Source organism: Vibrio sp. KUL70 (genome assembly GCF_059725515.1).
In genome coordinates this window covers 230,686-288,356 of sequence record NZ_AP045835.1, presented here as the reverse complement: position 1 = coordinate 288,356, position 57,671 = coordinate 230,686, and the positions used below count along the sequence as shown (strand labels likewise).

At 44.2% G+C, this 57,671-nt stretch carries 46 protein-coding genes and 3 pseudogenes (1 of these 49 running past the window's edge); 19 read left to right on the top strand and 30 right to left on the bottom strand.

Translation table 11 applies throughout. From position 1 onward, the window contains the following. The 5 genes from AC6I7V_RS15340 to yccS form a co-directional block, all read right to left on the bottom strand. Positions 1–11, bottom strand: partial view of a LysR family transcriptional regulator gene (locus tag AC6I7V_RS15340; protein WP_498012176.1) — the start only. It extends 913 nt beyond the left edge of the window; the window shows 11 of its 924 coding nt (coding positions 1–11); the start codon lies at positions 9–11; its stop codon lies beyond the left edge, outside the window. A gap of 33 nt (positions 12–44) precedes the next feature. Continuing rightward, positions 45–1,304 carry a hydroxymethylglutaryl-CoA reductase gene (locus AC6I7V_RS15335; RefSeq protein WP_255232584.1) on the bottom strand — a complete coding sequence of 420 codons (1,260 nt, stop codon included), beginning with the start codon at positions 1,302–1,304 and terminating at the stop codon, positions 45–47. 166 nt (positions 1,305–1,470) lie between these two features. After that, a complete protein-coding gene (locus tag AC6I7V_RS15330) occupies positions 1,471–1,791 on the bottom strand; it encodes a hypothetical protein (RefSeq protein ID WP_255232585.1) in 321 nt (106 codons plus the stop codon). Positions 1,792–2,111: 320 nt separating this feature from the next. Beyond that, a complete protein-coding gene (locus tag AC6I7V_RS15325) occupies positions 2,112–2,285 on the bottom strand; it encodes a hypothetical protein (RefSeq protein ID WP_255232586.1) in 174 nt (57 codons plus the stop codon). Positions 2,286–2,661: 376 nt separating this feature from the next. Continuing rightward, positions 2,662–4,824 carry a YccS family putative transporter gene (gene yccS / locus AC6I7V_RS15320; RefSeq protein ID WP_498012175.1) on the bottom strand — a complete coding sequence of 721 codons (2,163 nt, stop codon included), beginning with the start codon at positions 4,822–4,824 and terminating at the stop codon, positions 2,662–2,664. A 176-nt stretch (positions 4,825–5,000) separates the two neighbouring features. Between yccS and helD the strand changes: the two genes are divergently transcribed. Together helD and AC6I7V_RS15310 are read left to right on the top strand one after the other, a co-directional pair. Then, positions 5,001–7,076: a DNA helicase IV gene (gene helD, locus AC6I7V_RS15315; RefSeq protein ID WP_498012174.1), complete on the top strand. Its 2,076-nt coding sequence runs from the start codon at positions 5,001–5,003 to the stop codon at positions 7,074–7,076. A gap of 38 nt (positions 7,077–7,114) precedes the next feature. Further along, the gene (locus AC6I7V_RS15310) at positions 7,115–7,465 is read left to right on the top strand and encodes a VOC family protein (protein WP_255232589.1); all 351 of its coding nucleotides are present in this window, start codon (positions 7,115–7,117) and stop codon (positions 7,463–7,465) included. A 93-nt stretch (positions 7,466–7,558) separates the two neighbouring features. Here AC6I7V_RS15310 and AC6I7V_RS15305 read toward each other — a convergent pair whose 3' ends face one another. Then, positions 7,559–8,014, bottom strand: coding sequence for a methylglyoxal synthase (locus tag AC6I7V_RS15305; protein ID WP_255232590.1), 456 nt, complete (start codon positions 8,012–8,014; stop codon positions 7,559–7,561). 66 nt (positions 8,015–8,080) lie between these two features. Then, positions 8,081–9,130 (bottom strand): TMAO reductase system periplasmic protein TorT, encoded by a 1,050-nt coding sequence (torT, locus tag AC6I7V_RS15300; protein ID WP_498012173.1) that lies wholly within the window; start codon positions 9,128–9,130, stop codon positions 8,081–8,083. Between the two features lie 92 nt (positions 9,131–9,222). Here torT and torS point away from each other — a divergent pair, with 92 nt between their 5' ends. Then, positions 9,223–12,204: a TMAO reductase system sensor histidine kinase/response regulator TorS gene (torS, locus tag AC6I7V_RS15295; RefSeq protein WP_498012172.1), complete on the top strand. Its 2,982-nt coding sequence runs from the start codon at positions 9,223–9,225 to the stop codon at positions 12,202–12,204. A gap of 105 nt (positions 12,205–12,309) precedes the next feature. On the opposite strand, the gene AC6I7V_RS15290 is transcribed toward torS, so the two are convergent. From AC6I7V_RS15290 to AC6I7V_RS15265, 6 genes are all read right to left on the bottom strand, one after another. Next, entirely contained in the window at positions 12,310–14,664 is a 2,355-nt protein-coding gene (locus AC6I7V_RS15290; protein ID WP_255232593.1) for a fatty acid cis/trans isomerase, read from the bottom strand. 221 nt (positions 14,665–14,885) lie between these two features. After that, positions 14,886–16,805, bottom strand: a complete 1,920-nt coding sequence (locus AC6I7V_RS15285; protein ID WP_498012171.1) for a TonB-dependent receptor domain-containing protein — start codon at positions 16,803–16,805, stop codon at positions 14,886–14,888. Between the two features lie 151 nt (positions 16,806–16,956). Next, on the bottom strand, positions 16,957–18,291 hold the full coding sequence (locus AC6I7V_RS15280; RefSeq protein WP_498012170.1) for a histidine kinase sensor domain-containing protein: 1,335 nt from the start codon (positions 18,289–18,291) through the stop codon (positions 16,957–16,959). Next, complete coding sequence (locus AC6I7V_RS15275; protein WP_261883849.1) at positions 18,288–19,034, bottom strand: response regulator transcription factor; 747 nt, start codon at positions 19,032–19,034, stop codon at positions 18,288–18,290. The genes AC6I7V_RS15280 and AC6I7V_RS15275 overlap by 4 nt, the downstream gene beginning before the upstream one ends. A 168-nt stretch (positions 19,035–19,202) precedes the next feature. Further along, positions 19,203–20,843, bottom strand: coding sequence for a VRR-NUC domain-containing protein (locus AC6I7V_RS15270; protein WP_498012169.1), 1,641 nt, complete (start codon positions 20,841–20,843; stop codon positions 19,203–19,205). A gap of 129 nt (positions 20,844–20,972) precedes the next feature. Further along, entirely contained in the window at positions 20,973–22,208 is a 1,236-nt protein-coding gene (locus AC6I7V_RS15265; RefSeq protein WP_255232598.1) for an L-lactate MFS transporter, read from the bottom strand. 593 nt (positions 22,209–22,801) lie between these two features. Between AC6I7V_RS15265 and AC6I7V_RS15260 the strand changes: the two genes are divergently transcribed. Continuing rightward, positions 22,802–23,179, top strand: a complete 378-nt coding sequence (locus AC6I7V_RS15260) for an NADH:ubiquinone oxidoreductase (protein WP_150897323.1) — start codon at positions 22,802–22,804, stop codon at positions 23,177–23,179. A 289-nt stretch (positions 23,180–23,468) separates the two neighbouring features. On the opposite strand, the gene AC6I7V_RS15255 is transcribed toward AC6I7V_RS15260, so the two are convergent. Then, entirely contained in the window at positions 23,469–23,813 is a 345-nt protein-coding gene (locus tag AC6I7V_RS15255; protein ID WP_032552302.1) for a YajD family HNH nuclease, read from the bottom strand. Positions 23,814–24,084: 271 nt separating this feature from the next. On the opposite strand from AC6I7V_RS15255, the gene yghU reads away from it, so the two are divergent. Together yghU and AC6I7V_RS15245 are read left to right on the top strand one after the other, a co-directional pair. Then, entirely contained in the window at positions 24,085–24,945 is an 861-nt protein-coding gene (gene yghU, locus AC6I7V_RS15250) for a glutathione-dependent disulfide-bond oxidoreductase (RefSeq protein ID WP_498012168.1), read from the top strand. A gap of 149 nt (positions 24,946–25,094) precedes the next feature. Continuing rightward, a complete protein-coding gene (locus AC6I7V_RS15245) occupies positions 25,095–25,418 on the top strand; it encodes a DOPA 4,5-dioxygenase family protein (protein WP_255232600.1) in 324 nt (107 codons plus the stop codon). A gap of 174 nt (positions 25,419–25,592) precedes the next feature. On the opposite strand, the gene AC6I7V_RS15240 is transcribed toward AC6I7V_RS15245, so the two are convergent. The 4 genes from AC6I7V_RS15240 to fruB form a co-directional block, all read right to left on the bottom strand. Further along, positions 25,593–27,028 (bottom strand): IS1182 family transposase gene (locus tag AC6I7V_RS15240; protein WP_498010782.1). Its coding sequence is split into 2 segments (ribosomal slippage): positions 25,593–25,855 and positions 25,855–27,028, totalling 1,437 coding nucleotides; the frame shifts between segments, so codons are not numbered across the junction. A gap of 145 nt (positions 27,029–27,173) precedes the next feature. Next, positions 27,174–28,910: a PTS fructose transporter subunit IIBC gene (gene fruA, locus AC6I7V_RS15235; RefSeq protein ID WP_498012167.1), complete on the bottom strand. Its 1,737-nt coding sequence runs from the start codon at positions 28,908–28,910 to the stop codon at positions 27,174–27,176. Between the two features lie 15 nt (positions 28,911–28,925). Then, positions 28,926–29,906: a 1-phosphofructokinase gene (pfkB, locus tag AC6I7V_RS15230; RefSeq protein ID WP_498012166.1), complete on the bottom strand. Its 981-nt coding sequence runs from the start codon at positions 29,904–29,906 to the stop codon at positions 28,926–28,928. Positions 29,907–29,915: 9 nt separating this feature from the next. Beyond that, positions 29,916–31,049, bottom strand: coding sequence for a fused PTS fructose transporter subunit IIA/HPr protein (gene fruB / locus AC6I7V_RS15225; protein ID WP_498012165.1), 1,134 nt, complete (start codon positions 31,047–31,049; stop codon positions 29,916–29,918). Between the two features lie 386 nt (positions 31,050–31,435). Between fruB and cra the strand changes: the two genes are divergently transcribed. Then, positions 31,436–32,440: a catabolite repressor/activator gene (cra, locus tag AC6I7V_RS15220; RefSeq protein WP_498012164.1), complete on the top strand. Its 1,005-nt coding sequence runs from the start codon at positions 31,436–31,438 to the stop codon at positions 32,438–32,440. A gap of 64 nt (positions 32,441–32,504) precedes the next feature. Here cra and AC6I7V_RS15215 read toward each other — a convergent pair whose 3' ends face one another. From AC6I7V_RS15215 to nirB, 4 genes are all read right to left on the bottom strand, one after another. Beyond that, on the bottom strand, positions 32,505–34,325 hold the full coding sequence (locus AC6I7V_RS15215) for a bifunctional protein-serine/threonine kinase/phosphatase (RefSeq protein WP_498012163.1): 1,821 nt from the start codon (positions 34,323–34,325) through the stop codon (positions 32,505–32,507). Positions 34,326–34,463: 138 nt separating this feature from the next. Next, positions 34,464–35,933, bottom strand: coding sequence for a NarK family nitrate/nitrite MFS transporter (locus tag AC6I7V_RS15210; protein ID WP_498012162.1), 1,470 nt, complete (start codon positions 35,931–35,933; stop codon positions 34,464–34,466). Between the two features lie 141 nt (positions 35,934–36,074). Further along, complete coding sequence (gene nirD / locus AC6I7V_RS15205; RefSeq protein ID WP_032552319.1) at positions 36,075–36,419, bottom strand: nitrite reductase small subunit NirD; 345 nt, start codon at positions 36,417–36,419, stop codon at positions 36,075–36,077. Between the two features lie 126 nt (positions 36,420–36,545). Next, entirely contained in the window at positions 36,546–39,128 is a 2,583-nt protein-coding gene (gene nirB / locus AC6I7V_RS15200) for a nitrite reductase large subunit NirB (RefSeq protein WP_498012161.1), read from the bottom strand. Between the two features lie 529 nt (positions 39,129–39,657). On the opposite strand from nirB, the gene AC6I7V_RS15195 reads away from it, so the two are divergent. The 3 genes from AC6I7V_RS15195 (at position 39,658) to AC6I7V_RS15185 (ending at position 44,912) form a co-directional block, all read left to right on the top strand. Then, a complete protein-coding gene (locus AC6I7V_RS15195; protein WP_498012160.1) occupies positions 39,658–42,222 on the top strand; it encodes a molybdopterin oxidoreductase family protein in 2,565 nt (854 codons plus the stop codon). A gap of 349 nt (positions 42,223–42,571) precedes the next feature. Next, positions 42,572–43,531, top strand: coding sequence for an EamA family transporter RarD (gene rarD / locus AC6I7V_RS15190; protein WP_498012159.1), 960 nt, complete (start codon positions 42,572–42,574; stop codon positions 43,529–43,531). Positions 43,532–44,252: 721 nt separating this feature from the next. Continuing rightward, complete coding sequence (locus tag AC6I7V_RS15185; RefSeq protein ID WP_017633721.1) at positions 44,253–44,912, top strand: lecithin retinol acyltransferase family protein; 660 nt, start codon at positions 44,253–44,255, stop codon at positions 44,910–44,912. Positions 44,913–45,224: 312 nt separating this feature from the next. Here the strand turns inward: AC6I7V_RS15185 and AC6I7V_RS15180 are convergent. From AC6I7V_RS15180 to AC6I7V_RS15155, 6 genes and pseudogenes are all read right to left on the bottom strand, one after another. Next, positions 45,225–46,573 (bottom strand): annotated as a pseudogene (locus AC6I7V_RS15180) (transposase). Positions 46,574–46,720: 147 nt separating this feature from the next. Further along, the gene (locus AC6I7V_RS15175) at positions 46,721–46,999 is read right to left on the bottom strand and encodes a type II toxin-antitoxin system RelE/ParE family toxin (protein WP_498012158.1); all 279 of its coding nucleotides are present in this window, start codon (positions 46,997–46,999) and stop codon (positions 46,721–46,723) included. Continuing rightward, complete coding sequence (locus AC6I7V_RS15170; RefSeq protein WP_005398409.1) at positions 46,996–47,280, bottom strand: type II toxin-antitoxin system TacA family antitoxin; 285 nt, start codon at positions 47,278–47,280, stop codon at positions 46,996–46,998. Before AC6I7V_RS15170 ends, AC6I7V_RS15175 begins: the two co-directional genes overlap by 4 nt. 136 nt (positions 47,281–47,416) lie before the next feature. Next, positions 47,417–47,610: pseudogene (locus AC6I7V_RS15165) on the bottom strand (transposase); the annotation flags it as partial. Positions 47,611–47,699: 89 nt separating this feature from the next. Beyond that, positions 47,700–47,994, bottom strand: a pseudogene (locus tag AC6I7V_RS15160) (type II toxin-antitoxin system RelE/ParE family toxin). A 6-nt stretch (positions 47,995–48,000) separates the two neighbouring features. Then, positions 48,001–48,243, bottom strand: coding sequence for a type II toxin-antitoxin system Phd/YefM family antitoxin (locus tag AC6I7V_RS15155; protein WP_498012391.1), 243 nt, complete (start codon positions 48,241–48,243; stop codon positions 48,001–48,003). Between the two features lie 110 nt (positions 48,244–48,353). On the opposite strand from AC6I7V_RS15155, the gene AC6I7V_RS15150 reads away from it, so the two are divergent. The 9 genes from AC6I7V_RS15150 to AC6I7V_RS15110 all read left to right on the top strand — a co-directional run bounded on the left by AC6I7V_RS15150 (position 48,354) and on the right by AC6I7V_RS15110 (position 55,450). Next, positions 48,354–48,650 (top strand): antibiotic biosynthesis monooxygenase family protein, encoded by a 297-nt coding sequence (locus tag AC6I7V_RS15150; RefSeq protein ID WP_498012157.1) that lies wholly within the window; start codon positions 48,354–48,356, stop codon positions 48,648–48,650. A 51-nt stretch (positions 48,651–48,701) separates the two neighbouring features. Next, on the top strand, positions 48,702–49,316 hold the full coding sequence (locus AC6I7V_RS15145) for a LysE family translocator (protein WP_498012156.1): 615 nt from the start codon (positions 48,702–48,704) through the stop codon (positions 49,314–49,316). A gap of 28 nt (positions 49,317–49,344) precedes the next feature. After that, positions 49,345–49,527 carry a hypothetical protein gene (locus AC6I7V_RS15140; protein ID WP_255232618.1) on the top strand — a complete coding sequence of 61 codons (183 nt, stop codon included), beginning with the start codon at positions 49,345–49,347 and terminating at the stop codon, positions 49,525–49,527. Between the two features lie 241 nt (positions 49,528–49,768). Continuing rightward, complete coding sequence (locus AC6I7V_RS15135) at positions 49,769–50,467, top strand: hypothetical protein (protein WP_255232619.1); 699 nt, start codon at positions 49,769–49,771, stop codon at positions 50,465–50,467. Positions 50,468–51,198: 731 nt separating this feature from the next. Next, positions 51,199–51,615 carry a hypothetical protein gene (locus AC6I7V_RS15130; RefSeq protein ID WP_498012155.1) on the top strand — a complete coding sequence of 139 codons (417 nt, stop codon included), beginning with the start codon at positions 51,199–51,201 and terminating at the stop codon, positions 51,613–51,615. A gap of 113 nt (positions 51,616–51,728) precedes the next feature. Then, on the top strand, positions 51,729–51,974 hold the full coding sequence (locus AC6I7V_RS15125) for a hypothetical protein (RefSeq protein ID WP_498012154.1): 246 nt from the start codon (positions 51,729–51,731) through the stop codon (positions 51,972–51,974). 198 nt (positions 51,975–52,172) lie between these two features. Continuing rightward, complete coding sequence (locus tag AC6I7V_RS15120; protein ID WP_498012153.1) at positions 52,173–52,586, top strand: hypothetical protein; 414 nt, start codon at positions 52,173–52,175, stop codon at positions 52,584–52,586. Between the two features lie 1,014 nt (positions 52,587–53,600). Then, on the top strand, positions 53,601–54,278 hold the full coding sequence (locus tag AC6I7V_RS15115) for a hypothetical protein (RefSeq protein WP_498012152.1): 678 nt from the start codon (positions 53,601–53,603) through the stop codon (positions 54,276–54,278). Next, positions 54,278–55,450, top strand: a complete 1,173-nt coding sequence (locus AC6I7V_RS15110) for a trypsin-like serine peptidase (RefSeq protein ID WP_498012151.1) — start codon at positions 54,278–54,280, stop codon at positions 55,448–55,450. The genes AC6I7V_RS15115 and AC6I7V_RS15110 overlap by 1 nt, the downstream gene beginning before the upstream one ends. Before the next feature lie 379 nt (positions 55,451–55,829). On the opposite strand, the gene AC6I7V_RS15105 is transcribed toward AC6I7V_RS15110, so the two are convergent. Together AC6I7V_RS15105 and AC6I7V_RS15100 are read right to left on the bottom strand one after the other, a co-directional pair. Then, a complete protein-coding gene (locus AC6I7V_RS15105) occupies positions 55,830–56,111 on the bottom strand; it encodes a hypothetical protein (protein ID WP_255232624.1) in 282 nt (93 codons plus the stop codon). Then, the gene (locus AC6I7V_RS15100; RefSeq protein ID WP_498012150.1) at positions 56,111–57,442 is read right to left on the bottom strand and encodes a YadA C-terminal domain-containing protein; all 1,332 of its coding nucleotides are present in this window, start codon (positions 57,440–57,442) and stop codon (positions 56,111–56,113) included. Before AC6I7V_RS15100 ends, AC6I7V_RS15105 begins: the two co-directional genes overlap by 1 nt. Positions 57,443–57,671 lie beyond the last annotated feature (229 nt).

The window sequence follows — 57,671 nt, the reverse complement described above, 5'->3', positions numbered from 1 at the left end:
AGATAATCCATCTCTACTCCAGAATCAGAGAACGAGTCTGGATTCTAACGTGCTAGCTTGTGATGAGCACGCGAAAAGTGACCTGCACAGAAAGCACCGACAATAGAAAGTTCGCCCGCCAAACAGAGCGCGGCGCACACTTCTGCCAACGCTTGTGATTTACCGTTGCCATGAAGCCCTAACAAGTCCAAACACGCTTTCTGGCTTGGTAACCCCGTACCACCGCCCACAGTACCTAACATCAAGTTCGGAAGGGTGACGCTAGCGTACAATCCGCCTTCTTTGTTGAGTTCCATACGAGTCATACCAATAGCCGATTCAGCTACGCAAGCTGCATCTTGACCGCAAGCGATATAGAGCGCAGCCAGTGCATTCGCATAATGGGCATTGATACCAATGGTACCGCTTAGTGCGCCGCCAACAGTGGTCATTTGTCCAAACTGAACCATTTTCTCTGGCGTTGTATGGAGATACTTCTCGACCAACTCCGCAGGAATGTTCACTTCTGCGGTTACTTTTTTGCCGCGTACGCTGCGCAGTGTCTGTGTATTGGCTTTTTTGTCGCCGGATAGATTGCCGTCGAGAAACGCATGGTCAGGCTTTACAGGTGTATGCTCAATGATGTATTCGAACACGGCATTGGTCGCAATGGTCACCATGTTTTGCCCCGAGGCGTCGCCTGTCAAAAATTCAAACACAAGGTAAACGTGATTGCCTTCGATGTTGCAACTGATGTCGGTGAGTTTGCCGTGCGATGTCGTCGATTCTGCAAGCGCCTTAAAGTGATCGTATTGCGTCACTACCCATGCGACGAATTGACCAGCTTGCGCCAAGTTCTCGAAGGCAAAACCAGGAGTACGAGTCACCCCTTCATTGAGCAGCATTGCGCTTGCACCACCACAAGCCGAAATGAGCTTAGAGCCGCGATTATACGAAGCGACGAGAGCTGCTTCTGTGGTCGCCAATGGCACTAAATAATCCCCTTCGGCAAACAGACCGTTTACACGCAGTGGGCCCGAAATGCCGACTGGCACTTTAACGGTGCCAATAAAGTGTTCGATATTCTTTTCATAGGCAGAAAATTGCGAAAAGGTATGGGCGTCAAGCAGTTCAGCTTGGCTTTCTGCATTATCAAGTGCTGTCCAACGGCGGGTAAGATTTTTCTCAGTCAAGTAAGGGCTTGGAGTTAGCTTTTTACTGGGCTTGTCGAAATGGGGTTGAAGCTTTTGTTCTAATTCTTCTGCGGTGATATCGCCACCTAAGATTGAAACGTAGTCGCGACGGTGCAGGTTGAGTTTTGGCATAATTATTATTGGTACAGTTGGAACAGCAAGAGATATTTTGCGCTGATTCTACCGAGTAATGGGGGAGAAACAAGCGTCAGATATAATGAGTTACAGTTTGTGCAGCAATCGACAAAGAAACGCGAAGCTTTGTTCAGAGATTATGAGCACACTGTTAATCGCCATATTAGATGTGAATATCTAAAAGGCTTCCTATGGCTTCATTCTGGCGCTCGACGACAGAAGCACCCACGCGATTGTAGCTGGCGCTTTGTGTGAGTTTAACTAGCGCATCGCTGTGAGAAGGCATGGGTTCACTCACGGCTTCTTTTTGAAGAGGATCTGCGGTAGGGAGTTGATTAAAGCTGAGATCACTTATAGGTGCCATTTCTTGCTCTAACTGAGGTTCATTCTTAGCAAGCTGATTAATCTCCACAGCGGCTTCTTCCACCATGTTGGCAGACTGCTGCATGATTGCGTAACCAGAATGTAGACCTGAAATGGACATTCATCGACCTCTATTTATCCTTTACTTGAGTTTAGGTTGGCTAAATAATGAACGCAAGAGCAATGTGCGATCTACGAGCCGATACATTGTGACTAAGTCGTTGTCAGGGGGAGCAATATAGGAAATTCAGTGTACGTTGGAACGTCCGATGAAATTCATTCATCAAACGAGTGAATAAGAGAGCAACCAGCATGATTTGTGGCGGACTAGGTGTGAATTGCTATATTGATAACTTGATATATTGATAAGTTGCTAGGGGTGGTAAAGCGGCATTGTGTTAAAACTGCGGAGAAATGAGGAACTGCTTAGTAAAGTTGATATTAACTAAACAGTTCGCTCAGTGCTTTCATCTCTTCGTCCGTAAGCAAAGGTTGTTGCTTTTTGTCGGCTTTATTGTCGATGGTTTCACCAATTTCACCTTGAAGAGCGATAAGTTGTTGATTGCTCAATAGATGAATCTGTTGTTTTAAAGCTTCGAATTGTAGTGCGTTCATGATACAGCCTTATGTCGTCTGTTACGCTACTAAAATCATAGTGTCCCAGTAGCATAGATCCAGTAAAATTGTAGGAAAATCGCTAAATATTTCGCTATTCCAATTTATAAGACAACTATAGTTTCGTTTGAGCAGATTTTGTCCGAGAAATGTCAGGCAAAGTTAGTACTTGGTCAATCAAAATTAGAACATTCGAAGTGTGTAAATTTTGTAGATGTCAGCACTGGCGGGGGTTGGTGGGCTTTTTCTCGTAACTTGTTGATTTATATAGTATGCCGTGAAGAACAAAAGGATAGCTAAAGTCGAGTGTTTTTTTAAGCTATCCTTTTGTTTGTTATTGGTTTGATTTTGTATTACTTTTTCGGTATTTATCGAACTATTTGCCGAGCGTTACTTTCACCGCAAACTTAGTTGCCAAGGTATGCAATTCAGGCAGCATTCGATAGATAAGATGCAGTTGTTGTAGCACCATTCGGACAGAACTTTCGTCTTCTTCTCGCCATTCACTCAAACGGTTATCAAGCTCTGAGTCGTAACTATTTTTGATTTCACATTGCTCACTGTGGCTATGAAGTTGAGAGTACAAAGCATCTAGATGCTCGTGAATCACTCGGTACGCATCTAACACCAGCTTGTGAGTCGCCTCATCATCAATACGTGTTCTGTGCGCCCCTAGCGCTGAAATATAGCTAAGTAGAGCGTGATTAAGGGTCAAAAAACGGAAACTTTCATCGACTGAGGTTCGATATTTTCCGGGCTCAACCAGCATGCTACTGATCGCCACGGTTAAGTTGGCATCACTGTTGTGTGCACTGCGGCGGGCGATGCGATAACTGAGATTATCTTTTTTGCCTACCCGATATTGCCCAATGATCTGTGCCAGGTAGGACTTATTGGCGTCTAGCGCATCGGCCATTACTTTATGCAAACGCTTCGATTGCCAATCTGGGAATAGGTAAACCACCGCAAGTACAGCTAACGCACAGCCAATAAAGGTATCCGCAAGTCGAGGCAGAACCACGGCATAGCCTTCACCAAGTTGGTTGAAACAGAACAGGACCAGTAGAGTGATGAACCCAGTGGCAAATCCGTAGTTATTGATACGGAAGGCAAAGAACATCACACCGCTGATGACAATAAAAACCAATTGGCTCTCTTGGGAAGGGAAGAAAGTCAGCAGGGGAACGCCAATCAGCAGGCCTGCCACTGTACCAATGACACGCGCGGTGAGCTTTTGACGAGTCGCGCTGTAGTTTGGCTGACACACGAACAGCGTCGTGAGCAGGATCCAGTAGCCTCGTTCAATCTCTAAGCCTTGAATGATTCCATAGCCTAGCGTTAGGGTTACCGCCATGCGTATTGCATGACGAAATAGCATTGAATCTTGGTTAAGGTTGGCGCGTATTCTGTGCCACATAGCCTTTAAGGTATGAGGATTGGTGTCATCCAATACGTCTTCTTCAAGCTTTTCTGCATCTGGGTTATTGATGTTTGAGAGCTGTTTTTCCACCGTCGCTAAGTTTTTAAATAGAAATTCGAGCTGACTAAGTAGCGGTTTCCACTCCGGGCGGTTTTGTTGATGGAGGTGACTTAAAGAAGACATCAGCTCATCTAAAGCGAGTACCGACTTGTCACTGTGCTGATACTCCGCACCGACTTTTAAAGAACTCGCAATTTCACGGCAAGCTTTGGCTTGCGCCTCTAGGAGATATTTAAAGCGGAACAATACATCCGATCGTTCAAAATGTTTCGCCAATTCTTGATAGCGATAGTGAGTAGAGCTGACGCGCTCGTGAATATCTTGGGCGATGAAATAGGTATTTAGAAAGCGGTCGCTTGGCCCATCGATGTGTCCTCGCTTAGATCGACTCAGCAGCGTGGCTTTACACATATTGAGGGCATTAACTGTGCTTGCATTGAGTTTGGCTTCAATAATGCGGTGCGGTTGAGGGACGAGATCGGTCACGGGATAGAATAATTCTGCTTTGGACTCCATGTAGTTACCAATCTGGTCAAAAACGGTCGCAAGGTTCTGCTGTACAGGTTGCATTGGCCAAACAATCTGCCAAATCATCGACATAAAGTAGTACCAAGCCGCACCAGTTAACAGTAGCAGCGGTTGGAACCACAAATTGGTGCTCTCATGGGCGCCCAGCATGGTGTAGATAGCCACAAGAAGGGAGCCAAAAGCGATACTGGCGTATTTCGGGCCAATGGCACCTAGCATGATGAAAGTGAACGTCGAGATGAACAACCCAATGGCGAACAACCAAGGTGTATCAAAAAGTAGCTCAATAGAAAAAGCGGCAATAGCAAAACAGATAAAGGTTAATGTGAGTGCTTTAAGCCTTCCGGTAAAACTATCGTCACTTTCTGCCAGTGCAGCGGCAATAACGCCAAGAATGAGCGGGGTGATTAACGTATTTTGTTCGTAGTACCAAGCCGGCACCACAACACCCAAGAGGGTGATTAGAATGAGGACGCTGTAATTTATGGTTTTGTTCGCCCAGTAGAGGCGTAAATTTTCAGAGAAGTTCACAGTCGCTCGCTATTCAAGCTAAAAACATAATCCTAACAGAAATCAAGCACAAGAATTTGATACTAATTCATAATTAACTCTAGGTGGTCATGAAAACGGCGATAAGAGATGGGATATTATTATTTCTTATTGCAACATGATATAAATTCACAATCTCCCATTTAAGAGCAAGCCCAATGCAGCTAAGCGCAAATAAGACTGCACAGTTTTTTATCCAAAATGAATACCATCAAGTTGAGCTAGATGGCTCACGTTTACTCCTCTCGTCTGTCGGCAGTGAGGAGCGCATTCCGTTCACAATATGGAGTGGTAAAGTCGCGATAAAGCGCGGCTTGTTTTGGGGTTCATTGCAGTTCTTTGCCAACTCTGATGAGGGGAAACAACGCAGCTGGTTGGTGCAAGGTTTGCCGTGGAGCGAGTGCCGCCAATTTGCACGTCGTGCAGTGAATGCTTACCAACAGTGGCACGATACTCAATGTGAGCAGTTAGCGGAGCATGTCCCTGAATGGGAAACTGAGTTGACGCGACTTGAACAACTGCCAGCATTTTTACCGCACTCTCAAGTCGAGCAATGGGTCAATAAAGTTAATCAAGGCTTAGAGTCTATGGCAATGACTTTGGATGAAGCTGCTCAGCGCATGCCTAAGCGAATTGCGCGCCTCTCTTCTTGGTTGCTTGAGACCGAAGAGCAGCAAGCGGAGCGCAACCGACAATGGCTTGATCGGGAACGTCAAAACTGGGAAGTACTGTTTGCGCAATGCGAATCTTCGCCGCTGAATCTTTCTCAGCAATATGCGGTGTTGATGAACGACGATCACAACTTGATCTTGGCGGGTGCCGGTTCAGGAAAAACCAGTGTTCTTACCGCTCGTGTTGCCTATCTGTTACAGAGCCATCAGGCTCAGGCAGAAGAGATGTTATTGCTCGCGTTTGGACGCGAGGCTGCTGACGAAATGAAACAGCGCTTAGATAGCAAAATCGGTCTCTCAGCTGAAAAAGTGCAGGTGAATACTTTCCACCAGTTGGGGCTAAAAATTCTTAATCACGTTGAAAATGAACCCGTGACCATCTCTCCTTTGGCACTGGACAGTAATCAACGTCAAGCGTGGTGTATCGACTGGCTTAAAAAGCACTGGATGACCCCGACTAACTTTAAGCGTTGGCAAAAACACCTCGCTAAATGGCCTATTGCTTACCTGAAGGGCGATGAAGAGCTTGGCAGCCATGTCTCGAACCTTAAGCTAATCGGGTGGTTAGAGAAGCAGTTAGAGCAGTTAAATAGTTCAGGCTTAACCAAAAAAGAGGTGCAGCAACAACTTATCGATCACCCCGATTATACGCGCTTAAACAGTGAGTTAGCACTTTGCTGGCCATGTGTGACGGCTTGGCAGAAAAATCTGAAAGAGCAGAATCAAATCGATTTCTCGATGATGATCAGTCGTGCTACTCAATATGTCGAGAAAGGACGGTTTATTTCGCCTTGGAAGTTCATCATGATCGATGAGTACCAAGATATCTCTCCAGATCGCTTGGCGTTGGTTGAGGCACTTTGTAATCAAACCAAGGCGCAATATCAAGCCTCTATCTTTGCGGTGGGTGATGACTGGCAATCTATCTATCAGTTTGCTGGTGCGGATGTCGATCTAACCACGGGTTTCAAAGATCGATTCAAAAGTTCGACGATTCATCATTTAGACACAACTTATCGTTTTAATAACCAATTAGGCGCGGTGGCGAATCGATTTGTGCAAGAGAACCCGATTCAACTACCGAAAGAGCTCAATAGCTTTAAGCAGCAGAAGCAGAAGGCGGTGTATACAGCACCGAGTAAAGATGTTGAGAAGATCCTCGATCAGCTCAACCGCCAAGTAAAAGGAAATGCGACAAAGTCAGTGTTGCTGCTTGGGCGCAACCACTATCATAAACCGGAGCTTTTAGCGGATTGGCAGAAGATTTACACATCGTTAGACATGAGTTTTATGACCTGCCACGCAAGTAAGGGTAAAGAAGCGGACTTTGTGATCATTCTTTGTGTAGATGAGGGGCAATTCCCAGCGAAGAAGAAACAGCTTCATATTGATGGCGCGTTAACAGAGTCTTCAGATAAATTCCCTTATGCTGAAGAGAGAAGACTGTTCTACGTCGCTATGACACGAGCAAAAGAAAAAGTCTGGATTACGCACAGTGGTGATGGTTCTGGCTTTGTACAAGAGTTACATCAATCGGATTATCCGGTTGTTCGGAGAAAATAAACCGTAGTCTAGTCAACATTTTTGGTAAGGAGGCCGAAATGGAGCATGGTTCGATTAATTACATTGAGTTTGCAGCAAAAGATTTAGATAAGACCAAGGCGTTCTTTGAATCCGTATTCCAGTGGCAGTTTGAAGATTATGGACCAGAGTACACAGCTTTTACTGCCAAAGGTCTGATGGGTGGTTTTTATCAGTCTGAATTGGCTTGTGACGCGAGCACAGGTGGGGCTTTGATGGTGTTCTATAGCCAAGGGTTAGAGCAGACTGAGCAAGAGATTGTGCAAGCGGGTGGCATGATTAAGCGAGATATCTTTGCTTTTCCGGGCGGTCGACGTTTCCACTTCTGCGAGCCAAGTGGTAATGAAATGGCGGTTTGGAGCGATAAGTAATTGAGCACTCCGTCTCGTCGTTGCAAAATATTCGTCATTACCAAATAAAACAGCCTGCAAGTAAGCAGGCTGTGTTTGTATTGCGGCGCTTAGTTAAGTGCGGCTTGCTAAATAAGCTTCGTAATCTGGGATCTCAATCGACACTTCCTCGTCAAGCATTGAAGAGTTGAATAGGAAGTTTGCTGTCGCGCGGTTAGTTGCCACAGGGATGTTCCACACACTCGCGATGCGCAGCAGTGCTTTTACGTCTGGGTCGTGAGGCACAGCATTAAGAGGATCCCAGAAGAAGATCATCATGTCGATCTTACCTTCAGAAATCAATGCACCAAGTTGCTGGTCGCCACCCATAGGGCCACTGATCATGCTTTTAATCGCTAAGCCTGTTTCTTTGCTTAGTAGATGCCCTGTGGTGCCTGTCGCGTATAGAAAGTGCCCTTGCAGTTTTTCTTTGTGCTCTTTCACCCAACGCAGTAATTCTGGCTTGAAATTATCATGAGCCACCAAAGCGATGTTCTTATGAGCTGGCATCGTACGTGTTGTTTTTTGCATGAATGTTTCCTAAGTAATTGGCTTAAATTTTTTGATTTTGTTTAATTTCTAGTTAGCAATATATCACTAAGGTGAGACACTGAATACTGGACGAAACTCAGAAGGTGACAACGAATCGGCAATCACCTTTTTTTTGAGAGATGAAGGCGTTAGTGCTTCAATTTTAGGCTCTTGATGAAATTCATAAGGTTGCTTTCTTAAATAATGTGTCGCTTGCTTCACGGACAGGCGGCCTTGTTCAACCATCTTATCTGTGGGTGCAAACAGCACTTTGTCACGAAGTAATCCACGGTAGACACCGTGACTTAAGTAACTTGAAAGCAATCCGATCTCTTTCTCTTTATTCGCCGCTCTTACCTCACTGATTGCCGCTTCAATCGCGACTGCGCTGCCAACGATGTATTTTATATTCGGTAAATCAATCACCTGCTGAACGAGGTTTCTCTGTAGCTCTTTGTCATTATCTGCCCAGTAACTGACAGCAATATTAATATCGCTGGACTTAATCGCATCATAAAAGCCGATAGCGACAGGTTTGGTGCCACCGCTTGCTTGCGGGCCAAGTAGCAGCGCAATATCCGTTTTTCCTGATCCTTTCGGGTGCTTTGCTTTAAGAAACTTACCAACTTCATAACCCATCTGCCACCAATCTACCCCTACGGTACCTTTGAGCACTTGATCTTGCTGTGCTTGACTGAGGTTGAGTTCATTGACGGTGGCAAAAACAGGTGTCGAGTCGACCCATTTGGTTAGGTTGTCGTAAAAAGCACCGGGAGATACGGTGCCAAGGATAATCGCATCGGCACCCCATTGATTGCACAACTCAAGTTGCGAGGCCTGTTTACCGATGTTGGGATAACCGCCAGCTTCGAGCACTCGTAGTTCAATTTTTTGCTTTTTGGCTTCTGAAATCATGCCGTAATTGACTGACAACCAGTAAGAGTCTTTCAGGTGTGGGTAGATGGCGCACACCTTCTCTTTTTCTTGCGCGACAGAAGAAACCTGGTCTTTGGCTGCTGCTTTATTGTCCACTGCGAGGTCGTTGGCGACTGCCGAGTAACTGGCTGCAGCCAGTGAGCATGAAACTAGAGTTGAAACTAAAGGTTTAGATAGCATGAATTGTCAGTTTATTGGCTTTGGATAAGAAACACTGCAAAATATAGCGTATTCTGCATGGGTAAAGAAGAATGTTTTAAGGTTACGGGTTTATGTTGTTAGCCACGGCAAGTATAGGTAGAAAGCTGCTCGCCTCATTTTTAGTGATGGCCTTATTGGTTGTCTTATCAGCTCTGATTGGTGTGTCAGGTTTTAGCTTTGTGGCAAAAACAGAACGAAACGTCGTTGACTCCGCACTGCCAGCTATGATTGAGGCGCGTCAGGTCTCTGAACTAAGCAATCGTATTATTGCATCGGTACAAACTCTCAGTAATGCTCGCAATGAAGAGCAGCGCAAAGAAGCTGGTTCAGAACTGTTCGAACTGCTGGAATCTTTACTGCGTCATATCAAAGAACTTGGCTCAGATAGCTTTGATTCGGAATTGTTGAGTAACCTAGAAAACAACGTTCAGAATGTTATTAATACCTTAGCGGAACTTGGTGTATCAGTAGAGCGAAAATTATGGCTAAACAAAGAGCTTCACTCTCGCGTAGAGGAGATGCGCTTGTTGGCAGAAGAGCTCGAGCAACTCACCCGAACCCAAGTGTTGAATACAGCCACCATTGCCGTGGCTAATGTTACGCACATTTATGATTTACTCGAAAAGCAGCAGACCGATCGCGCATACAAGGCATTGGATGCTTTAGTCGAGGTCGATCTGGATCTTTCTGAACGTTTGCACGAACTGCATCTTTTAGCGTTTAAGATGCTCAATCAGATTGAAGAGACACCGACGGTTACTGATGTCGATCGTATTCACCAAATCCAGACTGAGTTTGAAGCTAACCTGAAAATTATGGCTCGTCGTGTAAAAGCGGTGGAAGACCCAACCCGTTCAGAGCAGATGTCGCAGCTTTTAGATGAGCTGCGTAGCCGACAGGTGGCTTTCGATATTGCGCTAGAGAAGGAAGAAAACGCAAAAAAATCAGAAGACTTAATGCAGAACACATTGGCGTTGTTTTCCCAGCTTAACAACACGGTCAACGTGCTGGTGGATGATTCGAACCGCAGTACCAAAGAGGCGGTTGACGAACTGACGACCACATTGAATTACGCTCAATGGACGTTATCGGTTATCTCAGTGATTGGTTTATTCATCGCTGCGTTTATTGTGTGGCGTGTGGTGTATGTGTCGGTAGTCAAAAGGCTTGCTGAGTACTCCGTTGCCTTGATGTCGATAGCTCAAGGGCGCTTAAATATCGATATATCGGTGAAAGGTAACGATGAATTAGCTCATATGGGGCAAGCGATCATCACAGCTAGAAATACTGCTCAAGCTCTGCAAGTGGTGGCGGTTGGTGAGGCAAAGGCTAAACGTGAGCTCGAGGAGCACAAAGAGCACCTTGAAGAGTTGATTACGGAACGAACTTATCAGCTGCAACAAACCAATGAAAAACTCAATATAGAAGTGTTAAACCACGCTAAAGCACGACGTGCAGCAGAGCAAGCCAGTCGCGCTAAATCGGCGTTTCTTGCCACGATGAGTCACGAGATTCGAACGCCAATGAATGGTGTTTTAGGAACAGCAAGGTTACTTAAAGATACAGGGCTAAATCCGTTGCAATCGGGCTATGCTGACATCATCAACCGCAGTGGTAAAAACTTACTTGCGATACTCAATGATGTTCTGGATTACTCAAAAATCGAAGCTGGTCATCTCGAGATTCGCGTTGCTTCTTTTAATCTTCACCAAATGGTTGAAGACACCTACCAACTCATGGAAGGAAGAGCATCCGAGAAGCAAATTGATTTCAGTTTCCAAATCGAAAGTGATGTGCAGACTTATTGGCGTGGGGATGTCACTCGTCTGAGTCAAATCTTGAACAATTTGGTGGGGAATGCGATTAAATTTACCGACACCGGCTCTGTTGATATCTACGTCAGTTTAGATGTCGAAGATCCCAACCGCGTGATGTTTGAAGTGGCGGACACCGGCGCAGGCATCAAAGCCGATGAGCAGCAATGTTTGTTTGATGCCTTTAGCCAAACAGAGAGTGGTCGCAACAAAAAAGGGGGCACTGGACTCGGCCTCGCCATCAGTAAGAGCATTTTAACCGCGATGGGTGGTGATATTGGCGTACACTCAGAAGAGGGCGAGGGGAGTCAGTTCTGGTTCTCTGTTCCGCTTGAGATTGGTGAAAAAGTAGAAGTGCAAGCTCAGGCGGTAGAAGCATGTGTCAAAGCTAAAGTACTCTTGATTGAGGACAATCCGGTTAACTGTATTGTTGCAGAGGGTTTCTTGAACAATCTTGGACATCAAGTCACCATCGCAACCACGGGTGCACAAGCTAGAGAGCTGTTTAAAGAGCAGGGCTTTGATATTGCCTTAGTGGATATTAATCTTCCAGACTGTGATGGTACGGAACTGATTCGAGACCTGAGAAATGACCTAAAGGTACTCAACAGCCATTCACAAGCGCAGAGAGCAGAGCCGCCAATGATTGCGGTTTCTGCCCATGTTTTCAATGAAGAAGTGGAAGAGTACTTAGCTTCTGGTTTCGATGACTTCTTACCAAAACCTTTAGAGAAAGAGGCGTTGGCAAGGCTGATTAGTACTCAGTTAACAGGGCGTCGATTGTTGCTGCCTCAGCCAGATTCATCGGATCGCATGTGCATTGCTCAAAAAGGCGAAAGTGGTGTGCCAAACAACATTGATGAGCCAAACAACATTGATGATATAGTCGAAAAGAAGCAGGAGGTGGATGCGTTGATCATTGACCCTAAGGTCATCGAGGGCGACTTGGCGATTCTAGGTAAAGAAAAAATGCTGTCGATTGTGGAGCTGTTTGAAGAGAGCTCTCAAGTTATTCTCGATGAGTTAAAGATGGCTAGCGAAGCGAAGAACTCACGAGAAGTGAAGTCTCTTGCGCATAAGTTAAAAGGCTCTGCAGGCAGTCTGGGTTTAGGCAAACTACATCAAGCCTGCTTAGCTATTGAAGCTGCCGCTGAACCTTTGGCTGAATATGGCAATACCGCAGAGGCGCTAATAGAGATAGTCTGCGCGTCGAATAAGGCGCTTAAATCTTATTTTTAGCCATGACATTTAAGCTTCCAATAACAAAAATCCTCTGCAGTTAAGGCAGAGGATTTTTCGTTTTAACTCAATCTAGTTTGAATGATGTAGGATGGGTTACAAGCTTTAGCGGTTTTCAAAGCGATTGTAGTCGAGCAGACCAAACTCTATAGGTTGATTTTGCTGATACCATTGGTGAACACGGTCGCTGAAAGGCCAAAAGTCACTTGAGCTTCTGCGCACCGCAAACTTATCCAGTAATGCCACATAATCCTCTTCAGTTTCAATGGCTTGTAGCATCGAGATAAGTTGAGGGATTTCCGTTTCATCTAGTTCTAGGAAAGCTGCAGGGTAGCTACCTACAACGCCTCTCACCAACGTAAGATCATCGTTCTCGTAGTCACGATTGCTCTCTTCATCAAACAAACTGGAGATGTTGGTATGAGAGTTGTTGTGAATCATTGTAAATAACTGCTCCTCACCGCTGTGAGCTTTGATCATCATCATCACGAGTTGAGGTACGTGTTGTAGACCTGCTCCCTTAATTGCATCGACTTGTTGTAGTAGAGCCTCGTGCTTCGGTTCAAATCCAGTATTCACGATTTCATAGCGATCATTGAGGATAGGTCTTAGCTTCTCTTTTAACATGTCGAACAACTCCGCCTTCGGATCGTCAGTTTTGTAAACAACGCTGGAAGGCTGATCGAATGGCGCGATATTGCGCTGCAAGAAATCGCTTAGCTGAGTGTCCTGGTCTTGATACCAGCTTGAGTGCTCTTTATGGCGTACATCTTTAGGTAGCAGGGTCAAGAAGTTACTCTCGCCTTCTAGACGCAGGAAATCCATAAACATGCGTGTCATCAACTGGTGGCCAAAGTTGCCGTACACATCAAAGCCCGCAACTAACAGGTAATGGATACGCTCAAGGAGCGCGTAATCAAGTACCCATGCTGTCTTTGGTTGTGTCCCCACCAAACCTTGCACCACAGAAGCACTGTCGAAGTGCCTAAACACGGTTAACGCTGCATTTGGGTTGGTACCGCCACCGTCCCAAATAACGTTCATGGTGAGGTTCTCACCGTTTTTGAACCATTTATTAGCGAACTCGGACTTACCGTCTAGGTAGCGAGCTTGTTGTTTTGAGTATTTTACCCAGTTAGTGACGGGTAGCGTGTTACTTTCAAGTTCCCCGGGCAGTTTTAGGTTGTCTTTTTGGCTAGCGTAGAAGTCATTGATCTCAGGAAGATCGGCTTTGTCCGGGTCGACAAACACCACCCAGAAACGGTCATTAATAACGTTCAATGCCAATTGTCCGCGACATACCGGGCCTTTGATATAGGCCATGATGGTATTTTGTGCGTTATCGAGCATGAATTTAAAGCGTGAGTTGACAGGCAATGCCTCAAACGCAGTCATTGGGTTGGCAGCGACATCGACATCATAACTTGGTAGCTCTCGCACTGTGTATGGTGTATTGACGAACCAAGTTGTCCAGTCTCGCAGGCGTTTCTCATTCAGAGCAAACGGCATATGGGTTTTATCGACAATGGTTCCCTGCTCGGGAATGATGCGGTAGTAAACGCGTGCCACCTCAGGATCGTCATATGGTCGACGTGTTGTAATGCGTTGCACTGGTTGACCTGGTGGCGTTGCAGAGCGAACCAAGGTGAAGAAGCGCGTTGGCCCCTCTAACTCTGAGAAGTAGAGGTGAGAAAGGAATAAGTGCTCGTAGATGTAACGAGCAGACAGCTGACTCTTACGCGCGCTTTTGTTTAAGAAGCTCTCATAAGTATCAACCAGTGCTTGCTCATCTTCAGTCAATGGGATGTGAGCGTTCATGATTGCGCCGTTCTCTAACCAGCTCATCAAAGTCGCATATTCACCTTTATTAAGATTTGGCATCCCGTAAGGCATTCCCCATGTTGGGTAATCTGTCTCGTATTGAGCATACTCTTCAATAGTCGGACACTGCTGATCGCGATCGACAGCAAAATCAAAGCCTTCTAACTGTTTTTGATCGGGAAGTGGGTGGTTCTCTTTTTGAATCAGCATACGAGCTATTAAACCGGCGTCTAAGTTTGCGGTCGAGTTTTGCATACGCTCGTTCAGCACAGGGTGGAAGTCTGCCTCGCGCCATTCTTGAGTCGTCTGCGCATCTTCAAACAGACGAGTAGGGGCCGATGCGGTTAAACGGGTGCCCTCATAAACCAACTCTTTGCTTGCACCGCGGTCTATTCCTTCTACTGAGGACATTTTTAGTTGGCACGGCGCATCGTAACAGGCGTGACACACCACACATCGGTTATCGATAATCGGTTTTACTTCATTAATGAAATGTTGTGCTTGTGCAGAAACCACAGGTGCTTGGCGGTCGCGAACTTCGGGTTCGCCAAACAGTTCGTCGAAGTTTAAGCCAGCGTACATTGCACAACCAGAGAAGAGGCTGACCAGTACGACAACCAAGATTCTTTTTAAATTCATAGAGACTTATAGTTTTATCATTTTTCTTAAGTATATCGAAAATGATTGAAAATGCTCATGTTCTAGTAATTTGTTGAATAGCCTTGGTGAGAAAAGCGAGCAGCGTAAAGGGAAAATTAACGCTACTCGCTAGGTTTGATTCGGTCTCGACAGTATGTCTGGAAGTACCTATTGAATAGACCCAGAAGCGCCTACCGATTAGAACCAGTAGTGTCTACCGATTAGAATGAGTAGCTCGCGTTGAAGCGGAAATCGCGGCCTGCACTTGCATAGCCTTGTGCGACAGGGCTACCAATGTATTCCATGTATGAGGCGTGATCGAAGTAGAACTTATCAAACACGTTCTTCACTGACAGAGTGAATGTCAGCTTGTCATTCGACATGGGAATCCACTGTGCGTAAAGGTCATGAACGCCGTAGCCAGGCTTTTCAGGGTGAGCACTTGGGTCTGCAACATCGGTTAAGCGTTCTACAAAACGAGCGTTCCAGCCAAGTTCTAAGCTTTCTGTTGCTGTGTAACCTAAATCGAGAACCCATGTATCACCAACTGATGTACCAATGTTCATACTGTCGTCTGATAGTGGCTCACCGTTCAGCTCTGGGCGTGACTGGCTGTAACTTAGGCGTGTGCGCAGTTGGTCAAATTGATAGCTGATGTACGCGTTAATGCCTTTGTTTTTCAGGTCACCGACATTGGTGATGATGCCGTTATCACCGACAACATCTTCGATTTCGCTATAGAAAAAGGTGGCTCCAATGGCGAGATCTTGTGCTTGATAAGCCATGCCGAACTCTGTGTTTTGCGCTTTTTCCGGTTTGCGATTCGGGTCGTTCTCTTTGTAATCGATGACGAACAGCTCTTTGATCTGTTGACCGCGAAACGCTTCAGCGTAGCTAGCAAATACATTGATAGAAGGCGTGATCTTGTAATCTAAACCAGCATTGGGGCTAAAGCCGCTAGAATCAAATTTCTGGTCTTTATTGTCTTCCAGTTTATACCAGTCGTAACGAGCTCCCGCAGTGAGTGTTAAGTCTTGGGTAATGCGCCAATCGTCTTGAACAAACAAACCGTAAACCTTGCCTTTCTCTTTACTGTTTTGAGCACCGGAACCCGTGTCAAAATCTGCAGTATCATTTTTGTAGTCGACACCGTAGATAGCCGTATTTGTTGTCCAGTTCGAGGTGTTACTGATTTTTGCACCATAGGTCTCAATTGAACCGTCACTGGTCCCCCATCTTGGGTGGTTTTTGTGCGCGATGCGATTGCTGGTGTTGTAGAGCGTACTCTCAACATTTAGCCTATCGCTGCCCGTGTATTTGTGAGACGCAGTAATTGTATGACGGTCGGCCTCTTGGTCTAATGGGTCGTTTTTGAAACTTGGCTGAAAGTGTGGTCGATTTAAGCGACGGCCATCGTCTTGGCGGAAGTCGTAACTCAAAGATAAGTACTGACTTTCAGTAACTTGACCTGAGAGTTTAAGGAGCGCCACAGTTTGCTCTAAAGCCGTATAAGGCTGGCTATCACCGTTTCCATCTTTGATATTCTGGCCATCAACGTAACCAAACGAGGCAAGTAACCCTAAGCCTTCGGTAACTTCACCGTAAAGACTCGTAGAGACTTTGTAACCATCGTTGTTGGTGTAATAACCACCTTTGACCTGTGCGCCAAAGCTATCGTTTGGATGGAGCAGATCATGAGCGTCTTTGGTCTTAAATTGGATGGCACCACCTAGTGCTCCCGGACCATTTGTCGCACGGCCTGCACCCGCACTGACATCGACTTGTTTGAGCAGTTCTGGCTCAATCGAGAGTCGACCTTGGTGATGGAATAGGCTGCCCGACTGCTCAGCACCATCAACAGAAATATTCAGCATGGTGTCTTCAAGGCCACGTACATAGATCTTTTGAGATATGCCTGAAGAGCCACCCACGCTTACTTCAGCATCACCACGAAAAATGTCGTTGAGATCTTGGGCTTGACGCTTGTCCAAGTCATCTGCAGTGATGGTCAGGTCTTCAGTATGAACTTGGTGACCGGTCACTTCGATGACCTCAGTATCGTCCGCAGAAAAAGCACTGTTAGAAATGAGAAGCAGAGATAAAGCAATAGGGCTTAATTTAAAAGTGGCTGGTAAATTCACCGAAACCTCCGATGTTAATGAGAATTATTATCGAACTGGATTTTGGTGTAATTTGGGTATTGAGTAAATCAATTTTACAAATGTTACATATCAGAAATTGCCATATAGAACAGCTACTTCACAACGATAGCGTGAATTGGAATGTGCTCGACTAAATCGGCAGCTCGATACTTACGCAAAGCCCTTTGTCTGGTGCGTTGCGAGCGCTAACCGAGCCCCTAACGGCTTCTATGTGACGTTTGGCGAGTGCTAGCCCAACCCCAAACCCTTTGCGAGTGCCAACTTGGTTATGTGCTTTAAAGAACGGGGTAAACATCTTGCTATAAAGTTGCGGATCAATACCCGGTCCACTGTCCGTGAGAGTGAGCTTCACTGTCGACTTTTCACTTACAATATTGATTGAAAGTTGTTCACCTTCAGGTGTGTAACGAAGACCATTACGCAAGATATTCTCTATTGCATGTGCTAAAGCTCTCTGGTTGGAGTTGCGAAGCATCATTGTATCTGAAGAGTTAAGCAGGATCTGTTTGTTAGAAAATTCAAATCGAGCATCCTCGACGATCGCTTCAACCAACTCAATCAGATCGAAACACTCTTGTCGAAGGTCGGGATTTTCGTTCTCTAACCAAGCCAAAGTTAAGGTATCTTCAGCCAACTCACGCATGTTTCTGGTTTCGCTTTTGATTCGCTTCATCATGGCGTCGGCCTTGATGTTTTGCTCGATACAATCAATCGCAGTTTCAACACGAGCAATCGGTGTTCTGATTTCATGGGACATGTCGGAGATTAGGTTTCGATTGTGGGTGATGACATCCGAAGTTTTTTCAGCCATCGCGTTGAATGTGCATGCAATCTGGCTAAATTCATCGTTGCCTCGCGTGAGTTGTGTTGGAATGCGCGCTGAGTAATTGCCTTTGCTGAACTCTTGCGTTGCACAATGAAACTGGTGTAGTGGACGCATCACGTAACGATACAAATAGACAGTCAGTGCGAGAAGCGTAGAAAACGGGATGATAAAGCGAAATAGCCAGAATGCATGAGATATGTAGGTTCCGGGACGCATTCTATCAGGAAGTATAACCAGGAAATGATAGTTAGAAGGACTGAGTGCGACCTCCATGATTGGATTGTCAGGAAAGTCTAAGTGTATTTTCCACTCAACATTGCGGCCAATTCCGTAACCCTCCCAGAAGCGCTGATTGAGTTCATTACCTGCGACGACATCAATGCTAGACTGAACCACTGTTACCCAAGTATTTTCGGCTTCAGCGAGATCATCAAGCCAAATATCAAGCTCTGAAAACTGCTGCTTGGCTAAGAAGTTTTGAGCAGTCTGACCCCAAGTGAGGATCTCTTGTTGATGATTCTTTTTTATGTAACTCATTTTCTCGTTTGAGAGTATTGCGGCACTGTGCAATAGAGAAAAAAAGATCACTACGCCACACGACAGTACGATAAATAAGCGCCAAAACAATAATCGACTCATTTTACGATGTATCCCTTACCATGCACGGTTTGAATACGGTCGTTAGGCATACCAAAGGAGAGTAGCTTTTTTCTGACTCTGGAGAGGTGCATATCTAAGCTGCGATCGTATTGACTAAACTCTCGTTCGAGTACCGCTTGATATAAAAATGGCTTGTTTTGAACCGAACCTGCATTTTGAACCAATACCCAGAGAAGCTTGAATTGAGTTGGAGTTAGTTCAGTCGTTTGCTGTTGATTATCGATAGTCACACTAACGTTGTGGGTGAGTCTGTCGAGGGTGAGCTCATGATGCTGAAGGCGGTGTGAGGGAGTTTGGTTAAGAGGTTCAGGCTTGCTGCGTCTAAGGACAGCTTCAACTCGCAAGCTGATTTCGGTGAAGCTGCATGGCTTAGAGATGTAGTCATCAGCACCCGATTTAAAACCTCGAATACGATGCTCTTCCGCACCATAAGCGGTTAGCATGATCACTGGAGTTTGTGAGCTCTCATGAACAAAATTAAGAATGCTGAAGCCATCAACCTTGGGTAAGTCGACATCCAGTAATATTAGGTCGAAGCTTTCTAGCCTAAGAAGCTCTAGCGCTTTTTCGCCACAAGTGGTACTTGACACTTGATAGCCACGATTACTTAACAAGTCACTAAGGTGTTCATTGAGGGTTATGTCGTCCTCGACAACAAGGAGCCGACCTGACGTAGGATCTTTTACTTTTGAGGGGGTAGGAGAGTAATCGAAAGACAACATAAGGCACACCAATTATTGATAATGAAAACTATTATCAATAATTGGTGTGGTGAATGCAACGAGCATAGCGATGCCTTTGTAACCAAATGCATCAAATTGGACGCGCCCCGAGTTTTCATTTGAGTATTACTTGTATTTCTATCGGTGGTTCTGTTAGCTCTCTGAATGTTACTGATTTATCCAGCAGACAGAAAAAGGTATGCCCAGTTTGTCGAACTCTTTAATCCAACGCCACTGATTGTCTTGGAGCTTATCCCCGGGTCCTTTCACTTCTACCCAACGAAAGCCGTACTCATTGAAAGCAATCAGATCAGGCATACCCGTTCGATACAGTTTGAGATCTTTGAGTAATACTCTAAACAGGTCACAAAGCACAGGTAGCGGAATATGTTCGATCGCTCGCTCTAAAAGATCTTTGGAGAAGTAGGCCCACTGCACAAAAGGGTTAGCGATACCTTGTTTGGCTTGAAATGTATCCAATAAGATTCGTGTGCCTTCATCATTGAGTGCACTAAAGGTTTGCTCTATCAACTCTTGTCTCTTGCTAACAAAGTCGTCGTGGTATAGGTCGAGAGGGCGATATTGATACTGGTTGATAAAGGCGCCATCCACTTCCGCAAATATCACGTCCCAAAATGCCAAGCCAAACAAACCGTTGAGAAAGGTATTCTCGCTGAAGTAACAATGCCAACCTTGTGTTTCCATATGTGCGCGCACGGCCTCCTCGACGCGTACCGTGCTGAGGTCCAATTTTAGATGTTCATTCTCACAGGTTGGCTTTTTGGTTCGTGGTACTTTGTGACCTTGAAGTCTTTGTACTCTTTGTTCTAACTTGTGCGCCACTTCTAACTCTGCGACATCAATCGGACACTGGAGCATATCGGTGACAACGTCACTCATTGCTTGGGTTTGGTTTAGCTTGTCATGAATACGCGCCTGTCGTTCACGACTTGGGGGTAGGTGCGATTGAGCAAAATAGTGTAGGGCGAGTTGATACTCTCCCAATCGCTCAAGATCTCTGGCAATCAAATTGATCAGCTTGGATCGGCGTCGAATTAGCGCAGTGTGATCGCTGTTGGTTGGTATGCTATCCAGCAGATCAGTGAGAGATTCGGAGTCTTTTGTTGTGATCTCATAGTATTGGTTGTGAATCTTGTGCAGCGTTAACAGTTCGTCTACTTGCTCACGGCTTTGAAAGAATCGAGTTTCGAGAGTAATAGTTACCGGCTCGAAGGTGTTTAGTCCCAAATCACTCAACACAAATTGGCTTAGATCTTGGTGAGTATTGCCAAAGAAAAGCACAAGTAATAGGTTGATGAACTCAGGATGTAGCAGTTCAATGCAGGCAAACGGAAGCTGATCAAAACCAGTGAATGTCTGGTCTGGCAACTGCTGTAGCAAGATATCCTTACGAGCGGCGCGGTTTGATACGAGATCTGGGAATACCTGAAACAGCTCTGGCTTCGTTAGTAGCTCTCGCGCTAACTCTGAATAGGAGATGACCGGTCGAGCTTCATTCATTCCCTTGCTTGAGCGAATAAAGCCTTGTTCGCCAAGGCGTTCAAGTTGCAGCGGAGAATCGTCGATTTCTTGATAGTTAAGCTTATCGCTTCGAAACCAATGTCCTTTGCGGCTGAACATTCTCACAAGAGCACAACGAGCGGGCGAGGGCAAAGCCATGAAACGTCTCAGCCACTCTTGCTCTTGAGGGGTAAGTAGATCTAGATACCACTGTTGGGCGTGTTCGATAAGGCGTTGGAAGTTATCGAGGTAATAAGTTGGTGGTAGTACAGGTGTGTTGTCTAGCAAGTCTTTGTCTCATCAATCCGTTATTTGAAAAGGCTTCCTTCTAACCCAACCAGTTTATAGGACGCAGATACAAAAAGAGCCTAACCCTAAGGTTAAGCTCTTTCTTTTCAAATTCAATCTTTTATCAGATTAAGCTTGAGATGCTTTTAGCTCGGCAACTTTTGCTTCAGACATAGGCTTAGTGATGATTGCAAGAACAATACATACTGCCATCATTGCTGCAGAGATAGTGTAAGCAAGGCCGTAGCTATCGCCGTTAGTCATTGAGTAACCAACAACCGCTGTACCGATTGCACCACCGATACCCCATGCTGTGTAAAGCACACCGTAGTTTGTACCGTAGTTCTTAAGGCCGTAGAACTCTGCAGTAAGCGTTGGGAATACTGCAAGTAGAGTACCGTAACCAACCGCTGCAACCGCTGTACCGATGATTAGCGTGAACTCAGTGTTAAACGTAGCGAATAGAGCCATGTTTGCGCCTTGCAGGATGAATGCAAGTAGAAGAGTACGAACGCCACCGATTTTGTCAGCAAGCATACCAGCAGCAACACGACCGCCTGAGTTAAATACAGCAAGGATAGAAGCAAGGTAAACCGCGTTTGGTAGGTTAGCTTGCGCGCTTGCGATACTTGTGATGTTACCGATGATCATTAGACCAACAGAAGCTGCGAATGCGTACATGATCCATAGAGAGTAGAACTGAGGGGTTTTCAGCATTACTTTCCAAGACAGGTCTTCGCTCTTCTTAACAACCTTTGGTGCTTGACCCGCTTTAACTTTTGGTTCAGCTGGAGAGTAACCCGCTGGTGGGTTGTTGATTGTTGCTGCTAGCGGTACTGCAATCGCTAGTACACCAGCACCAAGAATCTTAAAGCTTGTTTGGATGCCCATGCTCTCGATAAGAGCCGCTGTTACTGGAGCAAGGTAAATTGCTGCTAGACCGAAGCCTGCTGCGATTAGGCCGTTAACCATACCTTTCTTAGAAGGGTGGAACCACTTCATTGCAGAAGGAGAAAGACAAGCGTAACCGAAGCCGATACCAGCACCTGCTACAACACCGAACGTGATGTTTAGCATCAGTGGAGATGTCGCGAAACCAGACGCGATCATACCAAGACCAGTTAGTGCAGTACCAAGGATAAGGATCTTACGTGGACCCATGCGGTCTTGCAGGATACCAGCAACAAGAAGACAGATTGAGAATGTGATTGTTGCAGTCGCGTATGGTGCAGATGCTTCAGCTGCAGACCAGCCTTCACCTTGTAGGGCTTTGTTAAATACACTCCAAGCATACAGGATGCCAAGACAAAGGTTGATACAGAAGCCTGCTAGCAGGATACGTGTAGCTTTATCAATCTTGCTCATTTTTATTCTCGTTTCTGTCATCCATTGAGCGGGTAACTCAACAGAAAACGGGTTATTGTGATGGTTTATTCAAAATTAGTTTGCGTTTATCAACAGATAGCGCAAAAGAGCGCGGATTATAACCAATAAAAATGTGATTGGAATCTCTTTTTGCCTTTTTATCAAAATAAAACTCAAGTTGTTAACGAACTGTTTTTTCTAGGTGTTGCAGTTGTTGTGAACACCTTTCTTTTTTGTACAAGCTGGTCATTACGCCCTCACTATTTATCGCCTTGAGCTCACTCTTATCGGTAGTACCCCTACAAAACGTGCGACCATCACATCATTGCAATTAATTTTAAATTATTTCGATGGTTAATTTTGTGTAACAAAACAAATCAATTTGGTCGGTATTTGCCACAAAGCTAGTGGGGGCTTAGTTTCTTAAAAACCATAATGTTAAGTTAATGTTAATAATGATTTTGATGGGGTGTCTCGGTTACAATTTGTTCAATTCTTGGGCTTGTTTTGTGCGGAAAAAGTGGGAAAATAGTACGCAAACTGAGATTCCAAATTTGAAAGGATGCGTTTCTAGTCTACATGAGGCGAGTATTATGAAACTATTTTTAATTCTATTGATGTCGATTACGGGTGGTGTTGCAGCTGCTGATCATATTCATTCTTTCTTGTTCGGCTTCTACATTGCAGCTCTGGCTGTAGGTAGCTGCTACTGGTTGGCGTTTCGCAGCACGCGTTTCCCACAATTGGCTCTAGTTCTACTACTATGTGGTTTCTTCGCAAAAATTGCGGTTACGGTTATCGGTGTTTCTTGGGGTATTTCGAACGACATTATCCAGTCCCCGTTTATCTTCTCGTTGTCTTACTTGTTCTTCTTAGTGGTTGTGTCTTACGTGTGGTTCTCTTACCGCGATAAGCTAACGCTAAAGAAACGTGAGAAGCAGATTGAAGAGGCTCGCAAGCAAGCGGCATAATTCAAAAACAGATTCTTAAAAGCCTTCTTCGGAAGGCTTTTTTACGCCTGTAGCAAATGAAAAATACCCCCAATAGGTGATACCAATCGTAGTAAATAATTGCTCACCCTAGCTTGTTAAAATGCTCGATAACTGCGTTAGAATTTTTGATTGTAGAATAACTACTTATCGAAAAATTCTGCCTTGTTCTCAAGCCTTTTTCCTGCGCTATTTTTGATCACCTATTTACTGTGATTGGTATGAGAACCTGTTGGGGGTATTTGTGTATCCGTGGTATCTGAAGATTACGCTATTTCTTCATCATTTTTGCAAGATCAGCAAACGGGTTGTGCGTCGCGTGCTGGTGGTTATCGAGCTCTGCTTTCGCATCCACGCCATAACGCTCATGGTCAGTGTACTTAGAATGTTCGTGATCGTGACAGTACAGGCATAACAGCTCCCAGTTACTGCCATCTTCCGGGTTATTGGTGTGGTCGTGATCAACGTGGTGGACAGTTAACTCACGCAGGTTTGAATACACAAACTCTCGTGCGCATTTTCCACAAACCCAAGGGTAGAGTTTCAGTGCTTTTTCACGGTAGCCACTCTCTTTTCGTGCATACGCGGCACTTGAACCATTGTAATCAGACGACATTGCTAAATTCCTAGTTATTGTATTGGCGTGATTTTATCACAGCTGTCTTCAAAGCGTTGTTGAGTCATCGCAAATCATGTCCCAATTTTCAACGATGTGCTTTAAATTCACTCGTGCAGTTCTCGCCTAATTTAGAACCGACAAACACGGTTATTTCTTTCTGGAATAAGCCATGCTTAACAGTTTGAAAATAAATCGTATTCGGGGGTTTTAACCGAGAGACTGTGACCTAATATCAATGTGTGAGACCCTATATCAAAAAGGAAATACTATGTCAGAACAATACACTCCACCGAAAGTTTGGGTAAACAATACCGACGGCGGAAATAAATGGGCAAACATCAATAGCCCTGAATCTGGCGCGAGATTCGAACGCGATCTGCCAGTTGGCGAACACGCTCTGCAACTTTACTCGCTAGGCACTCCGAACGGTCAAAAAGTTACGATTATGCTTGAAGAGTTGCTTGCACAAGGCGTGAAAGAAGCCGAGTACGATGCGTACCTGATCAACATCGGAGAGTCGGATCAATTCTCTTCTGGTTTTGTGGGTGTGAACCCGAACTCTAAGATCCCAGCATTGGTTGATAAGTCTGGCGACGAAGCGGTTAATGTCTTTGAGTCGGCTTCGATTCTGATGCATTTAGCAGAGAAATTTGGTCACTTCTTACCAAAAGAGGGGGCTGCACGTACTCAAGCGATCAACTGGTTGTTCTGGGCACAAGGCTCAGCACCATTCCTAGGTGGCGGTTTTGGTCACTTCTATGCTTACGCCGACGAAAAGCAAGAGTACCCAATTAACCGCTTTGCGATGGAAGCAAAACGTCAATTGGATGTACTAGATAAGCAGTTAGCCAACAATGAGTTTGTGTCGGGTGACCAACTGACGATTGCTGATATGGCGATTTGGCCATGGTACGGCAATCTAGTACTTGGCAACCTCTATGATGCAGCAGAGTTCCTACAAGTGGAGACATACACCAATGTTGTGCGCTGGGCGAAACAGCTTGAAGTGCGTGAAGGCTTCCAGCGCGGTCGTATTGTCAACCGTTCATGGGGTGAAGCATGGGAACAACTACCAGAGCGCCACTCGGCCGAAGATATCGATAAAGTATTGAAACTAAAGCCGGAGTAATACCGTTTTTTGATTGCAGAGAAGCTTATTGATGATGACAGTTGGTGGTGTATTCGCATCAAAAGTCAAGTTATCAAGCGGTAAGCTTCTTTGTTCAGTCACTCAAACTTATGTAAACTACCGCCATCATATTGTGTAAGGATGGTTTTATGTACCACGGTCATATCTATTTCCCTCTGCGATTTGCAGAGCAAGCCGAAGCGCTTCGTCAGAAGATCATTGCAGAGCGAAAAGATGTTCTTGAAGTTTTCCCTTTGGTTCAGCGTCTTGTAGGCCCTCACAAAATGCCTATGTTCGAGATGCATTTTGCCAATAAAGATTCAGGCATTATTGAATGGCTTGAACAGGAGCGCGGTGATATGTCAGTGCTTATCCACCCTGTGACTGGCGGTGAAGAAACATTGGATCATACTGTTCGTGCTATTTGGCTTGGTCGAGAGCTGGGTGTCTTTGAAGAAACATTAACCAGCTAAGCTGCGATATCAACACAAGCTAAGTTATTATATTGTTCTTCGGCCTTTCCGGGGCACATCAGACAAAAAAGGCTCCTCAAATGAGGAGCCTTTCAGATTGCTGACGAACCCCACTTTTTGAAGTGGGGTTCTCTTTTTCGAGCGGCCGTAGGCCGCGATCGCGATATTTTTTTATTATGCGAAGTTTGGAAGAGCCCAACACTTAAATTGGCATCTAGACGCCATAATTTGACGTATTTGGGACATATTTAGCCCTATTTTTTGTAAATAGCTCACCACCAAGGCTATCTTCTTGATGTTTTGAGCGGCAGCTGCCAACCAACATTGCATTTGCACTTTCGAGAGCCCGCGGAAGCGGGCATAACGGTGACCATGGTGCTGCTTAGCGTCGGCGAAGCTCCGCTCTACCGTCTCACTTCTTCGCCTATACGTCTTTTTCCATAAGGTGAGAGCCGCATTTGGTTGGCTCTATCCATCGCGTCCGTATAGATATGTCTTGTAATGACTTTCTTTATATTTTTACTTTGCGTACAGTCATCTCTCATTGGACAGAACGCACACTCTTTCGGGTCGGAGTGATACTCACGATACGCATCTCTAGACGTTGTTTTATAGATGAGCTCTTGACCGTTAGGGCAGCGGTAACTGTCTCGCTCTCCATTGTAGATGAAGTGCTTTTTCTTGAACGCATTCTTTGTTCTCGATGGTCTGCGATAACCGAACACGCCTAAGATATTTCGACGCTCTAATGACTCAGCGACTGGCGCAGTGAAGTAGCCCGCGTCGAGTCCAACGGCGATTGGATTAAGGTTAAATTGCTCTAGGGTATAGTCCAGACGCTTCACATAAGGTTGAGAGTCATTGATATTACCTGCTGTGACATGGGTATCTAAGATAATGCCATGCTGTCCATCCACTGTACGGTGGTCGAGATAGAAGAAGCCTTGGGGCTTATTATCTCGAGTCATGAAGCCACTTTCCGGGTCGGTAGTACTCGTTTTGGTGCTCTTAGTTTTAGGCTCAGCGGTACGTGACTTTAGAGGTTTCTTACCCTCTTTCTCTCGGTCTAGCGCGACATCTTCATCGAGCATATCAAGATAAGCACTGGCGCGAACCTTAGTCACTTTGTTCGTGTGCTTATTTTTGTTGGCATTGGCTTTTAGGTGCGTGCTGTCAGTAAATAGTTCTTGGCCTGCGACCAAACCTTTCGCCATTGCCTGCTCTACGATATTGATAAAGATACGCTCAAACACATCGGTACCATTAAAGCGGCGAATACGGTTTTGGCTGAGTGTCGATGCATGGATAACTTTCTCTGTCAGTGACATACGCAGGAACCATCGATAAGCGACATTGACTTCAATCTCTTTCACGAGTTGTCGCTCGCTTTTTATTCCGAAGAGGTAACCAAGCAGGATGATTTTAAACAGGCGTACAGGGTCAACAGGTGGGCGACCGTTGTCTTTACAGTAGAGGTGAGCGACTTCATTACGGATAAACTCGAAGTCGATGGCTTTATCTATCTTACGAACTAAATGGTTCTGAGGAACGAGCTGTTCCATGGTGACCATTTCGAGTTCATATTGTTGAGGTGAAGGCTCTTGAAGCATAGTGAGATATCCATATTTCGATACCCCTATTAGATCAAAGGTCTAGCTTGAAAGCTAGACCTTTGTCAGCAGTCTGAAAGGCTCCTCAAATGAGGAGCCTTTGTTCTGCTAATGAGCAGTTTATAGGAGCTTAATGAAGTGGGGGTTAAGCTTCTGCAGTTACCTTTGAATCGCTCATTTTCTTAAGCGCTGCGTAACCAAAACCTGTTACTGCTGTACCTGCTGCAATCGCTACTAGGTACATAAGCACCGGAGAGATAGCACCTGGAATCAGCAGTACGAATAGACCACCGTGTGGAGCCATCAGTTGAGCACCGAACAGCATTGATAGAGCACCAGTCAGAGCACCACCTGCCATACACGCTGGGATAACACGCATTGGGTCTTTCGCTGCGAATGGAATCGCGCCTTCAGAGATGAAACATAGACCAAGAACGAACGACGCTTTACCTGCTTCACGCTCGCCCGCTTCAAACTTGTCTTTCACTAGGAAAGTCGCAAGGCCCATACCTAGAGCAGGAACCATACCTGCTGCCATGATCGCTGCCATTGGTGCGTAAGTTTGTGAAGCCAGTAGACCAACACCGAATGTGTAAGCTGCTTTGTTTACTGGGCCACCAAGGTCGAAACACATCATTGCGCCTAGAATCACGCCTAGCAGAATCGCGTTAGACGTACCCATGTTGTTTAGGAAGTCTGTCATTGCGCTCATTACGCCAGAAACCGGACCTCCCACGATGTAAACCATCACAAGGCCAGTGAACAAGCTTGCGATAAATGGAATGATAAGAATTGGCTTAAGCGCTTCCATAGATTGTGGAAGTTGAACCTTGTCAGCAATGAACTTCGCAGAGTAACCTGCAATGAAACCAGCCGCGATACCACCTAGGAAACCAGCACCTGTTGAGCTAGCCAGCATACCGCCGATTAGACCCGGAGCCAGACCCGGACGGTCAGCAATTGAGAATGCAATGAAACCAGCAAGAACCGGAATCATCAATGCGAATGCTGAACCACCACCGATAGTCATCAGTGCTGCCGCTAGCGTACCTTCTTCTTTAAACGCTTCGATACCGAATACGAAAGAGAGCGCGATGATCAAACCACCCGCTACAACAACAGGTAGCATGTGAGATACACCTGTCATTAGATGCTTGTACACGCCTTTCTTCTCATCAGCAGGTGCTGCTTGTGAAGAAGATGCAGTGTGTTGGTAAGGTTTTGCTTCAGCGAACGCTTTTTCAAACTCTTGAGTTGTCTTTTTAAGCGCAGGACCCGTTGTTGTTTTATAAAGTGGCTTACCATCAAAACGGTCGAGTGGTACGTCGATGTCCGCTGCGATGATAACAAGATCCGCTTCTGCAATCTCTTGATCCGTCAGTTGGTTCTTCGCACCTACAGAGCCACGAGTTTCAACCTTGATTTGGTGACCAAGACGTTGGCCTTCGTTCTCTAGCGCTTCAGCCGCCATGAAAGTGTGAGCAACACCCGTCGGGCAAGCTGTAATCGCAACAATCTTCTTAGCACCGCTTGTGGCGACTTCAGTTGCAGCGGTCGTTACTTGTGAAGCGTCCAATACAGTTGCGTTTGCTACTGCACTTTCAAGAAATGCTTTTGCGTCTGCAGTACATTCAGAGATTGGCGCTTGGTAAACCTTCTTGCCAACAAAGCGCTGTGTGTCTACGTCTGTGTTTGCTGCAATAACGACAGCGTCGCTGCGTGCAATCGCTTCTTCAGAAACAGCTTCATTTGGAAGAACGCTTGACTGGCACTCAATACTGGCACTCCAACCTAGCTGTTTTGCGGCTTTCTCAAGCAGCCCTGCTGCGATGATGCTGTTTGCAACGCCACTTGGGCATGCGGTGATAATGGTAATATTCATAATAAACCTTTTGTCCTATTTGCTTGTGTCTAACTGGCTAGTTGGAGCACTAAGCACCTGTAATTGGATATTTTGTAGTACTGAATCCAGCTCTTGTTGGCTGGTTACACCCACACCTACCTGCGAAACGGCTAGGGCAGATAGTGCGGTTGCGAATTTGATAAGTTCTGGTTTTGGCATCTGCTGCATGTGACCCCAACATAGGCCAGCGACTAAGGTGTCGCCTGCGCCAACTGTGCTCACAACTTGCATTCGTGGTGGTTGAGCGTGTAACCATTCACCTTGGTTAAGCCACATCACGCCATCTGCTCCTAGAGAAACAACAATGTTCTCAATGCCTTTCTCGCTCAGCGCTTGGCCTGCCTGTTGGCACTGCTTAGGCGTTGTAAGTTCTGCATTGAACAGTTGAGACAGCTCTTCGTCGTTAGGCTTGATAAGCCAAGGCTGAGCATTGATACCTGCTTTTAGTGCATCGCGGCTGCTGTCGAACAATACCTTCTTACCTAGGTCGCGTAGGCGTTGTACCCAAGAGGCACAAAGCTCTGGAGATACGCCTTGAGGTAAGCTACCGGCAATCACAAAGTATTCGTGGTCTTCTGCAAGTTCTAGCAGTGTTTTTTCAAATGCGTTGATCGCATCTTGATCAACCGGTACGCCTGGGAAGTTAATGTCACTAACTTGGCCGGAGGTTTCCACTAGCTTCACGTTGATGCGCGTTGCGCCGTCGACACGAATGAAGCGGTCGGTTGCACCCATCTCTGCAAACAGTTGGCAAAATGCCTCTTCATTGTTGCGACCCAAGAAACCCGTAACGGTTACTTTTGCGCCCAGCTCAGACAGCACTTTTGCTACGTTTACGCCTTTGCCCGCAGCGTGTAGCGAGCCTTGGTTTACCAAGCTCACTGAACCTACGTTTAGCGTATCAACGCTGCCAGTCAGGTCTAATGCTGGGTTCAGCGTTACCGTAACGGCTTTGATTTGCTTTAATTCAGTCATTGCCAATCCTTAACCTTCACCAAGGCCAGAAGCGATGGCTTTACCAATTGATTCAATAGCTTGCGCTGCATCATCACCTTCAGCCGTGAACTGAAGTTGGTGACCGTGTTTCACGCCTAGAGCGATCACTTTCATTAGGCTCTTCGCGTTCACTTCTTTTCCGTCGCCGTCTAGGTTGGATACGCGGATTGCTGCATCGAATTTCTTCGCTTCTGCAACTAGCATCGCGCCAGGGCGAGCGTGTAGGCCGTGTGCGTTTTTGATCTTAAAGATTGCTTGGTTGTCTGAGCCTTCAGCAGCAGTGCTTGGTGCTTCGCCTTTTAGCTGCGCAATCACACCTTCAATGTCTGAATCGATAAGTGCATTTTGCTTACCTTCAAAAACCAGCTGACTTAGGTTTGCTAGGATGTTTTGGTGTGCGCTGTTACACGCTGCGAATGCGACAAGCGCTTTCACTTGAGTGCCTTCAAACTCACAATCATTAGCCGTAGAAACAAAAGACACAGCAGTGCGAGTCACGCCTTTGTCGCTACCGATAAGCCACAAGCCTTGGCCCAAGTGAGTTGGTGTTTTAGTCACTAGATCAGCAACGAATGCATTATCAGCACAACCCGTGTTTTTCAGTAGGCCGCCCGCAACGGCAGACATTTGTACTATGTCGCTTGCTGGAAATTTAAGTTGAACTAAAGAAGCGTCTAGGTCTGCTTCAAGCTGAACTTCACCGTGAAGTAGGGCGATGATTTCGTCTTCTGTTTTTGCTTGTTGCAGCTTTTGCTCAACGCCGTCAGCAGAAAGTACTTTGGTTAGCTGCTTTAGAATGCCTAAGTGTTCGTCTGATTTTGCTGCAATACCGATGGCGACGTAAACACGGTTACCGTCTGCCCAGTCGATGCCTTCAGGGAAGTGGTGTACGGCAACGCCAGTCTCTTTTACTAAACCACGAGTGTCTGTCGTGCCATGAGGGATGGAGATACCGTTACCAAGGAAAGTAGAGTTTTGGTTTTCACGGTTAAGCATTCCCTCTACGTAACCTTCATCAACCAGACCTTTCTCAGTCAGTTTGCCAGCGATGTTACGAATAGCTTGGAACTTATCTTGCGCAGATTGACCAAGCGAAATGTCAGATTTAGTTAATTTAAGCATGTTGCCTCTTTAGCTTATTGCTTTGTTTGAGCTTGTCGCTTCATTGTTGCTGTTATCCCGATTCAAGTTCTGCTTATTGAGTGCTGAACACCTTGCTGAACGTTTAGCTGAATCGGTTCAGCAAAAAGAGTAAAAAAATTCAGCAAAGCCCAGTTCTCTTGATAAAACTGATATTGCTGCTTACCGTGCTTCGTTTCTTTTTAAAGATAGTCTTAAATGATAGTCATTAATCTCAAAGTCGCTAAAAAAAGATGATTCGAGTCACTTTTCGGATTTTGCTGAATCCTTTCAGCTTTAATACTGAATCGATTCAGCATATAATTCAACCATTCTGAGGATCCGAACTTTGGTTCTATGATCCTACGCACAAAATACAGGCCCTTGATATGACACTTGATGAAATAGCGAAACTGGCGGGTGTATCTAAAACCACTGCAAGCTATGTGATTAATGGTAAAGCTCAGAAGTACCGCATCAGCGAGAAAACGCAGCAGAAGGTAATGGCAGTGGTGAACGAGCACAACTATCGCCCAGACCACGCAGCATCGTCATTGAGGGCAGGTAACAGCCGTTCATTTGGTTTGATTATTCCAGATCTGGAGAACAGCAGTTATGCACGTTTAGCTAAGTTGATTGAGCAAAACTCTCGCAAAGTGGGTTATCAGATCTTAATCGGTTGTTCAGACGACGATGCTGAAACCGAGCGAAAAGTCGCAGAAGCTCTTGTGAGCCGTCGTATTGATGCTTTGCTGGTGGCGAGCTCGATGCCAGACGCTAACGAGTTCTATCTGCAACTTCAAAAGTCAGGAACGCCAGTTATCGCTATTGACCGTCCGTTAGACGATGAGCACTTTGCCTGTGTGATCAGTGAAGATTTCGAAGCGGCGTTTGAACTGACGCACTCTATTCTTGATGACAATATTCAAAGCATTGGCTTGATTGGTGCCTTGCCTGATCTAAATATTTCACGTGAGCGTCAATTGGGTTTTGAAGCGGCCAATAAAGCGCATACTCAGCAAAATGGGCTGAAAGAGAACAAACCCACGGTTGTCGGTTATGGTGAACACTTTGACCGAGAATCAGGGCGAGAAATTTTTGAAGAGTGGATTGCGAAAGGCACGGTTCCGGATGCGATTGTCACCATGTCTTACACCTTGTTAGAGGGCGTGTTGGATGTAATGGTCGAAAAGCCAGAGCTGGTCAATAAAGTCAAATTGGCGACCTTTGGTGATAACCGCCTGTTGGACTTCCTACCATTTAAAGTACATTCTCTGCCGCAACAGTTTGAGGTGATTGCAGACAGCGCATTCGCCTTGGCATTGAACGCTTCAGCAAAACGTTACCAGCCTGGTATTGAACTGGTGCCGCGAAGCCTGGTAAAGCGTAGCTAAAACAGTTAGCGTAAGCTTTAATTTCTTATCCAAGCCTCAGCGCCATTAAAGTGCTGAGGCCTTTTTATTGAATCAATAAACCGAATTCGACCAGTGCAACAATCCCTAATAACAGGGCCAGTACCTTCCAAAACTGGATTGGGTTTCTATTGAGTAGCGGTTGCTGGGTTTTACGTTTCACTAGCTTAGAGTTGGGTGTGTAGAGATCAGAGATAAAGTCGCCGAGCACGGAGTAACGCTCAGTTGGCTGCTCAGCACACGCCTTTTGTAACACCAGGTCAAACCAAGCGGGTAAGTCTGAACGGAGGCGCGTAATAGGTTGATAGTGCCATTGATGATGACGAGATTGAGCCAAAGATCGGGGCGTCATTTCAGGATAAGGCAACTGTCCCGTCAGCATTTCATAACCAATTACCGCTACAGAAAACAGATCAGAGCGTGTGGTCGCAACATTCTGCTTAATGGTTTCCGGAGCGATATAATTTACGGCACCAAGCGGAACCGCATCCTCTTCAACGGGCAAACCTTCTTCGATGCCGCGAATCAATACTGCGCCAAGGTCTATCAGCTTAATATCGCCATTCGGTAGTAACATGATGTTTTCGGGCTTCAGATCGCGATGAACAATGTCAGCACGTTGAAGTACACGAATGCCCTGAATGATCTTTTCTAGAATCGTGCGCACTTTTGGCAAGCTTGGTTTGGGGTTGTCGTACATCCACTGCCTTAAGGTTACGCCCTCAACCATCTCACACACTTGATAAAGAAACTGCGAACGCTCGTCAGTCGGATAGACCTTCATAATGCGTTTGTTGTTAAGTAGCATGCCTGCCCACTGTTCGTTGTAAAACGCTTTGAGCTGCGCTGGATCGTCGTGATATTGCATTGAAGGTACTTTAATCACGAATTCGGTTTGGGTCTGGGTTTGCATCACACGATATACGTGGCTGCGGGTGCCAGAGTAGAGCACTTCCAACACCTGAAACTGGTCGATCATCTGCCCTAGTTTTAATACCGGAGGAATGACGCGTGTCGCGAGCTTTTCATGAAACTCAATCAATGATGGTTTAGGCAGTTGTGTTACCTCAATCATCAAGCAGCTGACGTTATCTTTGCTGTGCATTGCCAGGGCTTTGTTACAGATCGCCTGAGTCGCCAGTTCAAAGTCATGCTGGTTATTGGTTCCTTCGACTAGATCTTCTTCGTCAATAAACTCATGCACGCCGTCGGTTGTCAGAATAAAGCGGTCTTTCACTTGTATGGATAGAGTTTGATAGTCAACATTCAGTTGGCTATCCATACCGAGCGCACGAGTGAGATAGTGGGTATTCACCAAGTTCTTACGAGTATGATCGCGGGTTAGCTGCTGAATTTTACCATCACGCAGTAAGTAGATGCGGCTGTCACCAACATGGAAGATATGAGCCGTGTTAGATTTGATGATCACCGCGCTGAAGGTCGAGACCATGGTGTTATGAGCGAGCTGCTTATCGTCATCAAGCTCAGAGAAGGAGGCGTTAAATAACCAAGAGTTCAGTGAAGTCAGTACCTTCTGAGCCGAGCGTTGAATGCTCCAGCTTTCCGGCGTTGCGTAGTAGTCAGTAATGAACTGCATCACGCTGGTGTGACTGGCTTTTTGTCCCTGTTCACTGCAACTCACACCATCGGCAATACAGGCCACGCTGCCCTTGAACTCTTGTTCGGCACGGGTTTTAGGGTGCTTAACGATAATCGCATCCTGATTTTCGTTTCTAACCCCTTGATGTGAGTAACCACCATAGTTGAGCTTGAGTTGATTGCTTGCCTGCGGATGAATACCTTGTTCCGCGTCTTGGCTTGTATTTGTATCAGCTGCTGTTTGGCTTTGGCTAAATGAGAGAGTCATAACGTCCTTGCTCCTATCTGCTCATTGTTTGAAAAGGAAGGGAAAGAACAAAAGCCCTAGTCAGAAACAAGAGCTTTTGAACGAAGTCACCGAGTGTCGCAATCCCGGTTCCTTCTCCCGATATCATTCAATGAGTGGTTAGCTCGATACGTTAATTAACGTCACGCTACCATCGTCATTTACTTCAGCAATTTGACCATTTGGCTCTTCCATAAATATCAGAGTCAGGAAGCCAAGTACCGCTGTTGCTGCAATCACAAGGAAGAACGTTTGGTAGCTCACAAATGAAAGCACTGTGAGGTAAACCACCGCACCCACATTACCGTAAGCACCCGTCATACCCGCGATTTGACCTGTCATACGACGCTTAATCAGTGGTACTGTCGCAAATACTGCCCCTTCACCTGCTTGTACGAAGAAAGAACACGCCATTGCTGCCACAACCGCCAACCATACAGGCCATGTGCTGTCGACTTGACCCATTGCGAAGTAACCCACCGCTAGACCTGCAGTTAGGATAAGCAGTGTTGGTTTACGGCCAAATTTATCTGAAATCCAACCACCACCTGGGCGAGACATTAGGTTCATAAAGGCGTATGCCGACGCCACCATACCTGCTAGAACTGGCGTTAGCTCAAAGGTTTCAGAGAAGAACAGTGGCAGCATAGAAACCACAGCCAGCTCTGAACCAAATGTCGCGAAGTAAAGCACGTTCAATACCGCAACTTGCTTAAATTTGTATTGGTGAATCTCTGGCACTTCTTCCTTGAAGACGTTCTTATTCACTTTCCAAACTTGAGATATTTCATACATATACAGCGCAGCCAGTAGCGCATACACACCGTATACTGCTGAGTCTGACAGCATGCCGATACCTGATGGAGACAGTTTCCAAGCCAGTAGCGCAAGAGCCGCGTACATAGGGATCTTCATGATGAGTAGAAAGAAAAAGTCACCCTTAGACGTTACTTCCATCGCTGTAACTTGTGCAGGTTTGAAGTAAGTAGAACCTTTTGGTGTATCCGATACGTTTTTGTAGAAAACAACTGAGAACAGAAGGCTCATTGCACCTGTCACACCAACGGCATAACGCCAGCCATCTTCGCCACCGAAAACCAGTGCCAGAGTAGGAAGAGTGAACGCTGCCGCAGCTGAACCGAAGTTACCCCAACCACCGTAGATACCTTCCGCAGTACCCAGTTCGTTATGTGGGAACCACTCAGACACCAAGCGAATACCAACCACGAAGCCAGCACCGATGAAGCCGAGTAGGAAACGTGCGATAGCTGCTTGCATGAACGAGTCAGCGAGCGCGAACATGAAACACGGAATCGAACAGATAGCGAGTAGGGCAGAATAGACCAGTCTTGGACCATAGCGGTCGGTCAACATACCGATGGCGACACGCGCAGGGATGGTCAATGCCACGTTTAAGATTAAGAGAGTTTTGATCTCTTCAGTGGTTAAGCCTAAAGATGTTTTTACCATTTGCAGTAGTGGCGCAAAGTTAAACCAAACCACAAAGGTGATGAAAAAGGCGATCCAGCTAAGGTGTAAGATTTTCATCTTACCTGTGAATGAGAGCAGCGAAAATTTTGAGTTATCCATGTATTAAATCCTTTAAATATGGAAAGTGTCTAGAGTTTTTCTAGCCGTTCACATGCCAACTCCGTAGCGAGCCTAAGTGTTTAATTATAGGCGGCTAAGGCATGAGTATTGGGTGATTCTGAAATACGACCTAATCCGTGATTAGCTTGCTAACGCTTCGGGTGCCAGTACTTGAATGTCGTTACCTTGTCTGCGCACTTCAAAGCGAGTCAGAGCGTGTTCAGGCTCTTCCAAACAAGCGCCTGTCTCTAGATGGTAATGCTGCTTGTAAAGGGGAGAAGCGACGTACGGCTCTCCACTTAACGAGCCAATAATACCACGTGACATGACATTGGCTTTACCAATTGGGTCGAAATTTGAAAGGCCATAAATCTTGTCACTGCGCTTGCAGTAAAAGATCGCGACTTGATGATCAGCAACTTTGGCACAGACACCCGCGTTGGGCGTTAGATCCTCTTGGGAACAAACAGTGGTCCAGTTTTCCATGACAGTCTCCTTGTCAATTTGTTGAGTCTTAGATTTTGTTCAATTTCCTAAAAAATGAAGGTCGTAATGAAAGAAGGTCGCTAGCAGAGTATTGCGTAGTGAAGGGCCTGCTAACGACCAAACTGGCTACGAGACTTCCGTAATTTCAATCTGTTCAGAGCTATTCAGCGCTTGAGTACGCTCGGCATCGTGGTCAGTGTTGATGATTGGTTTCGGGAAGCGCTGTTCGCGTTCGGTAATGAACGACAAGCTCTTATCCATTTCGTCACTGTTGATGTAGTGTTGGAAGCGCTTCATTTTCGCTGGGTTCTCGATGGTGGTCTTCCACTCACATTGGTACTTCTCGATGTTGAGCGCGATGTCCGCTTCCAGTTCTGCCGCGACATTGAGTTTGTCTTCAATGACCACTTCTTTGAGGTAGTCCAAGCCGCCCTCCAGGTTCTCCATCCAAACAGAGGTACGTTGTAAGCGATCAGCAGTACGGGTGTAGAACATCAGTACGCGGTCGATGTATTGAACCAGCGTTTGTTCATCGAGGTCGGTTGCGAATAGGTCGGCGTGACGTGGGCGCATACCGCCGTTACCACACACGTATAGGTTCCAGCCTTTGTCGGTCGCGATAACGCCAATGTCTTTTGATTGCGCTTCGGCACATTCACGCGTACAGCCAGATACAGCGAATTTGATCTTGTGAGGTGAGCGTAGGCCCTTGTAGCGGTTCTCTAGTTTGATTGCGAGGCCGACACTGTCGTTTACGCCATAACGACACCAAGTGCTGCCCACACAAGACTTCACTGTACGAACCGATTTACCGTAGGCATGGCCGGTTTCAAAGCCTGCATCAATCAACCTTTTCCAAATAGCGGGCAGTTCGTTTAGTTGCGCGCCAAATAGGTCGACACGTTGGCCGCCAGTGATCTTGGTGTAGAGGTTGTACTCTTTTGCTACTTCACCGAGCACAATCAGTCTGTCTGGGGTGATTTCGCCGCCGGCAATTCGTGGAACCACAGAGTAGGTGCCATCTTTTTGCATGTTGCCAAGGTAGATGTCGTTGGTGTCTTGCAACTCGATGTGCTCATCCTCAAGGATGTAGTCGTTCCAGTAAGAGGCGAGGATAGAGCCAATCGCAGGTTTACACACAGTACAACCTAAGCCTTGCCCGTGAGATTCCAGTAGTTCATCGAAGGTCTTGATCTTGTTGACGCGGATAATGTCGGTTAGTTCTTGGCGAGAGTAGGCAAAGTGCTCACAGATATCGTTAGAAACCTCAACACCTAGGTTGCTTAGTTCGCTGTCTAATACTTGTTTCGCTAGCGCTGAACAACCACCACAACCGGTTGAAGCATTGGTCGACTCTTTCAGGGCAGCCATCGTGGTACAGCCAGCGGAAACCGCTTCTTTGATATCGCCTTTGGTTACATCGAAACATGAACAGATAACTGCGCTGTCTGGTAGCGCTTCAACGCCCATCGCGCTGCCAGAGTCGTCTGCAAGGTTTGGAAGAATCAGAACCGATGGGTTTTCTGGCAGCGGCATGTCATTTTGCTTGATTTGCAGCAGTGAACCGTAAGCTTCGGCGTCACCCACCAACACCGCACCAACGATCTTCTTGCCATCAGCAGAAATGATCAGGCGTTTGTAAACCTGTTCGATTTCATCGTTGTAGGTGTATGACTGGGCACCTTCTGTTTTGCCGTGTACTTCACCGATACTGGCTACATCTACGCCCAGCAGTTTAAGTTTGGTGCTCATGTCTGCACCGGTGAAGCTGCTTTCATCTTCACCATTTGAAAGGATATGGCTAGCCGCCACTTTCGCCATAGAGTAGCCCGGAGCTACTAAGCCGAAGATCTTGTTGTCCCACAGTGCGCACTCACCAATCGCGTAGACATCATCGATGTTGGTTTGGCAGTAATCATCAATCACGATACCGCCACGCTCGCCAATCGCGATATCAGAACTACGCGCCAATGCGTCTTGAGGACGAATACCAGCAGAGAACACGATCATATCGGTCTCAAGATGAGTGCCGTCTACAAAGTTCATGCGGTAGCGAGCCGTTTCACCGGCGACAATCTCAGAGGTCGCTTTCTCGGTGTGAACCTGTACGCCTAAGTCTTCGATTTTACGGCGTAGTAGTGCGCCGCCACCTTCGTCGAGTTGAACCGCCATCAAGCGAGGCGCGAACTCGACCACATGGGTTTCTAAACCAAGGTTTTTCACTGCGTTAGCCGCTTCTAAACCAAGCAGGCCACCGCCGATTACCACGCCCGATTTACTCTGCTTACTCGACAGCTCAATCGCATCAAGATCTTCAATCGTACGGTAGACGTGACAGTGTTCCTGATCGTTACCCGGGATTGGTGGAACGAATGGGAATGAGCCAGTAGCAAGAATCAGTTTGTCGTAGCTTTCACGATGGCCGCTGTCGGTGACTACCGCTTTGTTTTCGGTATCAAGCTCAGTCACCTTGGCATTCACCAAGTACTTAACGCCATTCTCTTGATAGTAAGCTTCGCTAGTGAGGGCCAAGTCGTCTGCTGACTTACCGTTGAAGTAAGCAGTGAGCTGAACACGGTCGTAGGCAAGACGTGATTCCTCACTAAAGGTGATGACTTCGTATTGGTCTGAGTTTGCTTGAATGATGTTGTCGATAAATTTGTGGCCAACCATGCCATTACCAACGACGACAATTTTCTGTTTGCTCATAGTAAATTCCTTTTTTGCTGGCTTCCTAGCGTTTCTAAAAACAGTCCACTCTCAATGGTGGGTAATTTGCTGTTCTTCCAATGAACTTAAAAACTGTGAATTTTGGGTTGTTGGTTTTTAGGGCAGCAAGTAGGATGCCAGATAAAAAAGGCGATCATAAAAAATAATATTAATTAATATATTCAATGGTTTAACTAAATAACAAACGACTCAATTACCCCTAAAGTGGTAGATTTGAAAAGTAAGAGATTTATGAAAATGAGCCTTTGTGGTGCAAAATTGATCAACATGGTGCAAATATCTCAATATTTCTTCGGTTGGATTTAATTAACCTCAAGCTTTGTAATTGTATTGATTTTAAGTTGTTGTAATTTAATTGGTTTTTTATTGTCTTGCGTTGGGTTAAATAGTGGTGCGCAAATTGCTTTATTAAAAAAGAGAAATTTTCACTACTGAGAGAGAGCTGAAAATGGCTTTCTGAATACTCTGGTGGAAGAGATAAAAAAGAACATTGCACGAGGGAAGAGTGATGAGTTCAAACAAGGATTGGATCAAATCAACGTGTGCTTACTGTGGCGTAGGTTGTGGCATTGAAGTAAGGCCAACGGCTTCAGGTAAATTGGAAGTGCGTGGCGACAAAGAGCACCCATCGAACTATGGCAAGCTATGTACTAAAGGCGCAGCACTGGGCGATACCGTAACACCGATAGGCCGCTTAACCCAACCGATGAAAAGAGTCGCAAGCGGACAGCAGCTGTTACCTTGGGGCGAAGCGTCGCAGCTGGTGGCAGATAAGTTCACCCAAGCGATCAAAGAGCATGGGCCAGATTCGGTCGCTTTTTATGTATCAGGCCAGTTACTGACAGAAGACTATTATGTTGCCAATAAACTGATGAAAGGCTTTATTGGTAGCGCCAACATCGACAGTAATTCACGCCTTTGTATGGCCTCGAGTGTGGTAGGGCATAAACGCGCATTCGGTACCGATACCGTTCCAGTCTGTTACGAAGATCTTGAACAAGCGGAAGTGGTGGTTATTACAGGCTCAAATCTCGCTTGGTGTCACCCTGTTCTGTTTCAACGTCTGCGTGCGGCAAAGCAAGCCAACCCAGCAATGAAAGTGATCGTGATTGACCCTCGCTATACCGACACTTGCGAAATTGCCGACATCCACTTGGCGTTAGAATCGGGCTCTGACGTCGCACTGTTTAATGGCTTATTAGCGTATCTCGATGATCACGACAAGCTCGCCCCAGACTATATTGAAAAACACACCCAAGGCTTTATTGAAGCGATTCGAGCAGCAACGCGATATCGCTATACCGAAAATGGCTGGGGTGACAAAAGCGTTTCTGAGCTGACAGGATTAACCGAAGCGCAGCTCAAGCAGTTCTACTCTCTGTTTGCATCCAACGACAAGGTGCTCACCATCTATTCTCAGGGCGTAAACCAATCTACCCAAGGGTGCGACAAGGTTAACGCCATTCTCAACTGCCATTTGGCGACAGGTAAAATTGGTAAAACAGGTATGGGGCCATTCTCGGTGACAGGCCAACCGAACGCGATGGGGGGCCGTGAAGTAGGTGGCTTAGCCAATACCTTAGCCGCGCACTTTGAATTTGGAGACCCGCAATCACACCAAACCGTGAGCGAGTTTTGGCAGACCGACAACTTAGCAACCTATGCCGGTTTAAAGGCCATTGACCTATTCGATGCTATGAACAAAGGTAAAATCAAAGCGGTGTGGATCATGGCGACCAACCCAGTTGTAAGCTTGCCTGATAGTGAGAAAATCAAAACAGCATTAGAGAAGTGCCCATTTGTTGTGGTGTCGGACTGCATTGCCGATACCGAAACCACACGACTAGCTGATGTAGTTTTGCCTGCCCAAGGTTGGAGTGAAAAGTCGGGTACAGTAACCAACTCCGAGCGCAGAATCTCACGCCAGCGCCGCATATTGCCAAGTCCAGGGGAAGCTAAGCCTGATTGGTGGATATTAAAAGAAGTGGCGCAAAAGATGGGATTCAAAGAACAGTTTGATTACCGACACGAAGGCGAGATCTTCAAAGAGTATTGCGAGATGACTGCACTTGGTAATGAAACAGGCAAAGCACGTGATTTGTGTTTGATTGGGTTAACCAAACTCGATGAGAAGGGCTATGGCGAACTCACCCCACAGCAGTGGCCGGTGCTTGAATACCAACCAGAGATCATAGAGCAGCGTATGTTTACCGATGGGGAGTTCTTTACCGAATCGGGCAAAGCGCAGTTCATTGCGGTGGAACATGACAAGCCGATTGCTGATACCAGTGTCGAATTTCCACTCATTATGAACACGGGGCGTATTCGCGACCAATGGCACACCATGAGCCGCACTGGTTTGGCGGCGGGTTTGGGCGAGCATACACCTGAACCGTTCGTAGCCATGCATCCAGACACAGTTGCCGAATTAAACCTCGATGAATTTGGCCTAGATGCTTTCAATCATGCGACCGTCAACCCAGTGGTGAGAGTACGCAGCGCACAAGGGGAGTGCCAAGCGCGTTTAGTCGTCACCAAAGAGATGCGCCGCGAACAAGTGTTTATGCCTATTCACTGGAACGCCCCAACAGCGAAAGACAGCAAGCCGTGTGATCTGATTCTGCCTCATACCGATGCCGCATCTGGTCAGCCGGAATTCAAGCACACTCCAGTGATAGTGGAGCCATGCGGTTATCGCAGTGAAGCGGCACTGGTGAGTGACAAGGTAATGGATTGCAGCAGGTTTGATTACTGGGTAAGGCAAAGAGTGGAGGGCGGCTTTTTGTATCGCATATCTTCATCTAAGAACCCAATGGAGTTGGTGATTCAACTAGCCAACACCCTTGAAGCACTTCCAGAATCTGACGCCGATGCGATTAAGTCGCTGCACTACCACGGCAATAAATCATTTAAGAACTATGGCTCTGCCAAGCTGGATCAATTCGGCGTGAAGCAGGCTTTTGTGGTCAATAGTAAGCTCGACCATGACAGCATCGACTGGCTGGTGGCGTGCTTAACTCGCGAAGTTGATGAAGAGTTTGAAGCCGAGTTTTTAAGTACGTTGGCCAAATAGTAAATGAAGTTAATGAACTTTATTAAGTAATATTTATCTTATGAATCAATGGCTAATGAGAGCGCGCTACAGCAGGTCGTGATTGTTAACTCGCTATTGATCAGAAAAGCAGAGGGATCTTTTATTTGTCGTGATCTTGTGAACAACCTTTGTTAAATCTTAAGCTATCAGATACCTAATGATTGCATTCTTTAATCAGCAGTGATATTCAATGCGCCAAACCAATTAAAGAATCAGATTTATCCGCAATTGATCTTTTATTGGATACTGAGAAGCGCTGTTGAATCATAACAGCGCTTTTTTGTTGTTGTCTTGTAGCCTGTAAGCGCAGTTACGATAGGTAGAGTTCATGAGTCAGTTAAAGGCTTTATTTCATAAATACATCCACTTGATGTCTGATCAATCAAAAGGGGTGGTGGCATCGATACTTTGTTCAATGCTGTTTGCTTGCATTCCTGCCTATGTACAAATCCAACCGGATATGGGGCCGAGTTTAATTTCGGGTGGCGAGAGTCACTGGTTGGCTGTGCAGCGTATTATTTGGAGCACGATGCTGTTCTTCATCTTGCTGTTTTTCACCAAGCGACTGCCGTTGCTGTGGGATGCATTGAAACAGTGGCGCAAGTGGCCAAAATACCTGACTTCAGCCTTGCTTGTCGCGCCACAATACTGGCTTTTCGTTTGGGCTCCGGCCAATGGAGAGACATTGAACCTCGCACTAGGCTACTTCACCATGCCTATCGTGATGGTGTTGATCGGTTGCTTCTACTACAAAGATAGCCTTACTAAGCTACAAAAAGTGGCGTGTTATTTTGCTTTGGCAGGGACAATATATACCTATGTGTTGGCATCGGGTCTGTCTTGGGTGGTATTGGTAGTAGCGCTGGGTTATCCGGTCTACTTTATGTTTCGTAAAACTAACCCAATGCCGACCGATATTGGTTTGGCAGTAGACCATATTATGATGCTCCCTTGGGTTGTTTTGGCGATGTTCTATCTCTACCCAGCCGATCATTTTATGAACCTGCCAGTCACGTCCTACCTATATTACCTTGGCCTTGCGATAGTGTCGGTTACACCAATGCTGCTCTATTTATTCGCTTATTCAAAGCTACCAGTATCTCTGTTTGGTTTAATGGGTTACGTAGAGCCAACCTTTATTTTTGTTGTCGGGCTGTTAATTGGCGATAGCATTGCGCTGCACGAAGTACCAACCTACCTATTAATCTCATTCGCCTTAATCGCGCTAGTGTTGGATGGCTACAAACGAATGAAAGCGAGCAGACTCGCTAAACAAGAGCGTTCTTAATAACTTAGCTGTAATTCTTCCACACATTAACGCCGACGATCCTGTCGGCGTTTTTCTTTTTGGGTATTGGTAATTCGTTCCATAAAATATAGTTAGTGCCTTTTGTTCGTCGTGCATGTCACGAGTTGGTTTTAAGCTAGATCGAGGTAAGTTGATGTCTAAATGAGCGATTTCAAAGTTTTTTGAACAAAAGCTGGAGGCTCCGCTTCACAACACCGTTTGGTCGTGGGGAAGTGATAACACCAAAGGGATTTATCTACGTGCATGGAATCGCACCAAAGTCGGCGATAATCTCGGCTGGCAGATCACAGGCTCAAATGAGTTGGGTGTAACCATTCTTATTAAAGGCAAGAAAATCGGCTTTATCTCATACACCGGCTAATTCAGCGCCGCTTGGGAGTGGTCATGTATAACCAAGGTGACCTGTGCCCAGACTGCGGCTAAGAGTTCAACCAAAAAGATGATGAGTAACCAACCTATTTGGCTGTTTTCTGCATTTTTTGGAACTATACAGAATAATTCTGCTTTTGGTCACATTAGGAACAATGAGAAGTAGGTAAGGTACTGTTATTAAAAAGGTTAGTTAGGCTTAGCCAAACACTACAGATTACTAGACAGAATTGTTGCAAAGGCAAAATTATTCTGTCTAATAGAGCTGTTACATACTTTTTAATATCTGAGCTAGCGTTTAAAGAGTGCTACAAAACTTAAGGATATAGTTATGAATGAAGGCGATCATTTAGTTTCACCCCGGTTGGGCTACACCCATCATGGCTTATATATCGGAGACGGTATGGTTATTCACTATTCGGGTTTTTCAGAGTTTTTGGATAAAGGTAGTATTGAAATCACGACGCTTAGCGAATTCTCACAAGGACATAATGTGAGTATTAAAACTCATTTGGTTCCAGTTTATACTGCAGAAGAAAGGGTTCAGAGAGCTTACGAAAAGCTCGGAGAAGATAGTTACAACTTAGTTTTTAATAATTGTGAGCATTTTGTTAACTGGTGTTTTAATGGTTTTAAATCTAGCTCGCAAGTAAATAATGTTGTTTCAGTAGCTGGGGCAGCAGGACATGAATACATGAAAAGAAAAGCTGTAGAAACTACAGCTTCAGTAGTGGCACAGCAAGCAACTAGAATGACCGCAACCAAGACAGCGGAGGTAGCTTTAACTTCTGCAGTTGCGAAGACAGCTGTGTCTACAACAGCAGGAACTGTAGCTGGTGTAACAGCCGCTAGTACAGTAGGAGGTTCAGCTGCCACTGGTGTTGTCGCCGCTGTTGCTACTGGGTCTCTTGCCTCAGCTGCTGCGCCTGTCGCTATTGCTGTTGGTGTTGGGTACGGCGTTAAGAAAGTGTTTGATTGGCTTTGGGATTAAATAGTGACAATCATGTAACAAACTGTTCAAGAGGGATTCGCAACGCGTGGCATTTTCACTATGCGTTGGTTTTAGTGTTTTAGGTGGTATGCGGCGGCTTCGGTATTGCGTTGCTCACCCCTTAACAGGGCGTTGAGGCTGTAGAATTTCTCTTTTTTCAGCCAATACCACCTGACTTTTTGAGCACTTTCCCCGTCTACATTGGCTTAAATACTGTGCAGTGATATTGGCGCTTACGGTGGCTGTCAAAGATATACAGTGAGAAAGGTGCTGTGGTCGCTAATTTGGTGAGATTTAGAGGTGGTTCCCCCTCTAATGGATGTAATTTCGTAACTTTTCTATGTTGTGGAGCATGCTAAACATCGCCCATTGGGCGTTTACTTTTTCTCTTCCTCTTAGCGTGAACCGATTCATCTGTTTATTTACGGTAATGTTGCCGAAAACGGGTTCAACGCATCCCAGTCGCTTACTATATTGCCGCCTGCCTTCGGGACTATCAATCTTGTCTTTCATGGCTTGCATGTGGTCAAAGTCTTTGGTGTTTTTGTAGATAAAGAAGACTTGTCGGCCTTGCTGTTTACCTGGTGGCTTTCTCATGCACTGAGGTTGATGCACACAGTTTCGACAGTCATTGAGATAACCGCAAAATTGGGCACCACGCTCTCCGCTTATTACGGCATTTTTGCTGCTGAGGCGCATCATATTCCCAGCAGGACAACGGCAAGTCATAGCGTCTTGGTCAAACTCAAACATAGAAATGGGATAACAGGTTTTACCAGTTTTAGAACGTTTTTTACGTTTCTTTGCCTGCTCAGTTTGATAGGTCTCACTGCTTTGAAAGAGCGGGTTGCGACTACGGAAAGCGGTATCAGCGATGTAGCAATCGTAGGGTGTGTCAGCTAAAAACTTGAGATTGGCGTTACTGTGAAAACCGCTGTCAGCAGTGAACTTGGTTGTATGCTCGACCGAGTTTGGAAGCTTGTCCAGTTGTGCCTTTAAAGCGAGTACTGCAGGTTTGAGTGCTTGCTAAAAACTTTACCGATTTTATTCGCGCTGTTATCGAGTTTTTGCTTTTGCCTTAGAGCTTGCTCAACAACCTCGTTTGGGAGGGTATCTTGGCTTTGATGGCGTTCGATAATACGTTTACTAGCTCGTTCCAGTTTCTCTTTTTTGCGGCGTAAGTCCTCGTGAGTGCCACTCCACTCTTTGCTGGCATTGGATGAAATTTTACATCCATCAATGGCAAACATGTTACGACCGATGAGGCCTTGTTCATCGCATATCATTAGGACTTGAGTGAAGAGTGGTTCAATGGTGTCTTTCATTTTTGCGATGAAGGCAGCAATGGTGGTGAAGTGCGGTCTTACATCGCCAGACAGACACATGAAGGTAACATTGTTGATGCAGGCTCTTTCAATACGTCGACTTGATAGCATGCCAAGAGAATAGGCGTAAAAGATAATCTTGAGCATGATGGAAGGTGAGTATGCAGCTGCCCCGTTTTTGTCGTTGCAATAGTGTTCATCAAAGAGTGCTAGATCTAGGTGGTTATCGACGATATGAGATATCGCATACTCGATGGTGCCAGGGATGAGCTGCTCGTCAATGATGACAGGGACAAACATGTTTTGATTGGAGTAATCGGTTTTGAAGTTAGGCATAACTGTGTTTCGTGACGAATAATTAAGATTAGATCACAAGGAGTTAGTGCGTTCAAGTTCATATCATGGTGAAATGTCGGTAGGATCAGAATTGAGGACGGGTAAGAGAGAAATCCTACAAGCTCGTTAGTTCCCAAGAGGAAGCAATCAATCCGCAGGGAATTTTTGTTTCTGGTGTAGTACACGCATAACTCGGATGATATCACCCTCAATCCAGTAAGAGACAATCATCGAAATCTCAGGAATGATGAGCAATCGTCCGCGGATGCTATCTCGTTGTACACCCATTAAAGGTTGTTCAAGCAAGTTTTCTACTTTTGCTTCAATGAGGTTGTCTGTTTTTTCTGCAGCATCAGGGTTGAAGTCATAGAGAAACTCAAAGATCTTTTCACGATCATTAAGTGACTCTTCTTCCCATAAAATCATTGCTTACCTCGATTACGGATTCTGGCTTTGCGCTCTTCCATTCTAGACTTAGCCGTTTGGTGCTCAACGAAAACGGATTTTCCTGAGTCAAACTTCTCAAATGCTAGGTTTACTTGTTCAGTTAGCCATGCATCGTGAGATAATGTTTTTCTTTGTTGTTCAGCGAGTTGTTCAGTAAGTTCACGGCAAGCATCACTTAAAGTTCGACCTTGGCTCTCAGCCATTTGTTGAGCTAGGCGTTTTGTTTCTTCATCAACACGAAATTGAATTCTAGTGTCCATGATGTATTCCTTTGTTGGTGTGTGTACAAATGTTAGCACTAGGCTTTGAGATGGGCAACTAATAAGGCGTTCAAGAGGGATTCGCAACGCGTGGCATTTTTGCTTCTACTTCAAATTTAGTCATAATAGAACAATGCGTTAGGTGTGGTTCAATGGTGTTTTTCATTTTTGCGATGAAGGCAGCAATGGTGGTGAAGTGCGGTCTACATCGCCAGACAGACACATGAAGGTGATATTGTTGATGCAGGCTCTTTCACTACGTCGATTTGATAACATGCCAAGAGAATAGACGTAAAAGATAATCTTGAGCATGATGAAATATCGGTAGGATCAGAACTGAGAACGGGTAAGGGAGAAACCCTACAGGCTCGTTAGTTTACCAATCAAGGTTTCACCCTAAATCCAGGGTGAAACCTTGATTATATGTGGTTCTCAGGAAGCTGTGATCGACCGAGTATGGCTACAACTAAAATGAAACCATCTTCTTTTGTAAAGTAAGCGGTATGTTTGCCTACAGGGAAATATACCGCTTAGGTATATTTCATCACAACTGCGACCAACCGCTGGATTATCAGCAAGCATCTGAAAACCAGTCAGTAACGTATCTTTATAGCTTCGCCACTGCATCTCAGAGAAATTGTTAACTGTGTAGCTTTTAATTTTCCGTAAATGAGTCTGGGCTAATTTACTCAGTTTGTATTTGTTCTTTTGCATATCGGGTTATAAGGCGTTTAAAAAGTCTTCACCATCAACCACTTCACCTTGTGCTAAGTCTTGTTTTGCGGACTCGAAGCAATGTCTAAGATAATCGGCTTTCATTGCTTCTAGTTCTTCATAGTCCTTGGTAGACATTACAACTACGGCATCTTTACTGTTCTTGCTAGTCTTCACAGGCTCACGTTGGGCGCTTAGAAGTAGCTCACCAAAATTACGTTTGGCATCATTTGCTGTTAATGTATGAATGATCAATCTCCAAATCTGGAATTACAGTAAGCTTATAGCTGGTCGTATGAAATGGTCAATCTGATTAAATCGTGCGATTTGTGTGAAAGGTAAACATAAAAGGATCGTTTATGTTTAGAGTTATCTACGAGTGGCGAGTTCCACTTGATAAAATGGAAGAGTTTCAAAGTGTGTGGCGCTCTGCGACTGAGTCAATTCACGAATCGACAGAAGGTGCGCTCGGTAGCTTCATGCTTCAATCATCCGACACGCCAGAAAAGGTATTAACCATTGCAAAGTGGAGAAGCCGAGCAGATTGGGAGCTGTTTTGGGGAAACCGAAACCCAGAAAAAATGCAAAAGATGCGTGATATTGCTGAACGTGTTTCAGTGGAAGCGTTCGATGAAATTGAAGACAGAACCAAATAGCCTAACCAAAACTCACCTATTGCGTGTTCATATTTTGATGAAGGAAACCTGATGGAAATCTGGAAGTTACTGCTTTTCATTCCCGTGTGCTTTGCTCTGAATATGACGCCTGGCCCGAATAATTTGTTGTCGATGAATAATGCGCGTTGTTATGGCTTTAAGTCTGCCTTTATTGCTGGTCTTGGTCGAATTGCGGCGTTTGCGGTCATGATTGCACTTGCTGCGTCCGGATTAGCAGTCGTTCTGTATGCATCTCAAACGCTGTTTCTCACAATTAAAGTTGCAGGCGCTGCATACTTGTTGTGGATAGCGTTTAATCTCTGGCGTTCTGAAGCAAGCCCTATATCAGAAATCGATACTGTTCAAAGCCATTTAGGTTTAGCCAAACAAGAGTTTTTACTGGCCGCCGGTAACCCGAAAGCGATTCTCATCTTTACTGCATTTCTTCCACAGTTTGTCGATGTGTCGGCCAATGTAAACGAGCAGTTTTTGATTCTTGGGCTTACATTCCTAGTCTTAGAATTAGGCGCAATATCACTTTACGCCATATTCGGTATTTACCTGAGACAGTGGTTCACCAAGCCGAAAATGGCCAAACGATTTAACAAGGCATGTGCTTCCTTTTTGGCGCTGTCGGGTGCAAACCTATTAATCAGTCGTCAATAATTTATCCGTTACTCACAAGGAGTTTGAAGTGAAAAAGACATTTAAGAATGCAAGTCCTGAATCAGGCGAAATCACGGTTCAATTGGACCAAGCTAAATTGAGTTTTCATGTAGAGTCTGGTGCTGAATTCACGCTAGAATCAAGCGAAGGAGTTGAAGTGGTGTTTTCTTCGTCCAGTCAAGATGCAAACCTCGTCATAGAACCCGTGTGATTTACGTTTAACCTGTGTGATTTACGTTCAAAGAGCTAAGCCTGCTAGGAAGAAGTCCAATGAATATTAAAGAGTTTTCTAAGTTGGTGGGTTTGTCTGCTCATGCATTATGCTGCTACGAAGTCCAAATTCTCATGATTTAGGGGTGGACGTTATGTGTAAGATTTGGTTAATACCCCTTACGTAAACAAAGGCAATATTTATAATAAGTGTCTCTAATATATACATATTTGAGATATTTATGATTAAGCCTTTTTGTATTATTTCTATTGCAGCATTACTGACTGGTTGTGCTGGTTCTCCCACGTATCAACAGCCTGTACCTAAAAAATTTAGCTATCCTCCTTTAGAAAGGGAGGTCACTGTTTCTTTGGGAGAGCATCTGTTACGTCAAGGGTTAAGTAGTGAAGTAAGAGCTATCGATGTATATAACGAGGCTTCAGTTTCATTGGCTACATTAATGCCAAATAAATACATCCAAACAGGATATGTTGGAAATTCGATGGATAGGGCTATTTTTCAGCCAGAAGATAAAGGAAGCGCGTTTTCAGGCGCTTTTTCTGAGGCTATGCTAGTTGTAAATGAGAAAGCAAAACTTGCTTGTCTATATGAACCAAGTATGGGTTTGATGCTAGAGGCTACCGATTGCAGTGACCTTGATAACGTGACATCGAAAGCGCGTATTTACGATAAAACGATCTATGATTCCAGTGCCTTGCAACAAACCTTAATTTATACGGGTAAAATAGGTGATCGTATACGTTTTACCTATCGTGAATTTAGTGGCAACACGGTAAGAATGCCTTTCACAACGGATGTTGAGTACGATCTAAATGAAAGCAACGTTATAAGCTATCAAGGCGCCACTATTGAGGTATTAGAAGCAAACAACCGCAGTATTACGTATAAAGTTATCAATAATTTCAGAAATTACGACTAGTACGCATATAAAAGCATCAAGTTGTATCAGCTGTTCTACTTCTTTACGTCCTCGCTGGGCTTAGTGTTAATTGCACAGAAAGGTGGCTTCAGTGAGGTGGTTGCCTTGTTTCCCTATGCGAGGATTATCATATCTGTCATAGATCGCGTTCAATCTCTGGCATTATGAGACAAGCCCGATATCTAAATTCACGCTGGAATCAAGCGAAGGAGTTGAAGTCGCGTTTTCTTCGACTAGTCAAGATGCAAACCTCGTTATAGAACCAGTCTGATTTACGTTTAAAGAGTTAAGCCTGCTATGAAGAAGTACAAAGAGTTTTTAGGACTTCTCACTTAGTAGGCTTCTCTACTCATACGTTACCCCCCCAAAAAATCGTGATCTTGCGGCATTAATTGCTTCGAGTCATCTAGTCCCCCCTTAACTAAACGTTCATTTTGATCCTGAATTGAGTAGCGTATTTGGTTTTAAGACGACAATGTTTCTAAGATAACTAATAAATTCAAAGAAATATGTTGTAAAACAACGTGCATATATAAAACTGCTTTAAGCTATTTGTTTCATATTTATGTTATTAAGCTTTAAATGCAGTTTAAATTACGATAAGTGAGATTGAATTTACATGCACTTACTAATGCTTACACTAATTAAGTTAAAATTTTGTATCATTTTTAACTCAAGTTTTTAGTACTTATCGTTTTTACAGCCATTTATCTACTTAATTATAAAAATCTATGAATACACTCTACGAATTGACAGACGTTGAATTTGAATCGTTTTCAAATACTCTTGAATGGCATAAATTAAGAAGTGCTAGAGCGCAGAGAGAATTTGAGACTTTCGCAGTTAATTATGGTTTTTCTTTTCCTGATTCATATGAATACAAGAACCAAAATACACAAGTAAAACTAGTTTGTATAAATGGTCACATTGTTATTAAAACTCCAAACTCATTTAGAGTAAATTTTTCATGCAATGAGTGTAAGAAATTAGAAGTATATAAGAATATAGATCGCGAAGTCAGAGTTGTTAAAAATTCAGTAAGAAAATCAGATCTTATTAAAAAGTATTCAGGTAAAGAAGCAACACTTAAAAATTTAATATCAAGAAAAGGAGGTATGATACTGAAAATAAGTCCAGGTGATAAATAAAAACTCTAATCATTAGTTTTAATTTATTATAGATATTGTATAACGGATTAATAAAAATAAAAACGGAAAGAAAGTAATATTAAAATGTATAATGATTTGGTAGAGGGAACTATATGAGCAATGATTTGAGGGGAGAGGTAAAAGAAATATTTGCTTTCGTCTATGAACACAGTGATGGAAATGAAAGTGTGATATCCATTAGGCGTTTCAATGTTGAGCATCCTTTGTTGGGAACTAGTATAGATTGGGTTAAAAACTTAGCACCTGTTGCGCTTGAAGTTGAAAGGATTCAGGGGATTAAAGCCAAGTTAGTTAAGTTTGACGCTAGAACAGAGCTAGATATAAAGGACTATTTATAACTCTTTTCTAAGGTATCTCTTAATTACAAGTTATCTAATCACAAGGCAAGATCTGCTTAAGATAACTAACAACATTGCATTTTAAAATATACATCAATAGTTCAAGTGCTTACATGCAATTACCTTTATTTACTTATTGGATAGATTATCCTAAATGTATAGATGATAAAATATATAAAAACGAACATAAGATCAAATATGAAAAGTATAGCCTTATTATTTTCTGTAGCTCTTTGTGGTAGCGCCGTTATTGGTAGTATTTATAAAGATGAGTTTTACCAAATCTATCTAAATGCAATGGTTAAAAAAAATCTAATTGTTGAAAGTGGTCAAGTTTCTTTTTGTGGGTCTAAGAAATTTGAATATGAAAGTGTCGATCAATTAATTGAGCGTACTGAAAAACTATTAATAAAAATAGAACAGCAAGACATTAACAAATATGACCTAATAGATAGGCTTGAAAAATTGAGTGGTAAGTTGACAAAAAAGGATGAACTTATTCTAATTGAACAGGCGAAACATAGGTATCGTTTTGCTGAGTGCGTAACTGGTGAAGATTACAACCAAGAACTAAGAAAATACAAGCTTTCACTTAAAGAGTACATTAAATAGCAAAAGCATTAACTTTAAATTAAAACAAATCGTGCTATAAAAATAACATTGTAAAATAAGAAGCTATAGTTTCTTATGAATATCATAGTAGATGAGTGAATTATTAACAACACAACATAATGAGATATTAATATAATGAAGAAAAATGAAACAGAGAAAAAGTCTAACTGGCCGTTTTGGAATTTTGGAGAGCTAGAAGATAGAAAAGAAACTTGTACATCAATAAAGAAAAATTGGACTTATGGGATTGCCAGAAAAATCAATTTCGGTAGAGGCTACTAATAGTAGGTCTAGTTGGCTATTCTGGGACTAAAATAAAATTTGTTTGATGTGTTTACATTATCTATGTCTGATGGGTTGGAGTATAAATAATAAGATTAAGGTCAATATAGTGCTCATGGATGAGTGCTTGTAATTAATATATGGTGCAATCGTTGTTGTAAATTTAACGAAAGGCGATAAAAGGGTAGAACTCAGTAGGCCGTCTTTCTTTTGAGGGTTATATGTTAAAAGATCTAATTCGTCCGTATCAAGGTAAGATCAAAACTAGATATCATGTAATAGTTTTTCTCTGTGGCATCGGTCAGTTTGTAGGTTTTGGTGGCGCTATTCTTTGTGCCTTTGTGTTCCTTAAACTGTGGTTATTGTTACCACTTCTAATTCTTGGAGGAATATGTTACTCCGTAGATCATTGGTTTAATACTGTTTACGGTATCGGATCAGAAACAGAAATCTCATATGATGACAACACTTGAAAAATTCATAGTGACTCTATCTCACGTAGTGGAGCTAGATACACTCTAGTTCCCGTGAGGATTTAATATAAATTATAAATAATTTCAGTTAGTTAGAGTGAAAAGTCACTAAAACATCTATAGAGCGTCAAAAACCTAACACGGTATTATGACGCTCTTTTTGATTCTGGTTCAATGAATATATAGACTTACAAAATGCTTACATTAGTTTCATAACATGCACATATAATTCAGTTGCTTTCTATAAAGGGAACTGACAATGAGGCTTAAAATTTTATCACTTACTTTGATTTCTACCTGCACAATCGCGTCAGAAATAGAAGAACTTTCCAATATTTCTACAGAACAAAGTGAAACTATCTTAGTAACATCAAAATTTCACGGATATAAATTAGATGATAATAGCAAGTTTAGATATGTGAATAGCGTTGATTTAAATGGGCTAGACTGGGCTTTTTGGTACGGTGAAAACCGTTCTCACTCAAAGCCGAACTCTAATTTAATCAGTGATGTTAAAACGTTCGGTGAGTTTAAATTTCATCATCAAAAGCCTGCTAGCGGAAATGAGTATTTTTGGAGCAATGGTAGCTACAGAGATTTTCTGGACCAATCAAATCATGCAATCAGCGTTAAGCCTGGAGGTGGTTTTGAGTTCATCGTAAAACCCGGCAAGACTGGAAAATTCAAGCTAGATCTATATACACATAACTGGCTTGCTATGTCAGAGTTCACCGCATGTTTAAAAAATGATTGTGTGACAATTACAAACTATTACCCATCACATATATCAACGACAAAGAACAGCGTTGAGTTCTCAACTGAGACGGTAACAGACGAGTTAACAATTACATATAGAGCGAAAAACGATCAATTTAGCTGGAAAAATGACGATCCATATCATGCGCTTGAAGCAATCAACTTAAGTGAGGTGAACTAATGAAAAAGCTTTTAATTGCAACGGCGGTCTTAGCCTCACTTTCTGTAAACGCTGGTTTGACGAGATTTGATCGTTCAGTTCAACAGCACAAAGAATTTGCATTACAATCAAAGTTTGATTTTGCGTGCCACATGAATGCAGGTTCAGCAACGCTAATTGATCCGTTTTGGGTAGTCACTGCAAGCCATGTAAGCGGCTCTAAGTCTGATGGATATCAAAACACGGTTACTTGTTATTCATATGAGAAAGATGAAAATGGTGTTTATCAGCAGATAAAGCGGAAGGTAGCCAGCACGGAACCGGCTGGTCAATTTGGAGAATACAATTTCCCATATAAAAATGATCGCGGTTTTGGTGATTTCGCTCTTGTTCGACTAGATACGCCAATCACAGATATTAAGCCAGCAAAGCTGCCTAAAGAGGGGATGTTTGATTACTCGAAAGTTTACGAGGTTAATCAAATCGGTTACGGCAATTACAACCACAGAAACGGTGGAACTAAACAGGTGATGCACAGTGAATATGAGGACCGTTGGCTTGCTGAATATTCATATGATTTCAATACATTAGAAAAGACTAACTTAAATTGGCTTTCAATTCATGGTGATTCAGGTTCGGGTATCACGATTGAAAGAGACGGTGAACTATACTTAATCGGTGAGATTGGTTTGCAGTATGGTACTAGTGAAATCGGTGGCTGGACTGACACATTTGATGATGTGATAGCGCGCCTACCATTCATTCACAAGACAATGAAAGAGCATGGCTTTAGCTATGTAGAGCCAATTGATTTTGATTTGGTTAAATGGACGCCGGAAACACAAAACGATATTGATAACTTACATGCGTTTTATTCTTACTGGCGCGCTGGCAACGTCGATTTCAACGAAACAAAATGGCTAAGTGACGGAAGCATTCAAAGTGTATTTTATGCTGTAGAGGGCGACAGCTATACAATTGAAACAGTAATAGAAAGAGGACAAAAGCCTTTTGATGTGTTTATCGATGGCCGCCAGGTTGCGCACAATATAGATGCAACGGATCAAGATTTAAAACTTACTTTAAACCAATTTAAAGCTAAAGGCGACTTAGTGAAAGTAGAGTTTAGATTGATTGAGCCGAGTGAAAATTTAACTATAGACCATTTTTTGGTTAAAACGGTGGAACAGTAATATATTGATGTTAGCCCTAGCCTTATGGCCGGGGCTTTTTATTATAAGTTGAATAACTTTTTTTGATTACATCCCGTACATTGTAAGCGTATTGATGCAGTGTTAAAAAAACGCTGTAGTCTAGTTCTTCTAATTCTTTTGAATATTGTTACTTTCTCGCAACGAGAACAACTTTTTAATTGAGGCATGATAATATTTATAGTTTTAATGAACGAGCAATCACTGTCAAATGATTCCAATAGTAAGAAAACCTAGGTAATACAAACAAATAGGGATAATGATGTCCAATCATTATTTATAGTCTATCGGTTTCTTCAATTGGTTAGTGCGCCCCTCTCGTAAGTCTAAAGCATAATAGTTGAGTAGGGACGCGTAATCACTAGAAGTGATATTGCATTATTTGAGTTGGCATATTGTTGCGTCGTTTTTTACAACTTTTCGCGTCAAGCAATGATGTCAGCTCTTTGTATTTTTGGGTATTCTTCACCGCGTTAAGTAATACTAGGTTCTGCGACCTGTAAGCGGATAGTAGAGCTTGTTCATATTCAACATTGTTATCACCATCATGATAATAAGCTGCGACAATGCAAGCTCGAACATTCGAATCACTTACATTTAGTTCTAGCAAACGTGCAAGCGCTAAAAGAGTATCTAATGTCATTACCAACCTACCGCCACACCTGCACCTACAATCGGCTGCCAATTGTTAGCATTACCAGCAATCGAAGCTTTAATAGTAACGTTTTCTGTCACGTTGTAGTTGCCACCAACTGAAACAGCGGACTCTGAATTGTAATAACCAACGCCAGCACCCATTGAGAAATCAGTACCAGTAACTAGAGGAATGTTGTTCATCGCAGCAATTGCAGCAAATGCTTGGTTAGTTTGTGTTGCTTGGCGCTCAAAGTCACTACGTAAATCTGCGATATCAGCGCTGTTTTTAGCGATTGCCTTATCTTGAGTTTGATTCTTTTGAACGTGGTAAGCCGAATGTTGATTAATTAGGTTATGGTTATTGTTCACTGAATCAACAATGTTACCCTTTGATAGTTTAGCAAGTTTAGTTTGAATCTGTTCATCGGTTTGTTTATCACCCACTAGTGCATGAGACATTTGATCTAAGTCTTCGCGGTTCTCTGTAACCTGGCTTTCAACTTGAGTGATAGCAATCGTGTTTCTTGTTGATGATACGGCAATGTTTTGAATCTCAGTATTATGTGCTTGAACTTTTGTATCAATATTAAAAGCATTAGAACGTAATTCAGCCATACTATCGTTGTGGTAGCTCTCTAGTTTAGTGATACGTTGATCGTGTTTCTTTAGCTTGGTTTTGTTGTTTGCAGCTGCAAGGCGGTTATCTCCGATCTCTAGATACTGTTTTGCGTCGTGCTTTGAGTTAACTTTGAAATCAACAGATTTAATAACTTCATCTTTCTTTACGTAGTTCTTGTAAACATATTCCCCAACTTTATTAAGTTTTGTGTTGGTTGCATCAATCTGTTTTTGCTGGTTAGTGTTAATTTCAGTGTTTCGGTTGGCTTTGTATAGGGACTCATTTGCTTTGCTGTCAGCAGTAGTTGCAATGATGTTGTTATTATCAGCTTTGATAATTGCCTCACTTGCTAAATTGATAGCATGGTCAGAACGTTTGTAGGCTGACACAGCTGTTTTCGAAAGATCAATAAGGCTTTGGCGGTTACTTGACGTTGCTTTTAAGTTCGCGTGGATTCTTAGATCTTGCTGTTGGTTTTGGTCGTGAACTTGGCTTACAACAGACGCAATTGCTTTCTTGTTTTTCAGCGCGATACCGCCAACATGATCTACGTTATTTTTGACCCCACTAATACGCTTGTCATTTTCTAGTGTCTTAGTTTGAGCCGCTATAGCTGTATTAGTTGCATATTCAATTCGTTTGTTGGTTTCGAAGTCTACGGCAGCAAGTGAAGATGTTGAGATGGATGTGATTGCTAGGGATAGAATAGTTTTTCTCATTTGTTGTGATACTCTGTTAATTAAATATGCCAAATAATAGACATGACAAAAAAATGTCACCTTATTGGCGGAGTGGGAGTATAAGTACATTCTCATCGTAAACAACTCTATATTTGTAAGCGTAATTTTGCTTTGTAAGCATAGATTAAGTGAATTTATGTTGAGGTAAGGTTGCCGACTGTAGACCCCTATAAAGCTATATTTTTTGATGCTTAATTTTTTGAAAAGT

Excerpts from the sequence above, each read along its gene's own strand:
- AC6I7V_RS15210 (WP_498012162.1), bottom strand. The coding sequence starts at position 35,933 with ATGGATAACTCAAAATTTTCGCTGCTCTCATTCACAGGTAAGATGAAA.
- AC6I7V_RS15310 (WP_255232589.1), top strand. The coding sequence starts at position 7,115 with ATGGAGCATGGTTCGATTAATTACATTGAGTTTGCAGCAAAAGATTTA.
- AC6I7V_RS15330 (WP_255232585.1), bottom strand. The coding sequence starts at position 1,791 with ATGTCCATTTCAGGTCTACATTCTGGTTACGCAATCATGCAGCAGTCT.
- fruB (WP_498012165.1), bottom strand. The coding sequence starts at position 31,049 with ATGCTTAAATTAACTAAATCTGACATTTCGCTTGGTCAATCTGCGCAA.
- rarD (WP_498012159.1), top strand. The coding sequence starts at position 42,572 with ATGAGTCAGTTAAAGGCTTTATTTCATAAATACATCCACTTGATGTCT.
- AC6I7V_RS15100 (WP_498012150.1), bottom strand. The coding sequence starts at position 57,442 with ATGAGAAAAACTATTCTATCCCTAGCAATCACATCCATCTCAACATCT.
- fruA (WP_498012167.1), bottom strand. The coding sequence starts at position 28,910 with ATGAATATTACCATTATCACCGCATGCCCAAGTGGCGTTGCAAACAGC.
- AC6I7V_RS15135 (WP_255232619.1), top strand. The coding sequence starts at position 49,769 with ATGATTAAGCCTTTTTGTATTATTTCTATTGCAGCATTACTGACTGGT.
- helD (WP_498012174.1), top strand. The coding sequence starts at position 5,001 with ATGCAGCTAAGCGCAAATAAGACTGCACAGTTTTTTATCCAAAATGAA.
- yghU (WP_498012168.1), top strand. The coding sequence starts at position 24,085 with ATGTCAGAACAATACACTCCACCGAAAGTTTGGGTAAACAATACCGAC.
- AC6I7V_RS15335 (WP_255232584.1), bottom strand. The coding sequence starts at position 1,304 with ATGCCAAAACTCAACCTGCACCGTCGCGACTACGTTTCAATCTTAGGT.
- pfkB (WP_498012166.1), bottom strand. The coding sequence starts at position 29,906 with ATGACTGAATTAAAGCAAATCAAAGCCGTTACGGTAACGCTGAACCCA.
- AC6I7V_RS15145 (WP_498012156.1), top strand. The coding sequence starts at position 48,702 with ATGGAAATCTGGAAGTTACTGCTTTTCATTCCCGTGTGCTTTGCTCTG.
- AC6I7V_RS15195 (WP_498012160.1), top strand. The coding sequence starts at position 39,658 with ATGAGTTCAAACAAGGATTGGATCAAATCAACGTGTGCTTACTGTGGC.
- AC6I7V_RS15265 (WP_255232598.1), bottom strand. The coding sequence starts at position 22,208 with ATGAGCAAGATTGATAAAGCTACACGTATCCTGCTAGCAGGCTTCTGT.
- AC6I7V_RS15110 (WP_498012151.1), top strand. The coding sequence starts at position 54,278 with ATGAAAAAGCTTTTAATTGCAACGGCGGTCTTAGCCTCACTTTCTGTA.
- AC6I7V_RS15275 (WP_261883849.1), bottom strand. The coding sequence starts at position 19,034 with ATGTTGTCTTTCGATTACTCTCCTACCCCCTCAAAAGTAAAAGATCCT.
- AC6I7V_RS15305 (WP_255232590.1), bottom strand. The coding sequence starts at position 8,014 with ATGCAAAAAACAACACGTACGATGCCAGCTCATAAGAACATCGCTTTG.
- cra (WP_498012164.1), top strand. The coding sequence starts at position 31,436 with ATGACACTTGATGAAATAGCGAAACTGGCGGGTGTATCTAAAACCACT.
- AC6I7V_RS15150 (WP_498012157.1), top strand. The coding sequence starts at position 48,354 with ATGTTTAGAGTTATCTACGAGTGGCGAGTTCCACTTGATAAAATGGAA.
- AC6I7V_RS15115 (WP_498012152.1), top strand. The coding sequence starts at position 53,601 with ATGAGGCTTAAAATTTTATCACTTACTTTGATTTCTACCTGCACAATC.
- AC6I7V_RS15120 (WP_498012153.1), top strand. The coding sequence starts at position 52,173 with ATGAAAAGTATAGCCTTATTATTTTCTGTAGCTCTTTGTGGTAGCGCC.
- AC6I7V_RS15325 (WP_255232586.1), bottom strand. The coding sequence starts at position 2,285 with ATGAACGCACTACAATTCGAAGCTTTAAAACAACAGATTCATCTATTG.
- AC6I7V_RS15280 (WP_498012170.1), bottom strand. The coding sequence starts at position 18,291 with ATGAGTCGATTATTGTTTTGGCGCTTATTTATCGTACTGTCGTGTGGC.
- AC6I7V_RS15245 (WP_255232600.1), top strand. The coding sequence starts at position 25,095 with ATGTACCACGGTCATATCTATTTCCCTCTGCGATTTGCAGAGCAAGCC.
- torS (WP_498012172.1), top strand. The coding sequence starts at position 9,223 with ATGTTGTTAGCCACGGCAAGTATAGGTAGAAAGCTGCTCGCCTCATTT.
- AC6I7V_RS15260 (WP_150897323.1), top strand. The coding sequence starts at position 22,802 with ATGAAACTATTTTTAATTCTATTGATGTCGATTACGGGTGGTGTTGCA.
- AC6I7V_RS15170 (WP_005398409.1), bottom strand. The coding sequence starts at position 47,280 with ATGGACACTAGAATTCAATTTCGTGTTGATGAAGAAACAAAACGCCTA.
- AC6I7V_RS15185 (WP_017633721.1), top strand. The coding sequence starts at position 44,253 with ATGAATGAAGGCGATCATTTAGTTTCACCCCGGTTGGGCTACACCCAT.
- AC6I7V_RS15255 (WP_032552302.1), bottom strand. The coding sequence starts at position 23,813 with ATGTCGTCTGATTACAATGGTTCAAGTGCCGCGTATGCACGAAAAGAG.
- torT (WP_498012173.1), bottom strand. The coding sequence starts at position 9,130 with ATGCTATCTAAACCTTTAGTTTCAACTCTAGTTTCATGCTCACTGGCT.
- AC6I7V_RS15215 (WP_498012163.1), bottom strand. The coding sequence starts at position 34,325 with ATGACTCTCTCATTTAGCCAAAGCCAAACAGCAGCTGATACAAATACA.
- nirB (WP_498012161.1), bottom strand. The coding sequence starts at position 39,128 with ATGAGCAAACAGAAAATTGTCGTCGTTGGTAATGGCATGGTTGGCCAC.
- AC6I7V_RS15125 (WP_498012154.1), top strand. The coding sequence starts at position 51,729 with ATGAGCAATGATTTGAGGGGAGAGGTAAAAGAAATATTTGCTTTCGTC.
- AC6I7V_RS15175 (WP_498012158.1), bottom strand. The coding sequence starts at position 46,999 with ATGATTTTATGGGAAGAAGAGTCACTTAATGATCGTGAAAAGATCTTT.
- AC6I7V_RS15130 (WP_498012155.1), top strand. The coding sequence starts at position 51,199 with ATGAATACACTCTACGAATTGACAGACGTTGAATTTGAATCGTTTTCA.
- AC6I7V_RS15290 (WP_255232593.1), bottom strand. The coding sequence starts at position 14,664 with ATGAATTTAAAAAGAATCTTGGTTGTCGTACTGGTCAGCCTCTTCTCT.
- AC6I7V_RS15105 (WP_255232624.1), bottom strand. The coding sequence starts at position 56,111 with ATGACATTAGATACTCTTTTAGCGCTTGCACGTTTGCTAGAACTAAAT.
- nirD (WP_032552319.1), bottom strand. The coding sequence starts at position 36,419 with ATGGAAAACTGGACCACTGTTTGTTCCCAAGAGGATCTAACGCCCAAC.